Source organism: Sungkyunkwania multivorans, from assembly GCF_042675645.1.
In the GTDB taxonomy this organism is placed as follows: Bacteria; Bacteroidota; Bacteroidia; order Flavobacteriales; family Flavobacteriaceae; genus Sungkyunkwania; species Sungkyunkwania multivorans.
Genome location: NZ_JBHTJH010000017.1, coordinates 499,876 through 557,546, shown reverse-complemented (window position 1 = coordinate 557,546; position 57,671 = coordinate 499,876). Strand labels below are relative to the sequence as shown.

The 57,671-nt window shown below is 41.7% G+C and carries 49 protein-coding genes and 1 tRNA gene (1 of these 50 running past the window's edge); 17 read left to right on the top strand and 33 right to left on the bottom strand.

Features of this window, described 5'->3' with window-relative positions:
- Window positions 1-825 carry the 5' end (the start) of a T9SS type B sorting domain-containing protein gene (locus ACFQ1M_RS13960; RefSeq protein WP_386409239.1) on the bottom strand. It extends 1,095 nt beyond the left edge of the window, so the window shows 825 of its 1,920 coding nt (coding positions 1-825); its start codon is at window positions 823-825; its stop codon lies off the left edge, out of view.
- Between the two features lie 689 nt (window positions 826-1,514).
- On the opposite strand from ACFQ1M_RS13960, the gene ACFQ1M_RS13955 reads away from it, so the two are divergent.
- The 3 genes from ACFQ1M_RS13955 to pbpC all read left to right on the top strand — a co-directional run bounded on the left by ACFQ1M_RS13955 (window position 1,515) and on the right by pbpC (window position 9,129).
- A complete protein-coding gene (locus ACFQ1M_RS13955; RefSeq protein WP_386409237.1) occupies window positions 1,515-6,365 on the top strand; it encodes a T9SS type B sorting domain-containing protein in 4,851 nt (1,616 codons plus the stop codon).
- Window positions 6,366-6,470: 105 nt separating this feature from the next.
- Complete coding sequence (locus ACFQ1M_RS13950) at window positions 6,471-6,785, top strand: antibiotic biosynthesis monooxygenase family protein (protein ID WP_386409235.1); 315 nt, start codon at window positions 6,471-6,473, stop codon at window positions 6,783-6,785.
- Window positions 6,778-9,129, top strand: coding sequence for a penicillin-binding protein 1C (pbpC, locus tag ACFQ1M_RS13945; RefSeq protein ID WP_386409233.1), 2,352 nt, complete (start codon window positions 6,778-6,780; stop codon window positions 9,127-9,129). The genes ACFQ1M_RS13950 and pbpC overlap by 8 nt, the downstream gene beginning before the upstream one ends.
- 232 nt (window positions 9,130-9,361) lie before the next feature.
- On the opposite strand, the gene ACFQ1M_RS13940 is transcribed toward pbpC, so the two are convergent.
- Both ACFQ1M_RS13940 and ACFQ1M_RS13935 read right to left on the bottom strand, forming a co-directional pair.
- Window positions 9,362-9,979 carry a hypothetical protein gene (locus tag ACFQ1M_RS13940; protein WP_386409231.1) on the bottom strand — a complete coding sequence of 206 codons (618 nt, stop codon included), beginning with the start codon at window positions 9,977-9,979 and terminating at the stop codon, window positions 9,362-9,364.
- A 128-nt stretch (window positions 9,980-10,107) separates the two neighbouring features.
- Window positions 10,108-11,070 carry a nicotinic acid mononucleotide adenyltransferase gene (locus ACFQ1M_RS13935; protein ID WP_386409229.1) on the bottom strand — a complete coding sequence of 321 codons (963 nt, stop codon included), beginning with the start codon at window positions 11,068-11,070 and terminating at the stop codon, window positions 10,108-10,110.
- Window positions 11,071-11,303: 233 nt separating this feature from the next.
- Between ACFQ1M_RS13935 and ACFQ1M_RS13930 the strand changes: the two genes are divergently transcribed.
- On the top strand, window positions 11,304-12,299 hold the full coding sequence (locus tag ACFQ1M_RS13930; protein ID WP_386409227.1) for an NAD(P)H-dependent glycerol-3-phosphate dehydrogenase: 996 nt from the start codon (window positions 11,304-11,306) through the stop codon (window positions 12,297-12,299).
- A 232-nt stretch (window positions 12,300-12,531) separates the two neighbouring features.
- Here the strand turns inward: ACFQ1M_RS13930 and ACFQ1M_RS13925 are convergent, their stop codons facing one another.
- The 7 genes from ACFQ1M_RS13925 to ACFQ1M_RS13895 all read right to left on the bottom strand — a co-directional run bounded on the left by ACFQ1M_RS13925 (window position 12,532) and on the right by ACFQ1M_RS13895 (window position 18,695).
- Window positions 12,532-14,199 carry a glycerol-3-phosphate dehydrogenase/oxidase gene (locus tag ACFQ1M_RS13925; RefSeq protein ID WP_386409225.1) on the bottom strand — a complete coding sequence of 556 codons (1,668 nt, stop codon included), beginning with the start codon at window positions 14,197-14,199 and terminating at the stop codon, window positions 12,532-12,534.
- A gap of 30 nt (window positions 14,200-14,229) precedes the next feature.
- Window positions 14,230-14,646, bottom strand: a complete 417-nt coding sequence (locus tag ACFQ1M_RS13920; protein ID WP_386409223.1) for a hypothetical protein — start codon at window positions 14,644-14,646, stop codon at window positions 14,230-14,232.
- 38 nt (window positions 14,647-14,684) lie between these two features.
- The gene (glpK, locus tag ACFQ1M_RS13915) at window positions 14,685-16,166 is read right to left on the bottom strand and encodes a glycerol kinase GlpK (RefSeq protein ID WP_386409221.1); all 1,482 of its coding nucleotides are present in this window, start codon (window positions 16,164-16,166) and stop codon (window positions 14,685-14,687) included.
- A 137-nt stretch (window positions 16,167-16,303) separates the two neighbouring features.
- Complete coding sequence (locus ACFQ1M_RS13910; RefSeq protein ID WP_386409219.1) at window positions 16,304-16,699, bottom strand: hypothetical protein; 396 nt, start codon at window positions 16,697-16,699, stop codon at window positions 16,304-16,306.
- Between the two features lie 2 nt (window positions 16,700-16,701).
- Entirely contained in the window at window positions 16,702-17,259 is a 558-nt protein-coding gene (locus ACFQ1M_RS13905; RefSeq protein ID WP_386409218.1) for a hypothetical protein, read from the bottom strand.
- A gap of 18 nt (window positions 17,260-17,277) precedes the next feature.
- The gene (pheS, locus tag ACFQ1M_RS13900; protein ID WP_386409216.1) at window positions 17,278-18,297 is read right to left on the bottom strand and encodes a phenylalanine--tRNA ligase subunit alpha; all 1,020 of its coding nucleotides are present in this window, start codon (window positions 18,295-18,297) and stop codon (window positions 17,278-17,280) included.
- Window positions 18,298-18,338: 41 nt separating this feature from the next.
- Window positions 18,339-18,695, bottom strand: a complete 357-nt coding sequence (locus tag ACFQ1M_RS13895; RefSeq protein ID WP_386409214.1) for a hypothetical protein — start codon at window positions 18,693-18,695, stop codon at window positions 18,339-18,341.
- Between the two features lie 74 nt (window positions 18,696-18,769).
- Between ACFQ1M_RS13895 and ACFQ1M_RS13890 the strand changes: the two genes are divergently transcribed.
- Window positions 18,770-19,297: a CvpA family protein gene (locus ACFQ1M_RS13890; protein ID WP_386409212.1), complete on the top strand. Its 528-nt coding sequence runs from the start codon at window positions 18,770-18,772 to the stop codon at window positions 19,295-19,297.
- Window positions 19,298-19,325: 28 nt separating this feature from the next.
- Here ACFQ1M_RS13890 and ACFQ1M_RS13885 read toward each other — a convergent pair whose 3' ends face one another.
- The 12 genes from ACFQ1M_RS13885 to ACFQ1M_RS13830 form a co-directional block, all read right to left on the bottom strand.
- Window positions 19,326-21,224: a SulP family inorganic anion transporter gene (locus ACFQ1M_RS13885; RefSeq protein ID WP_386409210.1), complete on the bottom strand. Its 1,899-nt coding sequence runs from the start codon at window positions 21,222-21,224 to the stop codon at window positions 19,326-19,328.
- 97 nt (window positions 21,225-21,321) lie between these two features.
- Complete coding sequence (locus ACFQ1M_RS13880; protein WP_386409208.1) at window positions 21,322-21,948, bottom strand: carbonic anhydrase family protein; 627 nt, start codon at window positions 21,946-21,948, stop codon at window positions 21,322-21,324.
- Window positions 21,949-21,959: 11 nt separating this feature from the next.
- Window positions 21,960-23,540: a SulP family inorganic anion transporter gene (locus tag ACFQ1M_RS13875; RefSeq protein WP_386409207.1), complete on the bottom strand. Its 1,581-nt coding sequence runs from the start codon at window positions 23,538-23,540 to the stop codon at window positions 21,960-21,962.
- Between the two features lie 85 nt (window positions 23,541-23,625).
- A complete protein-coding gene (locus tag ACFQ1M_RS13870; RefSeq protein ID WP_386409205.1) occupies window positions 23,626-23,919 on the bottom strand; it encodes a hypothetical protein in 294 nt (97 codons plus the stop codon).
- A 56-nt stretch (window positions 23,920-23,975) separates the two neighbouring features.
- Window positions 23,976-24,734, bottom strand: coding sequence for a tetratricopeptide repeat protein (locus tag ACFQ1M_RS13865; RefSeq protein ID WP_386409203.1), 759 nt, complete (start codon window positions 24,732-24,734; stop codon window positions 23,976-23,978).
- 14 nt (window positions 24,735-24,748) lie between these two features.
- A complete protein-coding gene (locus tag ACFQ1M_RS13860; RefSeq protein WP_386409201.1) occupies window positions 24,749-26,524 on the bottom strand; it encodes a BatD family protein in 1,776 nt (591 codons plus the stop codon).
- A gap of 5 nt (window positions 26,525-26,529) precedes the next feature.
- On the bottom strand, window positions 26,530-27,423 hold the full coding sequence (locus ACFQ1M_RS13855) for a tetratricopeptide repeat protein (protein ID WP_386409199.1): 894 nt from the start codon (window positions 27,421-27,423) through the stop codon (window positions 26,530-26,532).
- On the bottom strand, window positions 27,420-28,466 hold the full coding sequence (locus tag ACFQ1M_RS13850; protein ID WP_386409197.1) for a vWA domain-containing protein: 1,047 nt from the start codon (window positions 28,464-28,466) through the stop codon (window positions 27,420-27,422). Before ACFQ1M_RS13850 ends, ACFQ1M_RS13855 begins: the two co-directional genes overlap by 4 nt.
- Before the next feature lie 14 nt (window positions 28,467-28,480).
- Entirely contained in the window at window positions 28,481-29,485 is a 1,005-nt protein-coding gene (locus ACFQ1M_RS13845; protein ID WP_386409195.1) for a vWA domain-containing protein, read from the bottom strand.
- Window positions 29,486-31,114 (bottom strand): hypothetical protein, encoded by a 1,629-nt coding sequence (locus ACFQ1M_RS13840; protein ID WP_386409193.1) that lies wholly within the window; start codon window positions 31,112-31,114, stop codon window positions 29,486-29,488. It lies immediately after the preceding gene.
- 68 nt (window positions 31,115-31,182) lie between these two features.
- On the bottom strand, window positions 31,183-32,049 hold the full coding sequence (locus tag ACFQ1M_RS13835; protein ID WP_386409191.1) for a DUF58 domain-containing protein: 867 nt from the start codon (window positions 32,047-32,049) through the stop codon (window positions 31,183-31,185).
- Window positions 32,050-32,149: 100 nt separating this feature from the next.
- Entirely contained in the window at window positions 32,150-33,148 is a 999-nt protein-coding gene (locus tag ACFQ1M_RS13830) for an AAA family ATPase (RefSeq protein WP_386409189.1), read from the bottom strand.
- Window positions 33,149-33,315: 167 nt separating this feature from the next.
- On the opposite strand from ACFQ1M_RS13830, the gene ACFQ1M_RS13825 reads away from it, so the two are divergent.
- The 7 genes from ACFQ1M_RS13825 to ACFQ1M_RS13795 all read left to right on the top strand — a co-directional run bounded on the left by ACFQ1M_RS13825 (window position 33,316) and on the right by ACFQ1M_RS13795 (window position 40,151).
- The gene (locus ACFQ1M_RS13825) at window positions 33,316-34,188 is read left to right on the top strand and encodes an aldo/keto reductase (protein WP_386409187.1); all 873 of its coding nucleotides are present in this window, start codon (window positions 33,316-33,318) and stop codon (window positions 34,186-34,188) included.
- 59 nt (window positions 34,189-34,247) lie between these two features.
- Window positions 34,248-35,003, top strand: a complete 756-nt coding sequence (locus tag ACFQ1M_RS13820) for an SDR family NAD(P)-dependent oxidoreductase (RefSeq protein WP_386409185.1) — start codon at window positions 34,248-34,250, stop codon at window positions 35,001-35,003.
- 1 nt (window position 35,004) lies between these two features.
- On the top strand, window positions 35,005-35,637 hold the full coding sequence (locus tag ACFQ1M_RS13815; RefSeq protein WP_386409183.1) for an HD domain-containing protein: 633 nt from the start codon (window positions 35,005-35,007) through the stop codon (window positions 35,635-35,637).
- Between the two features lie 102 nt (window positions 35,638-35,739).
- The gene (locus ACFQ1M_RS13810; RefSeq protein ID WP_386410875.1) at window positions 35,740-36,879 is read left to right on the top strand and encodes an ATP-binding protein; all 1,140 of its coding nucleotides are present in this window, start codon (window positions 35,740-35,742) and stop codon (window positions 36,877-36,879) included.
- Window positions 36,880-36,960: 81 nt separating this feature from the next.
- Entirely contained in the window at window positions 36,961-37,686 is a 726-nt protein-coding gene (locus ACFQ1M_RS13805) for a metallophosphoesterase family protein (protein ID WP_386409181.1), read from the top strand.
- A gap of 130 nt (window positions 37,687-37,816) precedes the next feature.
- Window positions 37,817-38,950: an SPFH domain-containing protein gene (locus tag ACFQ1M_RS13800; RefSeq protein ID WP_386409179.1), complete on the top strand. Its 1,134-nt coding sequence runs from the start codon at window positions 37,817-37,819 to the stop codon at window positions 38,948-38,950.
- Between the two features lie 100 nt (window positions 38,951-39,050).
- Window positions 39,051-40,151, top strand: coding sequence for a DNA helicase PriA (locus tag ACFQ1M_RS13795; protein WP_386409177.1), 1,101 nt, complete (start codon window positions 39,051-39,053; stop codon window positions 40,149-40,151).
- Here the strand turns inward: ACFQ1M_RS13795 and ACFQ1M_RS13790 are convergent.
- The 4 genes from ACFQ1M_RS13790 to ACFQ1M_RS13775 form a co-directional block, all read right to left on the bottom strand.
- A complete protein-coding gene (locus tag ACFQ1M_RS13790; RefSeq protein WP_386409175.1) occupies window positions 40,144-40,410 on the bottom strand; it encodes a hypothetical protein in 267 nt (88 codons plus the stop codon). The genes ACFQ1M_RS13795 and ACFQ1M_RS13790 overlap by 8 nt on opposite strands.
- Window positions 40,411-40,571: 161 nt before the next feature.
- Complete coding sequence (gene amaB, locus ACFQ1M_RS13785; protein WP_386409173.1) at window positions 40,572-42,125, bottom strand: L-piperidine-6-carboxylate dehydrogenase; 1,554 nt, start codon at window positions 42,123-42,125, stop codon at window positions 40,572-40,574.
- An 84-nt stretch (window positions 42,126-42,209) separates the two neighbouring features.
- Window positions 42,210-43,535 carry an MATE family efflux transporter gene (locus tag ACFQ1M_RS13780; protein WP_386409171.1) on the bottom strand — a complete coding sequence of 442 codons (1,326 nt, stop codon included), beginning with the start codon at window positions 43,533-43,535 and terminating at the stop codon, window positions 42,210-42,212.
- Between the two features lie 9 nt (window positions 43,536-43,544).
- On the bottom strand, window positions 43,545-44,063 hold the full coding sequence (locus ACFQ1M_RS13775; protein WP_386409169.1) for a GNAT family N-acetyltransferase: 519 nt from the start codon (window positions 44,061-44,063) through the stop codon (window positions 43,545-43,547).
- A gap of 61 nt (window positions 44,064-44,124) precedes the next feature.
- Between ACFQ1M_RS13775 and ACFQ1M_RS13770 the strand changes: the two genes are divergently transcribed.
- From ACFQ1M_RS13770 to ACFQ1M_RS13760, 3 genes are all read left to right on the top strand, one after another.
- Window positions 44,125-44,919 (top strand): universal stress protein, encoded by a 795-nt coding sequence (locus ACFQ1M_RS13770; RefSeq protein ID WP_386409167.1) that lies wholly within the window; start codon window positions 44,125-44,127, stop codon window positions 44,917-44,919.
- 93 nt (window positions 44,920-45,012) lie between these two features.
- Window positions 45,013-45,086: transfer RNA gene (locus tag ACFQ1M_RS13765), tRNA-Ala, on the top strand.
- Window positions 45,087-45,132: 46 nt separating this feature from the next.
- On the top strand, window positions 45,133-45,384 hold the full coding sequence (locus ACFQ1M_RS13760) for a GIY-YIG nuclease family protein (protein ID WP_386409165.1): 252 nt from the start codon (window positions 45,133-45,135) through the stop codon (window positions 45,382-45,384).
- A 136-nt stretch (window positions 45,385-45,520) separates the two neighbouring features.
- Here the strand turns inward: ACFQ1M_RS13760 and ACFQ1M_RS13755 are convergent, their stop codons facing one another.
- Window positions 45,521-45,700, bottom strand: coding sequence for a hypothetical protein (locus tag ACFQ1M_RS13755; RefSeq protein WP_386409163.1), 180 nt, complete (start codon window positions 45,698-45,700; stop codon window positions 45,521-45,523).
- A gap of 87 nt (window positions 45,701-45,787) precedes the next feature.
- On the opposite strand from ACFQ1M_RS13755, the gene ACFQ1M_RS13750 reads away from it, so the two are divergent.
- Window positions 45,788-46,510 carry an SDR family oxidoreductase gene (locus tag ACFQ1M_RS13750; protein ID WP_386409161.1) on the top strand — a complete coding sequence of 241 codons (723 nt, stop codon included), beginning with the start codon at window positions 45,788-45,790 and terminating at the stop codon, window positions 46,508-46,510.
- A gap of 9 nt (window positions 46,511-46,519) precedes the next feature.
- On the opposite strand, the gene ACFQ1M_RS13745 is transcribed toward ACFQ1M_RS13750, so the two are convergent.
- The 6 genes from ACFQ1M_RS13745 to ACFQ1M_RS13720 form a co-directional block, all read right to left on the bottom strand.
- Window positions 46,520-46,825, bottom strand: a complete 306-nt coding sequence (locus tag ACFQ1M_RS13745) for a hypothetical protein (RefSeq protein ID WP_386409159.1) — start codon at window positions 46,823-46,825, stop codon at window positions 46,520-46,522.
- Between the two features lie 106 nt (window positions 46,826-46,931).
- Window positions 46,932-47,807, bottom strand: a complete 876-nt coding sequence (locus tag ACFQ1M_RS13740; RefSeq protein WP_386409157.1) for an alpha/beta hydrolase family protein — start codon at window positions 47,805-47,807, stop codon at window positions 46,932-46,934.
- A gap of 3 nt (window positions 47,808-47,810) precedes the next feature.
- A complete protein-coding gene (locus ACFQ1M_RS13735; RefSeq protein WP_386409156.1) occupies window positions 47,811-50,561 on the bottom strand; it encodes a PD-(D/E)XK nuclease family protein in 2,751 nt (916 codons plus the stop codon).
- A gap of 67 nt (window positions 50,562-50,628) precedes the next feature.
- Window positions 50,629-52,011: an OmpA family protein gene (locus ACFQ1M_RS13730; protein WP_386409154.1), complete on the bottom strand. Its 1,383-nt coding sequence runs from the start codon at window positions 52,009-52,011 to the stop codon at window positions 50,629-50,631.
- A gap of 124 nt (window positions 52,012-52,135) precedes the next feature.
- Entirely contained in the window at window positions 52,136-53,329 is a 1,194-nt protein-coding gene (gene kbl, locus ACFQ1M_RS13725) for a glycine C-acetyltransferase (RefSeq protein ID WP_386409152.1), read from the bottom strand.
- 52 nt (window positions 53,330-53,381) lie between these two features.
- A complete protein-coding gene (locus ACFQ1M_RS13720; RefSeq protein ID WP_386409150.1) occupies window positions 53,382-56,531 on the bottom strand; it encodes a UvrD-helicase domain-containing protein in 3,150 nt (1,049 codons plus the stop codon).
- A gap of 112 nt (window positions 56,532-56,643) precedes the next feature.
- Here ACFQ1M_RS13720 and ACFQ1M_RS13715 point away from each other — a divergent pair, with 112 nt between their 5' ends.
- Complete coding sequence (locus ACFQ1M_RS13715) at window positions 56,644-57,252, top strand: superoxide dismutase (RefSeq protein ID WP_386409148.1); 609 nt, start codon at window positions 56,644-56,646, stop codon at window positions 57,250-57,252.
- Window positions 57,253-57,671 lie beyond the last annotated feature (419 nt).

The window sequence follows — 57,671 nt, the reverse complement described above, 5'->3', positions numbered from 1 at the left end:
GCTTTCTTGCCACTGAAAAAAATGAACAGGGAAGACTGAAAAATCAGGAGTCGCTGTCAACGTCGCTGTTATCGGTGCCTCCGATGCACAAAAGATATTAGCTCCAGCGATGCTCGAATTGATCACCGTAGTATCCCCACAAGAGCTAAAGGAGATGTCATCGATAGCAAGGTCATTTCCACAACCGCCATCACCATTGTTCCTCATTTTTAAGATCACAGTACTTTGTCCAGCTGCCGTCTGAAAAACCAATCCGTATCGTTCCCAAGTTGGACTGCTTGTTGCGTGTATTTCGCCAGTATCTCCGGATGCCAAGAGCGCAGTATCGGTCTCGTCCCAGATCTCAAACCGAACGTTTATAGGAATGCCTCCATTTGAGCAGGCAGAGGCATCAAGATCATATACATTTAATAGCCATGCAGAAAATTCATAGAAGGTATTCTCGCATAGATCAGCGATTTCTCTGCTATAAAATTGGTCGGCGGTGAAACTAGCGTTTACTATGAACGCCTTTCCATTTACATCACCAGGAGTGCGGTCTCCGGTCACATGCCAAGAGCCTAGCTGCCCCATTTGGCTAGAAATGGTATACGATCCGTCTTGAGGGGCAGCATCGACATAGGAATAAGTGGTTACGCCATTTGGGAGTGGCGGCCCGTTCTGCGATCCGATACCAAAATTCTCTTCAAAGATTGGTGCTCCCTTATCTCCAGAGCAGAATCCTAACTGTGCTTTTGTCTGAGAAAGGCCTATGAGAAAAAAAAGGCCTATGAGTATCAGTGCTCCAAAGCTCCTATTTGTCCATTCTATTTTGTTGATCCCCAATATTGAATAGGTTAGATGATTCCGAACAGAAAATATATACCATCTGTACGTTTATCTTAAATCTTGATATAAAAGTGGAAAAGTTAATCATTATTTTAAACATTTTAAGTGTCCATACCAACGTGGTTCGATAATAGAGCATATCGACACTACAAGCTTCCCCCTTATTCAGAATTCCTTCAATTTTAGAGAATAGCAATTACCATAATAAAAATCGGTGATCGACAATAAATACCTCAACTTAAAATAGCACTTACTACCATCATCATCTAAGGACCTGATACTGTGAAATGTCCCTCTTACAACGGCAATGGTGCTTTTCAAAAAATAATCTTCATTTCTTTCAATGAAAAGTGTATCTTACGTGCCCCAAATCTTATTAGTATGCAACGTAGTTTTCAACTCGCTAAGCTGTGGATACCTTCAAATATCAAGCAGCTTGGCACCTTCAAGGTCATCCTAAAAAATCCGATTGGACATCATGTTTCGGCTCACAGCAATTTTGCAGGTGTTTTTTTCAATAAGCTCATCCATTTTCTATATGGTGGCCATTTCTGTCATTTGACCGTTTGTGAAATTCGCCTCTCAAGTGTATTAATCAGCTGAAAACTAAGCAATTAATTTTACCTATTGTCGTTCTAGCTATATTGGATAACATTGGCTCCCCACATGAATCTTAACTCTTACTTATGAAGAAAGTATCAAAAATACTTTTGCTGCTCGGTATTACTTTTTGGTCCACCACGATATCTGGACAGTTGATCACTACAAATACCTCCTTGACACCAGAGCAATTGGTGCAGGAGACACTGGGCAATGATTGTATAGAAATTTCCAACGTTACCTCCAACATCAATGGAAGTGTCGATGGGTTGAATAGTTTTGGAAGATTCAATAGGGCAGGTTCAAGCTTTCCATTTGCCGATGGCTTTCTAATCACCTCTGGAAATGCGACTTCGGCAGGAAATACGATGATTCCTACCAATCTCTCTGAAGGAACCGGCTCTTGGGGTGGAGACGCGGATCTTGAAGCAGCATTAGGTACCACTGGAACACTAAATGCAACTGTTATCGAATTTGACATCGTAAGTGTTACCGATCAGATCAGCTTCAATTATTTATTAGCTTCAGAAGAATACCAACAAAACAATCCGTGTAATGTTGCCGATGGTTTTGCCTTGTTGATTAGACCTAACGCCACCGCTACCCCTTATTCCAATATTGCGCTGATCCCAGGAACTACAATTCCAGTTGGCATTGATACGATTCATCCAGAGATCGTAGGAGAATGTGCTGCAGCCAACGAAACTTTTTTTGCTGGAAATAATCTTGGAGCAACAAATTATGAAGGAAGAACAACCGTTCTTACTGCCAGTGCCAGTGTGGTTCCCAATCAATCATACCATCTAAAAATGGTCATCGCAGATCAATTTGACGCCATCTTAGATACAGCCATCTTTATAGAAAGCGGCAGTTTGGTAGCTGAAGTAGACCTTGGACCGGACCAAACGCCCTGCGAAAGCACCACCTTGGATGGTGATGTAGGAAACTCATTGGCATCCTATGAATGGCTCAGAAATGGCGTTCCAATATCAGGAGAAAATAATTCGACCTTATTCGTCGATCAAGGCGGAACCTATACAGTAAGAGTTACCATTCCGTTATCGACCTCTACTTGTGTGATCTCTGATGATGTGGTCATCAATATCGATCCAGACCAATTATCTCCTAATATTCCCGATTTTGACGAATGTGACGATAATAATGATGGCGTATTCGATTTTGATCTCAATGCTATTGCTGCGGACATCGAAGCCAATCATTTGCCAGCATCTACTTATGATATTGATTTTTATATTTCATCAAATGATGCGATGCTGGAAACAAATGCATTAACGTCTCCTTTCACCAATTCGAACAATCCTGAGACTGTCTTTGTGCGTATCAATGACCTCGTAAGCAATTGCTTCGGAATCACTTCGTTCGACCTAATTGTAAATCCAGCACCGACCGCTGCCGATCTTACTATCGAGCTTTGCGATGATGCCACAGCAGACGGTTCTGTAGCGATTACACTTTCGGATTATAACAACCAGGTGACGCAAGGGGTCGCAGGACTTAACGTTTCCTATCACCCATCACCTGTCGATGCCCAAAACAACACAAATGCTTTGCTCGATAATTTTACCAATACCAGCAATCCTGAGACGCTTTATGTGCGGGTAGAAAACCCATCAACAAGCTGTTTTGCGAATAGCACCATTGAATTCAATGTAAACCCGCTACCTGTTTTAGCGAACACCACTGCTACGATCGATGCCTGCGATGCAGATGGAGATGGTTTTGCCACTTTCGATATCACCTCTGTTGAAAATGATTTCACTATGGGACTTAGCAATATTTCGGTTTCCTATCACGAAGTGCCCCAGGATGCTATCGATGATACGAATGCCATCCCTGATCCAACAGCCTTTACGAATACCATCCCTCGAGTTCAAACTGTCTACATCCGAGTAGAAGATACAAGTAGTAGCGCGGGTTGCGCCTCTATAGGAACCATTCAACTATTTACAAACTTATTGTTGGACGCCACTGATATTGGTGACGTAACACTCTGTGATGACCCAAGTAATGACGGTGTCGAAGATTTTGATTTCCCTAGCATAGAGACTATATTCATCAATGGTCTTCCCAATGTTAATATTACGTTCTATGAGACACCCGATGATCGACAAAATGGTATCAATCCGATAGATGAGACGGTTCAATATACCAATACCGCCAATCCTCAGACGATCTACATTACCATCACCAGTCCAACATGTACAGAAATAGCACAATTTGATCTTAATGTCGAGCCTTATTTTGAGTCTGAACCTATCCCAGATCAAATCTATTGTGATACCGATCAAGATGGCTTTACCACCATCATTTTGAACACCTTTGATAATGTCGTTCGTGGTAGTTTTGATGCGACGCATTCAGTATCCTATTTTACCTCGTCGGGGGATGCAGACACCGGTAGCAATCCGATCACTACCATAGACAATACTACCAATCCAATTACAGTTTTTGCACGACTCACCGCACCGACAGGATGTAGCGACAATCAACCATTGACCATCGAAGTTCTACCTGCCCCTTTGGCAAATACCCCTACTGGTTTTGTGATCTGTGATGACGATCAGGATGGTATGTTCATCATCGACCTGTCGAGCAAAGAGCCTGAGATCACTACAGATGCCAACAGAAGCTTCTCTTATCATCTTACCTCCACCGATGCAGATGAGGACATGAACGAAATTGTAGATTTCCAAAACTACAATGCACAGACAGGCACTGTTTTTGTTCGGGTGGAAAATACCTCGACTGGATGTCACACCGTAGTTTCACAGAGCATATTGATAAACACCCTTCCGTTATTCCCAACTATTACACCATATCAACTTTGTGAAACAGATGGTGATAACATCGAGGACTTTTTCTTCAATACAAAAGATAATGAGATCTTAAATGGGCAATCAGGTAAAGAAGTCCTTTATTTTGAAGATGAGAACGATGCAATTAACCGCATCAATATCATCGATAAGACGGCTGCATTTCAAAATACCAGCGATCCACAGACGATTTGGGCACGTGTAGAGAATATTTCGGATATTGACTGTTTTGGGGTAGCTCCATTTACCATACAAGTAGATGAGTCGCCTACGTATAATGACCCTTCGGATATTGATGTCTGTGACGACAACAATGACGGATTTTTTACATTCGATCTTAGAGATGCGGAAGACGAGATCACGGCCGGTATCACCAATAATCTGACCGTCACTTTTCATCTAAATCCTTCAAACGCCGACATGGGAATCAATCCTCAGCCATTGGATTTCACGAATACGAGAAATCCACAAACGATCTATGCGAGAATTGGTAACGACCTCAACTGCTTCGCGGTAGAGCCCATTATTCTCAATGTTATCGAAAGTCCGGAGACCACCCCTCCGAGCACTGCTTACACCCTTTGTGATAGTGACTTAGATGGTATGACCACCTTTGACCTATCGACCAGAGAAGCGGAGATCACCGGGCCAAGATTGTTCAATACGACACTTACTTGGCATACGGATCCAACCGAGGCAGAAGAAGGTGTCAATGCGATCGCCGACCCAAACAATTTTGTCAATACAAGCAATCCGCAACCGGTTTACTTGCGAGTGTTCAATACCATCACTCGTTGCCATAGTGTCCAAACACTTGATTTAGTGGTAAATCTACCCCCAACGATCAATACCATCACTGAATATCGTTTCTGCGAGAATTCAGCAGGTGAAGTTGATCTTTCTGAGATCGATGCATCTTTTACTACAGCGACCGCCGGTATTTCCATAGCATATTTCGCTTCACAGCCCGATGCAGATAGCAATACCAATGCATTGCCAAATCCATATTCTTATATTGGGCCATCCCAGAATATTGTTGCCAGAGTGACGAATACGACCACGAGTTGTTTTATCACCACCAATTTTGATTTGATCATAGAAAACAGCCCTGCTATCGCAACTCCTCAACCGTTAAGAGCCTGTGATGATGATTTTGATGGGCTGTTAGGTTTTGATCTCTCAGATCGCCAAGACGAAATATTGAACGGTCTAAGCGCTAGCGACCATCAGGTTACCTATTACACCACCCCTAATGATGCAAATGACGCCATTAATGCAATCAACCCAGTGGTTGAAGCCACTGATCAGCAACTTTTTTATGCTCGCGTAGTAAGCAACACTGGCTGTTTTAGTGTCACATCGATAGAAACTCGAGTGGATCCATTGCCTGTGATTCCAGTACGTCCGATCGAGCCTCTTTGTGGTGGTGTTCCAGCGACTATCAATGCGGATACTGGTGTTGCTGGGGAGACCTATCGATGGTCTACCGGAGCGATAAGCCCTTCCATAGTGGTAGCTACTCCAGGAGATTATTGGGTGGAGGTCACTTCTCCATCTCCTGCTTCCTGTACGGCACCAAGAGTGAATTTCTCTGTGATAAATTCGGAAACGGCGAATATCGACTTTACAACAAAGATCGACTTCTCGGATCCCAATAGCATCACGGTGAACGTCTCTGGAATTGGGGATTATCGTTTTCAACTAGATGATGGTCCGTGGGAAGAGGGCAATATGCCCGGTGGACACATATTTAATGATGTAACAAGAGGCTACCATCAAGTCACGGTCCTCGACCTTAACGGATGCGAGCCATCTCCGCCAGAAACTGTATTGGTGCTCGATTATCCAAAATTCTTTACTCCAAATAGCGATGGTTACAATGACCGTTGGCAAATTATTGGCCTTGAAAATTTTGGGGGTTCTAGCATCCATATATTTGATCGCTATGGAAAGTTACTAAAAACTTTAGGGCATCTAAGTTCGGGATGGGACGGAACCTTTAATGGAACACCGCTGCCAGCATCCGATTATTGGTTTGTGCTAAAGGTGGTAGATGTTCAGGGAGATATTGAGGTCAAAGGACACTTTACATTAAAACGATAGGGTAAAAATTGAGAGAAGGTTCAGTTTGTTAGGTATTATTTCTCAGCTTCGATAAATAATTACATGAGAAAACAGTAAATTACATGACTCATAGATCATTGAGAGATGAAAACTGATTTTAAACCTTATTACGCCGTCATTTTCACTAACAAAAGGACTCTGGCAGATGACGAGGGCTATGGTAAAATGGCTGTGAGGATGGAAGCTTTGGCTAAGGAACAACCCGGTTATTTGGGAATGGATCATGCCAGAACCGAGCTGGGAATCACCATTAGCTATTGGGAAAGCTTAGAGGCCATTAAACACTGGAAAAACAACCTAGATCATCAAAACGCACAGGAGAAAGGAAGGCAAATCTGGTACGAATGGTATCATACTAGAATCTGTAAGGTAGAGCGTGAATACGAGTTTAATGGTTAAGAACGTCGTCGATCTTATAAAAAAGCACAAGGTAAAGTCGATCGTTACGGTCATTTTCCTAACAGCCTACTATTTTTGCCTTCCAAAACAACTCTTCAACGACCCTACCTCTACAGTGATATATAGTGAAGAGGGAGAATTACTTGGCGCGAAGATCGCCGAAGATGAACAATGGCGATTTCCCAAGAACGACAGTATTCCTGAGAAATTCAAACAGTGCATCATTTATTTTGAAGATGAGTACTTTTATTCACATCCAGGGTTCAACCCCGTTTCCATGATGAAGGCCATAAAACAGAATTGGGAAGCTGGCAAGGTGGTAAGGGGAGGCAGTACCTTGACGCAGCAAGTGATCCGTCTTTCGCGTAAAGGGAAAAAGCGCAGTTATTTTGAAAAATTCATCGAGCTCATTCTGGCAACAAGGCTAGAAATTCGCTCGTCAAAAGAAGAGATCCTAAACCTATATGCTTCCAATGCCCCATTTGGCGGAAACGTAGTTGGTTTGGATGTTGCTGCCTGGCGTTATTTTGGTGTATTGCCACATCAGCTTTCTTGGGCTGAAAGTGCAACACTGGCCGTACTGCCCAACGCTCCAAGTCTCATCTATCCAGGAAAGAACCAAGAGCAATTACTAGAAAAGAGGAATCGTTTGCTGAAAAAGTTGTTAGTGGAAGGTATCCTTGATCAGCTTACCTACGAATTATCGATTGCGGAGTCGCTTCCTCAGAAACCTTTTCTACTGCCGCAGCATGCTCCGCACCTAATAGAACGTATGGCCAAGGTAAAAAAGGGGGAGCGCATAACCAGTAGTATCGATTTCAGCCTTCAACAAAATATAAACAATATTGTAGCGAGACATCATGCTATCTTGGAGCAGAACCAAATTCATAATACGGCGGTATTGGTCATTGACATAGCAACGAGGAAAGTACGTAGCTATGTAGGCAACACGCCTACCACAAAGAGCAACCAAAAAGATGTAGATATCATTACTGCCGCGCGCAGTACAGGAAGCGTCCTGAAGCCCTTTTTATATGCCGCCCTGTTAGATGGTGGCGAGTTGTTACCTGAGACACTTGTGGCGGACGTCCCCACCTATATTGGCGGGTATCATCCCAAGAATTATAGTGAACGTTACGATGGTGCAGTACCGGCAAAAAGGGCCTTGGCCCGCTCCCTGAATGTCCCTGCAGTGCGTTTGTTACAATCCTACAATCTTGAAAAATTTAGAGACCAGTTAAATTATTTTGATCTTAGGGACATTGACAAACCTGCTGATCATTATGGGCTATCGCTTATTCTTGGTGGCGCAGAAAGCAACCTGTGGGACCTTTGTAAGAGCTATGCAAACTTGGCCTCGACCTTAAATCATTTTAACGAGACTTCGAGTGAATACTACGCTAAGGAATTTCAAGAACCGATATTACTGAAAGAGGAAGTGGTAGATTTTGGAAATAAAACCTCGGAAAAATCTCTTTTCGATGCGGGAAGTATCTATCTCACCTTCGAAGCGATGAAAGAGGTGAATCGACCCGAAGGTAATGAGGCTTGGGAGTTTTACGATAGCAGCAAAGAAATCGCCTGGAAAACAGGAACCAGTTTTGGAAATCGCGATGCCTGGGCCATCGGGGTTACCAAACAATATGTTGTAGGTGTCTGGGTAGGGAATGCCGATGGTGAGGGCAGGCCTGGCCTAACAGGTCTTAGCGGGGCGGCTCCTGTATTGTTTGATGTATTTGATGTATTACCGCAATCCTCTTGGTTTGAAAGACCCTTTGACGAATTGACCGAAGCTGAAGTCTGCGATAATAGTGGCTTTCTGGCATCGCCTATTTGCCCAAAGAAGTCCCGTTGGATTCCAGTGAGCAGCACAAGAACTTCCCCATGTCCCTATCATCGTTGGGTGCATTTGGATACACAAAAACAGTATCGCGTACATGCTCAGTGTCAAGATCCATCAACGATTGAAAGTGAGGCTTGGTTCGTATTGCCCCCATTGATGGCGCATTATTACAAAAGTAATAATGCCGAGTATCGACCACTACCTCCGTATAGAAATGATTGTAAGAATACCATTGGAACACCTATGGAATTCATTTTTCCAAAAGCCAATGCCAAGGTGTTCTTGCCAAAGAATCTAGAAGGGGAGACCAACGAACTTGTTCTTAAGATTGCGCATTCAAAGCCTGAAACCACTATTTTTTGGTATGTAGACGATGTTTTTATTGGAAGTACCGAGACCTTCCATGAAATGGCGATACGCCCCGCTACCGGGAAACACTTGATCACTGTTGTGGATTCGTTGGGGAATGAGCTGGTACAGTGGGTGGAGATAGAGAAATGAACAAACTTTATCTACCGAAAATAATACTGCTTCTCTCTGTTCATTTTTTCCTTGATGAAAAAACGAACCAAAAAAATCAAGAAGATTTTAAGGAAATTTTTGAGAACTAAGTTCACAAAACCGCTGATGAATCTTAAGTTTCATGCTCTTTTTCTCTTCGAGAAACGCACTTCCACTTGATTCACCGCTATTTCTGAAAAATCTTCAGGTCGAAAAAGTCTACTTTTATGAATCAATATGCATATTTGTCGTGAAATTTTTCATGCTTCTCACCCATTAGCTTTGAAAGTATTTCTTGTTCTTTGGGAGAAAGTCCGTATGTCTTTTTCACAAAACCTTCAGGTAGTGGCGGAGGCGGAGGTTGGGGAATAGTGGTTTTTATTTCTAAACGAAGATATCTACTATTCAAATACTCATCGATAGATATTGGAAATATGAAACATCCCCCCTTTAAACCAATCTGTGAATCATCTGCAATGGCCTTTTTTATCAATACAAAGTTGTTACCGTATAGGTTTCTTCTTAATAACCCTTCATAAGCAATAGCTTTGACGGCACCAAAAGGATACTCTGTCAATCTCTTCAACTCTTCGTGATTTGCACAGTCTCGCAAGAATGATTGATTCTCGTAGGCAGTTTTATTCTGGCCCATAAAAATCATTTCTTTTGTTTCTATCTTTTTTACAGCAGCTTTGATTTCTGGCCGAATACTTCTCCAATCAAATGCCCAGGTCTCATCGTAGTCTGAAACAAAAGCTGTGGTGATGCAGATAAAAACGATTAACAATATTGGCAATACCAGCTTCAGGGAATAAGGGTTGAAGATACTATTTCTTCTTTTGAATTTCATCTGTTCTCAATTTACAAATATATTCTCACATTAGAGATCGCATAAAGGAAAGAGCCCCCGAACAGATCAGGGGCTCTTAACAAACTAAATAACCAACCAAACCTGCCTTGCCTAAGGCAGGTCATCAACTAAGATGTCTTTTTTGATTCAATCTTCATTTTCTTTGGCGCGCTTTTACGCTCTATGTTCATTTTTTTATTGATGATCTTTTTACGCTTTTTCTCAACCTGCCCTTTTCCTGCAGCACCTTTCAAATATTGAATATATCCTCTTCCAGTAAACTCATAGGTCGTACCAGAATTAGGGTGGTACAGTTCTATCGTGCTATCATCTATAACGATCAGTTCGAAATAATCATTGCCCAATTCGTCATAATCCAGTGTTAAAGTTTTGAGATAGGGGTCTCCATTTACATCAAACACGCTATAATATCCTATATAATCCCAGTACAATTGACTGATAGGCGTTCCTACTTGATCTTCAGAAGATTCGAAGGTGTCATCGCTGCCACCGGCTAAAAACCTTAAGAAGTTTTCGGCATCAAAATCGTTGAGTGCCCCTTCTTCGCTTACATAGGTCTTTTCCCATGCGACATACTCTTGCAAGAAATAATGGATGTTATCATAGAACACAAAATCATAATCGAAGTTACCTCGCTGATACCCTGTTAAAAAATAGGCCGTATTTGTCGGTCTGTGATAGAGTCTAATTCTATTGAAGCCTAATTGAGAGACTTCCAATGCCCAATAGCCATCGATATCGTGATCCACCTGCAACACCATTCCACGAGTATCATAATAGCCCACATCGATACCATATCCATTGCCTTGACTTCCAAGGCCGACCAAGTTATTATTTGCGAAAAGCGTCCCAAAATTGAAGGAAACCGTAAAGGCCTTCTGCAAGAAAGGTACCTCTCCATTTCCAGTGGTCTGGTTGATATTCACATACCACAACTCATGAGAGTCCAATAGCTCGGCCAAGGTGATCGGTTCATCGATAAATGGCTCTTCAATAATGACTTCGGCAACACAGGATACTAATAAGGTTGCCATTAACATACTTCCAAATAATAATTTTAACGTCTTCATGGTCATCGTTTTTATAGTTCTCTTAGAAATAACCAATCATTGTGCCAAAATTATAATTAACTGATAATCAGTTAATTATTTCTATTTTAATTTTTATTTTGAATCAGTGCATTGCAAGCCTATATCTAAAAAGCATATATGTCATCTTTAATTTTCGACGTTCTCGAAAAGGAGCTTCAGCGTAGAGTTTGACTAATATTTTAATTATTTTTGGGTATCCTTAAAAACATTTGATGAGTAATTCCTATACGTTTGCGGTAATTGGTGGTGGCAGCTGGGCAACTGCCATTGTAAAGATGCTTTGCGAAAATTTAGATGAAGTTGGTTGGTATATGCGCAGTGTATATGCCAAGGAACATATTTTAAGGAATCGCCACAACCCTAATTACCTGAGCTCGGTTGAATTTCACATAGAACAACTAAAATTGAGCAACGACATCAATGAGATCGTTGCCTATGCAGACTACCTCATCTTTGCAGTCCCTTCGGCCTTCTTGAGTAAGGAGCTTGAAAATTTGAACGTTTCGCTGAACGACAAGGTCATTTTTTCCGCCATTAAGGGTATCGTTCCCGAAAGCAGTAAGATCGTGGGAGAACACTTTCATGATACTTATGACATTCCTTTCGAGAATATAGGGGTGATCACTGGACCTTGCCATGCCGAGGAAGTTGCTTTGGAACGTCTTTCGTATTTGACCATTGCTTGTGCCGATGAAAAAAAGGCTGAAATATTGGCCGAAAATCTTTCTAGCAGATATATTAAAACAAAGATCTCCGATGATATCATCGGTACAGAATATGCAGCGATGCTGAAGAATATCTATGCGATAGCGGCTGGTATCGCTCATGGCCTTGGTTATGGCGATAATTTTCAGTCGGTATTAATGAGCAATGCCATTAGAGAGATGAAAAAATTCATCAAAAAGGTTCATAAGATGAAGCGGAACATCAATGATTCGGCTTATTTAGGCGATCTTTTGGTTACTGGCTATTCGGTTTTCAGTCGGAACCGTATGTTTGGAAATATGATCGGCAAAGGCTACACGGTAAAGTCTGCTCAGATGGAGATGAGTATGGTCGCCGAGGGATACTATGCTACAAAAAGTGCTCATGACCTTAATGAAAAGAATGGAGCAGACGTTCCGATCATCGATGCCGTGTACGCCATCCTATACGAGAACAAAGACCCGAAGAAGATCTTCAAAAAACTCACTGAGGAGTTGGATTAAGCCTCTCCTAGCCTCCCCAAAGGATAGAAATTTTAAGAGTCTTCTCTTTAAGGGAGATGTCCAAAGATCATAGAAACGTAATTTCTCTTTTAGAAATTAGATTCTTGGTCTCGTCACTCATCAGGAATGACAAGAAAAAAGGCTGTTTTCTTCACCCAAGATATCCATAACTCGTCATTGATCACTTCGCTGAATTTTCAATTTCCTGAATTACATTAGCAATATCAGGAATCTAAACCCTTTCCACATCGAATTTTGAATGCCGCTCTATTTGATAGCGAATGGCGTCTTGGTAATTAGAAATGGTGGCTTCATCTACCTTGAACAATCGTTGGAACTCTTTTAATACCGCTTCATGGTGCTTACGAACTGAATCAATATCAAAATACATGCGCCCTGTTCTATAGATAAAGAAATCCACTGGGGATTGCAATTGTTCGTATTTTGTAGAGAAACGAAGTTCGGCCAGTATCAACCGCTCGTGAATCGAATCTCCTGCTATCTTTTCGAATTCTTCTAAGATGACCTCAGATTGCTTGCCGTAGGTCGTCACTAAATACCGGCCGTCATATTCTGAAAACCCAAGTGGCATTACTTGTTGATTGATGGTCTTAATGTATTTTTTTACTTCCTTGAAATTCTTAAAAGGCCCTCCTGAAAGAACGATTTTGTCGGTGAACACCTCTTTGAATTCGATCTTGTGTTCCTCTTCGAATTTCTTTGCTATCCTGTTCACCACTCGTTCCGCCATTTTTCGGTAACCCGTTAGTTTTCCGCCAGCGATGCTTATGAGTCCAGTGTAAGAGACAAAAATTTCATCTTTCCGTGAAAGTTCAGAGGTTGACTTCCCTTCTTCGTGTATCAGTGGTCGTAAGCCCGCCCAGGAAGAGATGATATCTTCCATTTCTAGATCGATATTTGGAAACATATTGTTCACTGCCGAGAGGATATACATAGTATCCGCTAGGTTGACGCCGATATCATCTTTGTCATCATTATAGTTGGTATCGGTGGTCCCCACATAGGTGATCTTCCCACGCGGTACTGCAAAGATCATTCGGCCATCGGGCACATCAAAGTAGACGGATTGCTTTACTGGAAGTTTTTCATGTGGAAATACCAAATGTACCCCTTTGGTAAGATGCAGACGCTTTCCCTTCTTAGAATGATTTACCTTTCGCAGGTCATCGACCCATGGGCCTGCTGCGCTGATCACATATTTCGAGTGAATCTCATACTGCTCGTCCGATAGTTCATCCTTAACGATCACACCAGAGACGTGTTCCTCTTCGTCATATAAGAACTCTACCACCTTGGTATAATTGATGGGCACAGATCCGTACTGCAACCCTGTTTTGATATTTTCAATCGTGAGTCGGGCGTCATCTGTTCTATATTCGGCATAGTAGCCAGCGCCTTTAAGGATCTTTTTAGGTAATAATGGCTCGAGTTTCATGGCTTCTTTCTTCTCCAGCATTTTCCGCTTGTCTTCTCCTTCTACCTGAGCGAGAATGTCATATACTTTAAGCCCTATCGATGTAAGCCATTTTCCATATTGGCCATTCTCTATAAGCGGTAATAGCATTTTCTCTGGAAGTACCAAATGCGGCGCCAATTTGTGTACGATGGCTCGTTCGGACCCGACTTCCTTCACCAGCCAAAAATCAAATTGTTTTAGATAGCGCAGACCTCCGTGAATCAGTTTGGTCGACCGGCTCGAGGTACCAGAGGCATAATCCCCTTTTTCGACCAGGGCAACTTTCATGCCCCGAGAGGAAGCATCCAAGGCGATTCCAGCACCTGTGATACCGCCTCCGATAACTATCAGGTCAAATTCGGTTTCCTTTAAGGTTGCGATGGTCTCTGAGCGTTTCAAATTTGTAAATTCGATCTTTTTCATGGTATCTTTTCACTTATTTTTTCAATGCAATTACCGTTTTTTAAACACTGAAGCAATTGTTATGCGTTCTTTCCCTTTTCTGGTCTTGCCTGTCCCTAAAACGCCGTATATGTAGAGTTTACAATCAACGATCTTATAGCGATGTTTTTGGGTCATTCCGTTTACGATAAAGGTCAGCTCTTCACCTTCAGCTCGATACTTCATCTCATTTTCCTGTACTTTATCACAGTTTTGTTGAGTGACCGACGTGCGTTTTACTTTGGATTTTGATACAAAATTTAGGGTAACCCTATAACATCCTTCCTTGGTAAGTTCTTTATGAAATACTCCATCATTATTTTCATCAACCTCTTTACTGGACAAGAACTCCAAGGATTCCCAAGTACCTATTAAGCCACAGTTTTCGTTACTGCAAGAAGTGGTCGCAGCACTTAGACAGAGCATCATACAGGTTATTTTAATGAATTGATGTCGAACTATTGTGGTCAAACCCATTTCATCGCCCGTTTTATTGCCTTTTTCCATCCTTTATACAATCTTTTCCTTTTTTCTTTATCAAATGTTGGTGTAAAAACCCGTTCCATGTCGCGCGTCTCATCGATATCCTTTTGGGTCCATAGCCCAACTTGTATACCAGCTAAAAAGGCAGCTCCCATTGCCGTAGATTCTATGACCGCTGGGCGATGCACCTCTTTGTTAAGTATATCTGCCTGAAATTGCATTAAAAGATCGTTTGCGCAGGCGCCCCCGTCGACTTTTAGCGCTTCCATCTTTAAGCCCGCGTCCTGTTCCATGGCCAGCACCAGGTCTTTTGTCTGATATGCCAAGGAATCTAACGTAGCGCGCGTTATGTGGTCTTTTCCAGTATCTCTCGTCAAACCGAAGATGGCGCCTCGTGCATACATATCCCAATAGGGAGCCCCCAAGCCAGCAAATGCCGGTACCACATATACAGGATTTTCGCCTTCAACCCGGTTGGCAATACGCTCCGAGCCAGCGGCGGTTCGAAAGAATTTCATCTCATCACGAAGCCATTGAATGGCGGCTCCGGCAATGAATACACTGCCTTCCAGCGCATAGTATACTTGTCCGTCCAGACCCCAGGCAATGGTGGTAAGCAATCCATTCTCTGAAAACTGTGGTTTTTTTCCAGTATTCATCAACATGAAACAACCTGTGCCATAGGTGTTTTTTGCGGTTCCTTTTTTAAAGCATGCCTGTCCGAATAATGCTGCTTGCTGGTCACCTGCAATTCCAGCGATAGGAATCTTCGTTCCCTTCCATTCGTAGTCTCCAAAATGGGATGCAGAAGGTTGCACTTTGGGCAACATATTCTTTGGGATTTCGAGCTCTTTGAGCAGTTCTTTGTCCCATTTAAGTTTTACTATGTCGTACAGCATGGTTCGTGAGGCATTGGAATAATCTGTGACATGAGAAGCGCCATTGGTCATATTCCAGACGAGCCACGAATCTATTGTACCAAAAAGCAGTGCTCCTTTATCCGCCTTTTTTCTCGCACCTTTCACATTATCAAGAATCCATTTTACCTTAGTCCCCGAGAAATAGGAGTCGATCACCAAACCTGTTGTTTTCTTTACATACTCGATAAGGCCTTTGGCCTTTAGATCCTCACAAATGGATGCTGTACGTTTATCTTGCCATACAATGGCATTGTATATGGGTTCACCTGTGTTCTTATCCCAAACCACTGTTGTTTCGCGTTGATTGGTGATGCCGATCGCTTTGATTTCCGAGGGCTTCACCTTATACTGGCGTAGCACCTTATTGAATACTCTTAGCTGGGTTTCTAAAATCGCCTTGGGGTCGTGCTCTATCCATCCAGATTTTGGATATATCTGTTCGAACTCTTCTTGGGAAATTCCCAAGATCTTACCACTTTCATCAATTAAAAGGGCTCTAGAACTTGTGGTTCCCTGGTCTAAGGAAATGATATACTGGCTGGCCATACAAACAGTTTTTGCAATGACCTTAAAGTTACTGTTTTACCAGCGGAATCTAAAGGGAAGTTATTAAAAGCCCGAAAACGTTGTCGTTGCCGAGCGCCCAAAATTTCAAACAAAAGGGAATGACATTTTTGGGAATATCACTTTCCTAAAGCTCCCTTAAATTCGATAATTGGAAGCGGCCCTATCGTTTCGGGGGAGATAGTGTTCTTTTCGAAGACATACTTCTTATCGTACATCTTCTTATCTGCAAAGAATGACACCCTAAATTCATTGGTCAACTTTAGCACCTCTTCTTGCATCAACTCGATCTTGGCATAGGATTTGGCAGGCATCATTTTGATGCTATGACGCATGGTAGAGGTGATCTTATCGTCGTTAAAGCCGCTAGAAACGATCAATACCATTTCGATAGGATCCTTTCGGTCGTTGATGATGTATGCGTTCCAGTCGTTCCATTCGAACTCAGGATTGTATTCTTGAACAATGGCCACATAAACGTCTTTTACCTCAGGTATTTCAATGTCTTTGCGCAATTCTAATCCGTTTTTATAAACGTACAAATTACAGGAAGTGTGCTGTCATAGCCGTCGGTAGAGACCATCACCAATTGCATTTCGGTTTTGTCTAGCTTCAAAATTTCGTATCCCACGTCTAGGATTTCTTTCTCGGAACTTATGACGAGAAAAAAACGTTTGTTTTTTCTCTTTTTCTTCTTGACCTCACTTTTATCATTAGATGTATCTATGTAAAAAAGCTCGTCGAGCTCCGCCTCAATTTCTTGTGGCGTCGTTTTTTTGATGGTCCAAACAAGATCATCGGCTATCAAACTGCTTGCACAATCGACATCTCCGATTTTAAGAACACCAGTGTATTGGCCATCGAAAGAGAAATAGTGTTTTTTACAGGAATCAAATTCTTTCAAAGCATTTTTTGAGGCGACTCCGTCCTTGTTAAGATCCATGGCACGGCCATAATCGATGTCGGTCAATTCCCAGTCTCCTACTAGCTTAAGTTCTTTGCCAATAGTCGCAAGACTTTGTGAGAAAACCAATGCGGGTAAAATAAAAAGAAACGTTACAACTAGCTTTTTCATTTAAAAGAATTTTTGGTTCTATAAGGCGCTTTTAAACTGCTCTAGGAAACGCACATCATTTTCACTCAACATTCGAATGTCGGGTGTTTGATGTAAGAGCAACGCAATGCGGTCGATGCCCATTCCAAAGGCAAAGCCGGAGTATTCTTTGGAGTCGATGCCGCAATTTTCCAACACATTGGGATCTACCATTCCGCAGCCCATGATCTCTAACCAACCCGTACCTTTGGTAATTCTATAATCGACCTCATTGTTCAATCCCCAATAGACATCTACCTCGGCACTTGGCTCGGTAAAAGGAAAATAGGATGGACGCAGGCGGATCTTCGATTTTCCAAACATCTCGGTGGTAAAATATTGCAAGGTCTGCTTTAGGTCGGCAAAGGAAACGCCTTTGTCGATATAGAGTCCTTCTACTTGATGAAAGAAACAGTGCGAACGTGCCGAAATCGCCTCGTTGCGATACACTCTTCCTGGAGAGATCGTGCGAATGGGCGGTTTGTTGTTTTCCATGTAACGCACCTGAACCGAAGAGGTATGTGTACGCAACAAAATATCGGGATCTGTTTGAATAAAGAAGGTGTCTTGCATATCTCGTGCCGGATGATACTCGGGCAAGTTCAATGCGGTAAAATTATGCCAATCATCTTCGATCTCTGGTCCTTCGGAAACATTAAATCCGATACGGGAAAAAATATCGATGATCTGGTTCTTCACAATGGATATCGGATGACGCGCCCCAATTTTTATCGGTTCTCCTGGTCGCGTAAGATCTCCATAAACGCCTTGGTCCTCCTCTTTATTTTCCAATTCTTCCTTTAGGCTATTTACCTTCTCGGTCGCAGCTGTCTTAAGTTGATTGATCGTTTGCCCAAATTCTTTCTTTAGATCATTGGGAACATTCTTAAATTCAGCAAAAAAGTCATTTAACAACCCCTTCTTTCCTAAATATTTAATACGAAAAGCCTCGATCTTTTCTTTGCTGTCGGTGGTAAATTGCTCTACCTCAGCGATATGTTCCTTTATCTTATCAATCATCTTCTAAAAGAAATTAGCGCGGCAAATTTAGGGATTTTAGGTTAGTTGATGTACTCTTTCTCTAAGAAATACTGTACGATAGCCTCTTTCATCAAAATACTTTGCTCTCCTGCCTTAAGTGGTGGTAACTGTTCCTTTATCTTGTAATGCGGCCATCTTTCTTCGTCAAAATAGTCGAACTCGTAATATCCATAAGGCTCTAACAAGCGACAGATGGCAATATGCATCAAGTTTAATTTTTCATCCTTCTTAAATTTTCGATGCAGCTGTCCAAGTTCTTGCACACCGATCAAATAAATGATCGCATCCAAATCCAGCGTATCTCCATCGGCAAATTGCGATGATAGCCTTTCAACGACCATACTCCAGCGTTCCTTTAATTGTTCGTCTCTTGCCATATACTTTTTTGATTGGCACAAATTTACAAACTAGTTATGATTCAAAATTCTATATTTGTTAAAACTTCTTGCTGATGAATTTCATCGATATCGTATTGGGCGGACTTATCCTATTTGGTTTTGTTCGTGGAATTATGAAGGGTCTTTTTGTAGAGGTCGCCTCTTTGGTCGCTCTCATCGCGGGTATCTACGGCGCCATCCACTTTTCCTACTTTGTTGGCGATTACCTAGCAGAGCGTGTAAGTTGGGATGAAAAATACATCAATCTCTGCGCATTCGCAATCACCTTTGTGATCATCATCATCATCATCTCTTTGGCTGGTAAATTGTTGACCAAAATTGCTGATTTTGCCGCATTGGGTATTTTGAATAAGATCCTAGGCGGGGTATTTGGTGGACTGAAAATCGCTGTGATCGCTGGAGCTTTGTTGGTGTTCTTTCATAGAGCAAATGACTCAATGGGTTTTATAGAGGAAGAGACTTTAGAAGAATCCGCACTGTATAGTCCTGTAATGAGCATTGGTGAATTTGTCTTTCAATGGGTCTTGGAGAATAAGGAAGAGATCCATGATATGGAGGAGATAGACGCCAATTCGGTATGATCATAATATCCAAGTAACAAAGGCCTGTTTATATCCCTGACATTGAATCATACTTATCTTCCACATTTTTCTTTACATAGTTGACACATTCTTGAAAGTTTTCGAAGATACATTCTTCGGGAACAAGGTCTGGCACGATGTCTATTTGCTTTAACATCATCAGCGGTTGCTTTTGAGGTGCCACCATTAATGTGTGTACATCTCGTTGCTCCAGATCCAATAATACATCCTCTAAAGCGTACAGGCCGGACTGGTCCACATAAGGGACTTTATCCATTCTAAGTATTACATGAGAGGCCGTTTGAGGTATTTGCTTTGCCAAGGATTGAAACTCGCTCGTATATCCAAAAAATAATGGCCCACTAAGGTGTTTGATAAAAACCTCCTCGGTAAAGCGTTCTGGAAATTCTAACTCATCACTCCATAATCGTTCGTCCTTATTGGCCTGTGTTAAATTGGTGACCTTTGAATAGTTGGCGGTAAAATCTCCCATCTTTTTCATAAAGCTCAACGATGCCAACACCAGTCCAATACCCACTGCCGCAACCAGATCCCATACTACCGAAAGCACCAATACGATCAACATGATCACCACTTCCGAACTGATCTTAACATATTTGAACTTGATGTCCTTTTGCATATTCGGAATCGCTTTCAATCCTTTATAATCCATAACCCCGATACCAACGGTTATTAAAATTCCAGCTAATACCGCCGCTGGAATTTTAGACGCCACGGGGCCGAGAGCCAAAAGAATGACCAGCAGCAGTAGGCCTGCTATCATTCCTGAAAGTTTTGTTTTTCCTCCAGAGTTGATATTTACCACTGTACGAATCGTAGCCCCAGCGCCAGGAATCCCACCAAAAAGGGCGGCAATGGTATTCCCAATCCCTTGACCTATCAACTCTTTATTAGAGTTGTGCTTGGTCTTTGTCATATTGTCCGCAACCACAGAAGTTAAAAGCGAGTCGATGGCTCCTAAAAATGCCAGCGAGAGCGCCGTAAATATATAAGGGCTAATACCTGCTAGACTAAATCCTGACAATATTTTGATTCCCTGAAATTCTGGAAAACCTTCTGGAATCTGTCGTATAGGGCGGTACCCTAGATCGGCAAAGATGGCGACGGCCGAAACGACCAAAAGCGCTACCAAGGTGCTCGGAATTTTTTTGGTAATCCTTTTGAACCCATAAATAATGAAGATGGTGGCCAAGCACAAGGCCAGTTCTAGCCAATCGATCTGCCTAAAAGCTCTTGGAAAATACTTGATAGAACCAACTACAGATTTGCCCTGTTTGGCTGCCAATGTTTCTGCCTCTAAAATAATGGCCTCTTCGGTGACTTGCGAGGCTCTTCTTTCGGTCTCAGAAAAATCTTCAAGTACCAAAATTCCTTCTTCGGCCTCATCATCCAATATTTTTTTGAGGATCACATCCTCTGCAGCAGGTTTATATTTTTCAATTAGGGCCTTGTCCTCTGATGGATAATAACCAATTGCGGGAAGTATTTGCGTGAATAGGATCATCACCCCGATAGCTGTCATAAATCCCGAAACTACAGGGTAAGGTATGTATTTTATATACTTTCCCAAGCCGGCAAATCCAATACCGATCTGTATGACCCCAGCAAGTAAAAAAACAGTAAGGATGGCCGGCAACGCCTTCTGAACATCACCATCATTGGCGCCGACGATGCCGGCAACAATAATAATGCTTACAGCGGTCATAGGTGCTGTTGGCCCAGAGATCTGTGTTGGTGTTCCACCAAAGAGTGCTGCGAAGAATGCTATGAATATCGCGCCGTATAGTCCAGCATCGGGACCTAGTCCGGAACTCACACCAAAGGCTAGTGCTAAGGGCAATGCAACTATTCCTGCGGTGATACCACCAAAGGCATCCCCTTTGATGTGCTTAAAGAAGTCCTTCATAGGTTGGTTATTCGTTCATAAGCAAGATACTGCTTTTTTACAAAAAAAATCCCAATGCTTAGACAACATTGGGATGTATAAGTCTTATGATTTTTTTCTAATAGAATGTCACTTTACCATCATTGATATCATACATAGCGCCGACAATGGCGATTTCTCCATCTTCCTCCATTTCTGCCAACACTGGACTCTTTTGACGAATGTTCTCTATGGTCAAATGGACATTTTTGGTCGCAACCTCATTGACAAAATCAATATTCTTGGATATCCTTTCTGAGGCATTTGAAGGTTCTTTTACCGCTTCGACCGCTGGTCTTATTTTGCTAAGAAGCGTTGTAAGATTTCCCATCTTTGCATCGTCGCAGGCACCTTTGACCGCGCCACAACTAGTATGTCCAAGGACCACTATCACTTTGGTTCCTGCCAGTTTACAAGCGAACTCCATACTTCCCAAGATATCTTCGTTAACTATGTTTCCTGCAACTCTAGCGCTAAAAATATCCCCAACGCCTTGGTCAAAGATCAACTCTGCAGATACTCTAGAGTCGATGCAGCCAAGGACCGTCGCGAATGGATACTGACCACTGGCGGTATCTTTTACTTGATCCAAAAGGTCTCTTCCAGCCATTTTCGCTTTTATAAAACGGGCGTTCCCTTCCTTTAAAGCATCTATTGCGGAACTAGGTGTCATTGCCGCCTGTGTTTCTTTTGTTTGTGCCTTCATGTTTATTGGTTTTAAGCTGTTTTCGGTCTTAGTCTAAAAAATTCGATATAGCTATCAGGGTTTTCCACTTCCCCACGCTCCGATAGCAAAGTGATGTGTATTTGACGTTGTTTTGCCTTCTCCCTAAAATCATCTAGAATTTCTAAAATATCGTTATCGAGGTAACGTGTTTTCCGTACGTCTAGCGTTAGATGGGTATCCTTGGGCAACGAATCTAACTCTTTTAAGATAGCACCTTTATTAAAGAACGTCACTTCCTCTGCCAAGGTCATCTTTATTTTGTGTACTCCGTTACTTTTATCTTCAATATGCAAGAAGTGAGAATTTTGATAGCTCTTATAAAGTATAACTACGATACCTACACCCAATCCTAGTCCTATTCCTACCAAGAGGTCTGTCATTACAATTCCGACTATTGTCACTATAAAAGGTACGAATTGTTTCCAGCCGGCAGCATACATCGCCTTGAAAGTTGAAGGTTTTGCCAATTTATATCCTACTAAGAGTAAAATTGAGGCCAATACAGACAACGGAATCTTGTTAAGTAATCTAGGAATGAGGATTACCGAGATCAATAAGAAAAAACCATGGATGATAGCAGACATTTTTGTCTTGCCCCCTGATTGGATATTAGCGGAGCTTCGTACGATCACCTGAGTAATTGGTAGACCGCCTATCATACCTGAAATAATGTTTCCTGTTCCTTGTGCGAACAGCTCTCTGTTGGTGGGTGTTACACGCTTCTGAGGGTCTAACTTGTCTGTCGCTTCTACACAAAGCAATGTTTCCAAACTTGCTACAAGTGCGATCGTAAATGCTGTGAGAAGTACATCACCTCGAGTGATCACCTCAAAATTTGGAAAGCTAAATTGTGCCAAGAAGGATGATGCATCTTCAGGTATCGGCACGCTCACGAGATTCTCTGTCTTAATGGCAAAGGTATCTGTAGAACCGAACATGATATAAAAGATTATCCCAAAGACCACAGCCACAAGAGGCCCTTGGATCAATTGAAAAATCTTCGCTTTTTTAGAGAGCACCTTTTCCCAAAGAATAAGTATGGCCAAGCCGATAACGGCCACAAGGGTGCTTCCCAAGCTTATCTGCTTGAATGAATTAAGAATTTCTGAAAAGGTATTCTCCCCATCTACCTGAGTAAAGGCAAAATCACCTTCGGGATCTGCATCATAGCCAAAGAAATGAGGAATCTGTTTTAAGATGATAATGATTCCTATTCCTGTAAGCATTCCTTTAATGACCGAGGAAGGGAAATAATATCCAATGACTCCAGCTTTTAAAACACCAAATATCACTTGGATGACACCCCCGAGAACCACGGCTACGAGAAAATTCTCGTAACTTCCCAACGCGCCGATGGCTGTGAGTACGATGGCTGCTAGTCCCGCCGCTGGTCCACTGACTCCTATTTGAGAACCACTTAGTGCTCCTACTACAATTCCACCAACGATACCTGCGATAAGACCAGAAAATAAGGGCGCACCGCTGGCCAAGGCAATACCCAGACACAAAGGCAGTGCAACGAAGAACACCACTATACTTGCTGGTAAGTCATTTTTTAAATATTTAAACATAGCTATAAATTTTTGCCCTCACATTTAGAGAATCCCTATTGAAGGCTTGGTTGTGTTAATTAGTCAAATAAAAATAAACGAAAAACTATGCGAATAACTCTGGCGGGGGAAGCGGTATCTCTGGAGTAAAATTCAAATTCGAAATATTGTAATAGCTATTTAATTGATAAATAGACTCTTTCGATGAGAATTCACTGGTAAAAGTTCCCTGAAAATAGAGGTCTTTTTCAGCAGCTTCTTTCTTTCCTTCTTTCTTTCCTTCCTCTTCTCCAAGTTCATATACGGACTCGATGTTATAATCAAACATGGTCATGATGGTGGGTGCTAAGATAGACAAGCTTAGCAGAGAGACCAGCGATATGAGAAAAAAGGGCTTCACAATAATTTGAAAGAAACAAAAATATACGAATTATCAAACAATACTGTTAATTCTTTTTAAAAATCCTTCAGCATTCTAATATCATCTTGTGGTATCCATCCAATTTTTCCATCTGCCAATTTTATTCGTTGCCAATTATCGAAACCTTCTAAGACTTGCACTTTTGTGCCTTCATGAAGCACGAAAACTTCCTCATCACTGTATTTGGGCCCAGTCCGTACCGAAGTTTTTTCGGCAAATACTATGGCAGGGTTATCTTCTTTATCTATTTCAAACTGCTGAAAGGCAATGGTCACCGAAGCTATGGCCAACAGGAGGAGAATGGTGCTTGCAATGAATCCTATTCGCTTGGTAAGGGATGAATAGGAAAAATAATAGACCAAGAACAAGATAACGAATAGAAAAACAAAAATGACTGAAAGCATGGCCCAGTTATTATAGCTTAGCTTGCCGAGTATCCTCTCTGAGAACCTAGAGAGTCCTGTTTGTGGCATTTCATCTATCGCATCGATGGTCATATTTTGGGCAAATGCCAAATTGTTGGCAATGTCCTTATCGTTTGGGTCTAACAAACGCGCTTTCTCATAATAATAGACACTTGGAGCGATATTGTTGAGTTTATAGTGCGCATTGGCCAAATTGTAATACAATTCGGAAGAATGAACGCCAGTTCTAAGGATCTCCTCGTATTTAGCGATCGCCTCGGTGAACTTATTTTCATTGTATAATGCATTCGCCTCTTCGAACAGCGCGTCGTTTTGCATGCCAAAAGCGCTATTTGAAATTAGAAGAAGTATGTAAAAAAGTCTTTTCATCCCACGAATATTATCTATCGTATTTGCTTGTCAATTTCTGAGATCACGGTCACCGCTTTGTCGTAATCCTGTTTCATCGTCTCTACCGATGCAGGCGTATATCTTGCAAATTCACAACTTTCTATCAATGATATGAATCCTTTGACCGATCGGTCATCTGCGCCACGTGTCTTGAGTAGTTCAACGATCTTCTCTTTACTAAATTCGCTGGTTTCGATATGAATCTTGGCTTTTAAATAATTATGTAAAGCTCGCTCCATAGCTTCATAGAACGTTTCCTTTTTCCCAAGATTCTTCTTAGATTCAGAAAGGTATTTTTTGGCCAGTCGATTAGCTTTTCTCAATTTGTTGCCTGTAATGTCTGTTGCTCTCTGCTTTCTCCTTCGTCCGATGAACATTGCGATCGGAATGATCAAAAACGGTGTTAGCAGGAGTGCCCAGAACAATCTCGACTTAAAGAATGCTGTTTGCTTCATGGAGACAAGATTCGGCCTCAACTTAATGAATCGAAATTGGTCTCCAGCACTAACGACCACTTTCTTATTGTTAGTCGTAGGCAGATTATCCCTATTGGTCACTGCACCACTATTTGTTGGTCCTTCCAAGACATCCACAATCAATTCCGAAGAGGTGAGTGTTCTATATGCTTCAGCTTCAGGGTCGAAATAGGAAAAACTGATCGGGGGTATTGGATACTTCCCTTGATATTGGGGCACCAAGGTGTAGCTATCCGCAATTTTACCTTGCATTCCCCCCAAATTGGTTCGTACCTTTTCGTCATGCTCAGGCTCATACACTTCCAAGGAGCTCGGAACATTGAGTTTGGGCAATTTGAAGAGTTTAAGATTTCCTTTTCCACTGACGATGATCTTTGCTTGCAATGATTCGCCAGCATTGAGTTGATCTTTGCTGGTTGAGACCGTAAAATCAAAATCACCTACAGCTCCAGTGAAATTTGCAGGTTTTCCCTCTTCTGGTAATGCTTTTACCTGTATGGTTCTATTCCCTGCCTTTAGCGGTTTTTCTATCTGCGTATAAATACGTCCTCCAAAGAAGTCCCTTCTATTGGTGGGAACATCGAGGGTAATATTCAAGGTCAATGGGTCTAGGGTCAGCTTTCCAGATTTCTGAGGATAAAGGACCACTTTTTTCCATATAATGTACCGATAGGGTTCACCTTTGAAGGTGCCTTGCTCCATCTTGCGACGTATCTCGATGTTATGACTCCAAAAATCATTGTACTGCGGACTGTCCAATTCGTTGACGTTAGAGACATTGATATTATTGCTGAAGTATAGTTTGTAAACGACGGTGATCGCCTCATTTAAATAAGGATTGGCCTTAGAGACCTCAGCGATCAAGTGCATGTTCTGTTCTGCTACATATTCTGGGTCGTTGGGGTCCTTTGGTTTATCTACTGCTGCGGTAACCTCTATAGAAACGGGTAGTGTTTTATAGGTTTTTCCATCAATATCTACCGTCGCTTGAGATATCTTGAACTTCCCCCTTTTGGTAGGGGCCAAAATATAGGAATAGGTCTTTGAAAATGTTCGCTTTCCATTGATCCAAGAATTACTGATGGACTGGTTTGGTCCCATAACGACCTTAAAATTGGCAAAGCTAGGCGGGGTAAAGTTATCCCCGTCCTTATTCATTTGGAAGTCAACTCGAAGTCGTTCATTTACGCCCAAGACCTTTTTGCTCACCTTGGCTTCAAAAGATACCTGAGCGAGCAAAGTTCCTGTGCTTAGCAGGAATATAAGAAGTGCTATTCTCTTTATGATATTCATAGTAGCTACCAATCCTTTTCGGCCTTTACCTTAACGCCTTTGGCCTTTTTGGCATTGATCTTATCTTGTACTTTCTTCTCTTCGTTGTTCATCGCCTCAAGTAAATTTTTCAATTGCTGAGGGCTTAGTCTCTGTGGCTGTTGCTGTTGATCTTTCGGTTGTTCTCCCCCTTTATTTTCATCTTCTTTATCTTTCTTTTCCTCCTCATCACCTTGATCATTCTTATTTTTATCTTCCTTCTTGTCTCCTTCTTTATCGTCTTCTTTATCTCCCTCTTGATCATTTTCCTTTTGATCGTCCTTATTCTCGTCCTCTTCTTTATCTCCTTCCTTCTCTTTGTTGTCTTTATCTTTATCCTTATTGTCCTTGTTTTGGTCTTGTTTATTCTCTTGGTCTTTTTTCTGATCCTGGTTCTGATTCTGTTGTTGTTGCTTCTTTAAAAGCTCTTTTGCCAAGGCATAGTTATAGCGAGTCTCGTCATCATTTGGATCATTACGCAATGCATTTTTATAGGCCTCGACGGCTTTTTCATATTCTTTTGTCTTCATGAAAATATTTCCCATGTTGTGAAATGCACTGTGCTTCTCTTGCTTATTGGTGGCTGTCTTTGCAGCTTGTACATATCTTCGATGCGCCTCGGCGAGTTTTTCTTCCTTATAATAGGCGTTTGCCAGATTGTATTTTGCAGTGACATTGGCATCATCCTTGGCTATCGCCTTTCGGTAAGCCACCTCGGCCTCAACAAAGTCATCGCTTAAAAGCTCAGTATTACCTTCATAGACATAGTTGTTCGCCTCAATTGAGGCCGCTAAAGCCTCTTTCTCTTTATCTTCAGATGTTTCCTGAGCAAAGGTCAGGCAGAAATTCAATAGGAATGTAAAAATCATCACTACTCTCATACAGCTTCCTTTTCATTAAACAAGTTCAACTTTTTTATCCAGGCCGTCTTTCGCTCTAATAAGAATACATCTAAAAAAAGCAATAACAATCCTGCGCCTAAAAACCATTGAAATTGGTCTTTATAATCTACAAACTGTTTTGCCTCGAATTCGGTCTTATCCATTTCATTCAATCGTTCTCTCACAAAATCGACTACCTGTTGGGTGTTGGCACCGTTAATATAATCGCCATTGGCCTTCTGGGCTATTGCTTTTAAGGTATCCTCATTAAGTTTGGTGATCACGGCCTCTCCTTGATTGTCCTTCTTATACGATTCGATCACCCCATTTCGTTTAATTGGAATAAGCCCTCCTTTGGAAGTCCCTACCCCAATCGTAAAAATGGTGATACCTTCCTCCTCTGCTGCCAATTCGGCTGCCTTGGCGGCATCGCTTTCGTGATCTTCACCATCCGAAATGATGAAAAGAACTCTATTTGTCTGGTCCTCGTCGTTGTAATAACTTTGCGCCAATTTGATAGCTTCGGCGCTCGCCGTTCCTTGAGAAGATACCATATCGGTATTCATATTTTGTAAGAACATCTTTCCTGCGGCATAGTCGGTGGTAATTGGCAATAAAGGAAATGCCTGTCCCGCATATGCAACAATCCCAATTCTATCGCTCGCCAACTGATTCACGATCTCGGACACCAATCTTTTAGCTTTTTCGATCCTACTGGGAGCAATGTCTTCTGCCAGCATACTCTTGGAGACGTCCACGGCAAAAACGATGTCTACGCCTTCTCGTTTCACGGTCTCTAATTTCGTCCCAATTTTTGGATTGACAAGGGCGACTATCAAACAAGCAATTCCCAAACTCACAACGATCAACTTTAAAAGTCCCTTAAAACTAGAGCGATCTGGACTCAACCTCAGCAACAATTGCTTATCCGCAAACTTTCCTTGCATACGTCTTCTCCATAGCTGAAGCAATAAGAACCCTACAACCATTATTGGAATAATGGCCAACAGATAGAAATATGCCTTTTCTTCTAGTTGATACATGATCAAATTAATCGTTAAACAAAACTTCTAAAAACCGTCGCTCTCATCAATAATTCAAGAAGGAGCAGGATGCCTGCCAACCACACTAGTGGACGGAACTTCTCTTGATAATTATAATATTTGAACTCTTCTATTTCGGTCTTCTCCAATTTGTTGATCTCTTCATAGATCTCCTCAAGTTTCTTGTTGTTGGTTGCTCTAAAATATTTGCCTCCCGTCTCTTTGGCTATCTCTTTGAGTAACTTTTCGTCGATCTCCACTTGTTTATAACCATACCTAAAGGTACCATTGGGATTAAGTGCCACCGGGGCTAAGGCATTGCCATTGGTCCCTAGGCCTATCGTATAGGTCTTAATGCCAAATTCTACCGCGAGTTCAGACGCCGTATTGGGGTCGATAAATCCCGAGTTATTTACCCCATCGGTAAGGAGGATGATCACCTTGCTTTGCGCCTTGCTCTCTTTAAGTCTGTTAACAGCGGTGGCTAGTCCCATGCCAATGGCCGTGCCGTCTTCGATAAGTCCGTCAAAATTAATATCCCTCAATGCATTTTGAACAATTCGCTTGTCGCTCGTTATTGGGGTTTTGGTATAACTTTCTCCAGCATAGACCACCAATCCTATCCTATCGCTAGGCCGGCCATTGACAAATTCTGCGGCCACTTTTTTTAATGCTGAGAGCCTATTTGGTTTAAGGTCTCGGGCCAACATACTAGACGACATGTCGATAGCCATGATAATATCTATTCCCTTATTGGTCTTTGTCTTAGTCGATACATCCACTGTTTGAGGCCTCGCCATTGCAGTTATCAAAGCTGCCAATGCCAAAAGTCTAAAGCCAAACAATAGTGGCCTTAACTTTGGCAGTAATTGACCGCTTACATTAAAACCTTTGATACTGGATATTTTTAAAGAGGCGGTCTGCCGTTTTCGCGTAAAAATATACCAAACCACTGCTATTGGTAATGCTAACAGCAACCAAAAGAACTGTGGATTTGCAAATTCTATTCCTTCTACCATTTAAGCCCCTGTTTTAAAACTTATCGAATTGGTAATGCGTTCAACGATATCTTTTGCATAGGCATCATCGCGTTGATACACCAACATTACAAGTTGAATGCCTTCCTTTTCTTTAAAAAGATATATGCTGTACTCGGTTTTGAATCGCTTCTGGGTGTCCTTATTCACAAACTCACCACGCCCGTAGGTCTTTAATCCAGAGGCTCCGCTAGCAAGTGAGAATTCATCTTTTTTTACGATCAAGTTCTCCGCTCCCTGCTCCTCTAGCATTTTAACAGACAGTTCAGAAACTGTATTCAAATCTATTTCGACTTCTTTTGGTACTGGATAAGAAGATACTGCCATGTAAAAGTTATCCAACACACTTCCATAAAAAAAGGTTTCTATCTCTCCTTGCGGTCCTTGTGATTCGTTATCCGGGGAACTGGGAACTGGTACCGACTTGCGCTTCAATACCTTCGGTGTTTCTAAAATAATTGGTGGAGTCCCATATTCACTACGAACCCATTCACCTTCTAACAATTCCTTGGTGGGATGTCCAAAAATATTATCCTTTACATAATTCCACCCATAAAAAGCGATGCTGCCTCCCACGATCGCAAGAAGCAAAAATGTACCTACTACCGACGCTATTACTATTCTTTTCTTTCGTTTTTTAGCGAGTAATTCTGCCAAATACTCTTCGTTCTGCATTAAGTCCTCCTCGGTTGGTTCTGGAATCGCCCTATGTGTTTGAATCACAACCCCTTCTATTGCCCGGCGATCAGCTTCAGCGACCTTCATTTCTGGTTGCGCTTTTGCAAACTTTACCAAATCGGCATTCTTTAATACATTTTTTAGATCGGTAACGGTTTGCTTGTCCAGATCCAATTGACCGGCATCACTCAACAATTCCAGCTTCTCTATCAATTGGTCGGTAGTACTCTCTAGTGCTGTAACATTGGCTTCCTCTTCCAAATAAGATCGTACGATATCTGTTAGTTCAGAATAATATTTCTTGTGCTCCGATTGAAGGATATATCGCGATGTTTCGAGCTCTTTTAGCTTTAACAGGGCGCGGTCATACGGAGGAAGCAACGCAATCTTCTCTTCTTTGGTCAATGGTTTTTGCCTAAAGACGAACCAGTACAACAAACCTCCAATCACTAAAAGCACGAAAAGACCCCAAAGAAGATATTGTAACCAACCCTCATAGCTCTTTTCTACTGCCACCAATGGCTTTATATCGAAGAATTCCTTGCTGACCGTGTCTACTTTGATCGTAGTGACCTCAACAAACGCGGAGTCCGTCAAAAAGATCTTTCCTCCAACACCCACCTTTTGGCTGCGTAATTTGTAATAACCAGAATCCCATTGGGTAAGCCCATATTTTTTGATGAGATTGAACCTTGCATTCTCCCTGATCGTATCTATATTATGGTCCTCGATCACCTCGAACGGGGCAAAGGCTTGATTCTTAGGAAAAGTAACTATTTCCGTTGAATCCGTCTCAACATTGATGGTGTAATTGAATTGTTCTGCTATTTTGATTCTGGTAGAGTCAATTGAAGAAGACACTTTCGGCTGTGATTGAGCAAACCCGAAAATTGCGGTGAAGAGCATAAAACAAAGAACGATGAGTTTTCTCATTTCGAAATCTTTGATTCGAAACGACGAAAGGATATTCAAAATTCTTAATTCATAGTTCATAGCTCTTACTACCCTCGTCTTTTAAAGTACCCTAATAATTTTTTCACATAGCTCTCATCTACTCTACAACTCAAAACGCCAGAGCCACTTTTTGTAAAGGTGTCATTAAAGTAATTCACTTTGTCCTTATAAAATTTAGCATAATCGTTTCTAACTTTTCTTGCGTTCGTATTGACCAATACCAGCTCTCCAGATTCCTCATCTTCCATTTGTACAACACCCAAGTTGGGGATTGCCTCCTCTCGCCGATCATAAACTCGAATGCCGGTAACATCATGTTTCTTGCCAACGATCCTCATCGTGTGTTCGTAATTGTCAGCAATAAAGTCCGAGAGTATGAATACGATCGCCTTTTTCTTCATAACACTTGACATAAATTTCAAGGCTTGAGAAATATTGGTCTTCTTGCTTTTGGGATGAAATTCCAACAATTCACGTATGATCCTAAGCACGTGGAACTTTCCCTTCTTCGGTGGAATGTAGAGCTCGATGTCATCTGAAAAAAGGATGAGCCCCACTTTATCATTATTTTGAAGTGCCGAAAATGCTAGTGTTGCTGAAATCTCAGTGATTACCTCATTTTTGAACTGTCCGGTAGTCCCAAAAAGCTCCGACCCGCTTATATCTACCATAAGCATCATGGTCAATTCACGTTCCTCTTCGAAGATTTTCACATATGGCTCGTTGTAGCGAGCAGTTACATTCCAATCGATACTACGAACATCGTCCCCAAACTGATACTGACGTACCTCACTAAAGGTCATCCCGCGCCCTTTGAAGGTCGAGTGGTACTCTCCTCCAAAGATGTGGTCGCTAAGACGCCTTGTCTTTATCTCTATTTTTCGAACTTTTTTGAGTAACTCTTTAGTATCCATTTTTTATAGTAAAACAGTTGGCAGTTGCAGTTGGCAGTACATGACCCCAGTATTTCAGTAATACATATCTGCATACTGAGACTGACGACTGCTTACTTATCTATGGTACTTCGATCTCGTTAACGATCCTGCTTACGATGTCTTCGGTCGTGACATTCTCGGCTTCCGCCTCATAAGTAATGCCGATCCTATGGCGCAGCACGTCGTGTACCACCGCGCGAACATCTTCAGGAATCACATATCCCCTTCGCTTGATAAAAGCATAGCATTTTGCGGCACTGGCCAAATTGATACTTCCACGAGGAGAAGACCCAAAGCTGATCAATGGTTTTAAGTCGGAAAGTTTATATTTTTCTGGATAACGCGTAGCAAAGATGATATCCAGAATGTATTTTTCTATTTTCTCGTCCATGTACACTTCACGCACGGCCTGTTGCGCAGCCAAGATCTGTTCTAAAGAAACCACAGGATTTACCTTTTCGAAGCTCCCTTTCAAATTGGCACGAATGATCATCTGCTCTTCGTCCATCTTTGGATAGTCGATGACTGTTTTTAGCATGAAACGGTCTACTTGTGCTTCTGGCAACGGATAGGTTCCTTCTTGCTCCACAGGGTTCTGAGTCGCCATTACCAAAAATGGCTTGTCTAGGATAAAGGTCTCATCTCCGATGGTGACCTGCTTCTCTTGCATAGCCTCCAATAAGGCCGATTGTACTTTTGCAGGAGCCCGGTTGATTTCGTCCGCGAGTACGAAATTGGCAAAAATAGGACCTTTCTTTATAGAGAAATCATTCTCCTTGATATTGTAGATCATGGTTCCAACCACATCGGCAGGAAGAAGGTCTGGTGTAAATTGAATACGACTAAAGCTTCCTTTCACAGCCTGACTTAAAGTATTAATGGCCAATGTTTTTGCCAGTCCGGGCACCCCCTCTAACAAAATATGTCCTTGACCTAAGAGCCCGATCAACAATCGTTCTACCATATGCTTTTGTCCGACGATCACTTTGTTCATTTCCATAGTGAGCAAGTCTACAAAGGCACTTTCCTTTTCGATCTTTTCGCTAATTGCTTTAATGTCTACTGTAGTGTTTTCCATAGATACGCTCATTTTTTGAAAGCGTGAATTTAACAATCTCTATTTAGGTTCGCAAATTGTGCATTTATTTAGGTTTGTGCTGTTAACAATTGGTTAAAAGTTAAGTTGCTCTGGGGCTTTTAAGGAAGTTTTAAGTTTCCTAATTTTAAGGCTAATAGTAATAGTAAATGAAAAACAAGAAATATTCAAGAATAATCGCAGGCACAATGACCTGGGGAAGTTGGGGTAAAAACCTTGATCTAGAGCTAATGGTGGATCTGATACATCACTGTGTGAGCCAAGGTATTCATACCTTCGATCATGCCGATATTTATGGAGGATATACAACCGAAGAGGCTTTTGGAAGGGCCTTATCTAAAAGTGGGATTTCTCGCGATAGCATTCAATTGATCTCTAAGTGCGGAATTCAGTACATATGCGAGAAGCGGCCAAATGGTATAAAACACTACGACTACCGCAAGTCATACATCATCGGGTCTGTAGAGGAGAGTTTGAAAAATCTTCAGACCGAATATTTAGATCTTTTATTACTACATCGACCTAGCCCATTGATGCATCCAGATGAAATTGGAGAGGCGGTCGAACAGTTAAAGACCCAAGGGAAGATAGTTGATTTTGGAGTCTCCAATTTTACTCCTTCGCAAATGCAACTGATCGACAGCGGTACCTCTGTAGCGGTAAACCAGATCGAGTTTTCATTGACAGCTCATAATGCGATGCATGACGGGACATTGGACCATATGATATTACATGGAATTACTCCCATGGCTTGGAGTCCACTCGGAACGGTTTTTAGAGAAGAGAACGATCAAACGCATCGGATTCATCAGCAGCTGATGGAGTTGATGCCAAAATACAATGCAACGGCTGATCAACTCTTATTGGCTTGGATATTACAGCATCCCTCAAGTATTCACCCTGTGATCGGCACTACTGGAAAAGACCGAATTATCAATGCAGTTAACGCACTAAAAATTGAGTTGGAACTTGAGGATTGGTTCTCCTTACTCGTCGCTAGTCAAGGACATAAAGTGCCCTAGCTCCTGATATTGTAAAAGGGGATTGTGATTTTTATTAACGATTAAGAATATAGGATATCATGAGTAAAACTGCTTTCATCACTGGGGCCACTTCGGGAATAGGCGAGGCAACGGCAAAACTCCTAGCTAATAATGGTTTCAATATTATTATTTGTGGAAGACGTCAAGATCGGCTTGATGCACTACAGAAAGAATTGAGTAAAACGACCAACGTTCACACGTGTAGTTTTGATGTTAGGGATAAGGATGCGGTATTCCAGGCGGTGGATCATCTCCCTGAAAACTTCAAAAAAATTGATATTCTGATCAATAATGCTGGTAATGCTCATGGCCTCGACCCTATTCAAAAAGGGAGCCTATTGGATTGGGATGCCATGTTGGACATCAATGTAAAGGGCCTGCTGTATGTCTCCAAAGCAATCATTCCGCAAATGGTGGAACGCAATGAGGGTCATATCATCAACATTGGGTCTATCGCTGGTAAAGAGGTCTACCCAAATGGTAATGTGTATTGCGCAAGCAAGTATGCCGTAGATGCCATCAATCAAGGAATGCGTATCGATCTCAATGCACATGGCATCCGAGTAGGTGCGATAAATCCAGGATTGGTAGAGACCGAATTTTCCGAGGTTCGCTTCAAAGGGGATAAAAAACGTGCCGATACCGTCTATAAAGGGTATAAGGCCTTACAAGCCGAAGATATCGCCAAGATCATTCACTTCGTTGTAAGTATGCCAACCCATGTGAATATTGCAGATCTAACCGTTTATCCTACAGCACAAGCCACTGCGGGGATCCTCAATAAAGATCTTTGATTTGAGTTTCGATTTACAAGACCAATGGACAACTTTAGCGACACACTTTACCAATGACGGTACATTCGTAGTGACCCTTTGGGAAGAAATAGAGGCCGCCTATTCTCATAAAAGTCGCCACTACCATAACCTGGCTCATATTGAATCGATGCTCAAACAGGCAAATGAGCAGAAGCATCAACTCATAGATGTTCCTGAAGTGCTTCTAGCGATCTGGTATCATGATATTATCTATAAGGCCACCCGACAAGATAATGAGGAAAAAAGTGCCGTTTTCGCTAAAAATCGCTTAAAAATACTCGGTTTGCAACAGGAAAAAATCGAAAAGTGCTCAAAATTGATCATTTCTACAAAAAGGCACGAAACTCTTTTTCTACAAGATTCAGATAATCAATGGCTCCTTGATTTTGATCTTTCCATTCTAGGAAGTAATTGGGAGACATATCAAAGGTACGTTGGACAAATACGGAAAGAATACCATATATATCCAGATTTTATATACAAGAAGGGCCGAAAGAAAGTATTACAACAGTTCTTAGAACGAAAGCGACTGTATTTCACCGATATGTACTTTGAAAGATTGGAAGAAAAAGCTAGATTGAATATTGAAAGGGAGTTGGAACTATTATCATAAGGTTGCTGAATTTGTATCAGCAAACCTTAAAGGATACTTCAAGAAAGCGGATGATAAATGAAATAGATTCCTGCCTACGCAGGAATGACAAATAAAGAAATTTTGATAAACAAACGCCTATTAGTAAAGAACCTTTTGGCTCACAATGACGAGAATAGCTTTTATGACAAAAAGCGCAAGCTCAATATTGGCGAAAAGGAGGGAAAGGCGAAATTCCTGAAGCACATCTGTGCCCTTTCTAATAGCAATCCAAACAATAACGCCTTTATTGTGATCGGTGTGGAGGATGACGATGAGATCGTCGGGGTCGATTTCTTCGATGATAGCAAGATTCAAAATTTGATCAATGCTTACTTGGCGAATCCTCCAATGGTTCAGTATGAAAATATTCCTTTCCCCAACTTGCCAACAGGAAAGGTGGTGGGACTCGTTACCATACGTAGCAATGGAAAAATATGCTCCCTCAGAAAGAATATCTGGAAATATTATGGCGGTTCGGTCTTTTTTAGGGATGGGAGTATCAGCATGCCCAAAGTATTCGATATCGAAATAAAGGATACGAACAGCGAAATCGTTTCCAAGATAGAGACGCATGCACAAAACAATATCGAGCTTACGTTAGACGGTGTCATCGATTTTTTGAATCACCGCCATAACGAGATGGAATCGCATTATAAGGTCTTTAAGGAGACCTTTGTGGTCTGTTGGGCCGGAATTCCCAACAAGGTTGAAGAGAAGACCTATTACTCTCGTGTGGATATCGAGTTGATCAACGAACAGGTAAAATTGTTCTATTCTGCTTTGGATGAGGTAAAGATCAGATACTCTGAGGACGCCTTTATGATCACAGAATATGTTCAGTTAGGCCTTAATAACAACTATAAATACTACGCTTTGGAAGAGGTGGTCTTCAATTTTGAAGAAAACGGCACCTATACCGTAGATAGCACTTTGGTGTTCGAACCTCCTCAATACGATAAGAAAGAGCTACATCATATCTATAATAACAATAACGCGTTGCTAAACAAATTAAAGAAAGAACTTCCCCTGAGCCCAATAGATAAAGAAGATCTAAAAAACCTGCCCGCCACTTATATGCTCTGCTATCTCAACTTATTTCATGAAGCATTGGATAAGTTGATGGATGCAAAGTTATACCTGCAAAAACATGATGAAGAGGCCTATGCTTCCTTTAAAGAGGCGAGAAGAATACTAAGAAAGATTCGATATAGTCAAGGATAATGGAAAGACGCATACCGAAGTCTTATTTTTAAATATCTTTGCTGTAAGATTTTTCAACAAATCAAAATTATTCGAAAATAAATGCGAACACTGGTCATTGGAGATATACATGGTGGTTTAAAAGCTTTAGAGCAAGTATTAGAACGAGCTGAGATCGCTCCTTCAGACACCTTGATCTTTCTTGGCGACTATGTTGACGGTTGGAGCCAATCTCCCCAGGTGATTGACTATCTGATCGAATTGAACACCAAAAATCGCTGCGTATTCATCCGCGGAAATCATGATGATCTTTGCTATGAGTGGCTAACCAAGAAAAAGAACAATCCCATGTGGCTTCAACATGGAGGAAAAGCGACGGTGGAGGCTTACAACAAAGTTAAAGCTACCACCATTAAAAGGCATATCCGCTTTATTGAAGACTTGAAAAATTATCACATCGACAATGAAAACAGGTTGTACGTACATGCCGGATTCACCAATCTAAAGGGTCCGAAATTCGAATACTTCCCAGAAATGATGTATTGGGATCGTACCTTATGGGAAACTGCTCTAAGTATGAATAAAGACCTTGATCCCTCAAACATAAATTATCCCGAACGACTAAAGCTATTCAAGGAGATCTATATAGGCCACACGCCCACAACCCGCATTGGTTTGGACGTCCCGTACAATGCGGCCAACGTTTGGAACATCGACTCTGGCGCAGCCTATAAGAGTCCGTTGTCCTTGATCGATACCGAAACCAAACAAATTTGGCAAAGTGACCCAGTGCATACGCTGTATCCACATGAGAACGGGAGAAATTGATTTTATCCTAACTAAAGACCGATGAAACATCGGGGATTTTTCACCAAAAAACATATTTTTTGTAACAACTCCTTTTCAAATTGTACTCACAATGTGTAACTTGAAACTTCAATTCTAAAAACCGACTAAAATGGGATTATTCGACGAGATCAAAAAGAAACTAAGTCACGAATTTATTGACATCGTAGAATGGCTGGACGATTCTAATGACACGATCGTTCATCGCTTTGAGCGCTATCAAAATGAGATAAAGAACGGAGCTAAGCTCATCGTTCGTGAAGGGCAGACCGCGGTCTTTATCAATGAAGGACAGCTGGCAGATGTGTTCACCCCGGGAACCTATACCTTGAATACGAAGAACCTTCCCATCTTAGCAACGCTAAAGGGTTGGAAATACGGTTTCAATAGCCCTTTTAAGGCAGAAGTATATTTTGTGAACACGCGTCTGTTCACCGATGAGAAATGGGGAACTAAAAATCCGATCACCTTGAGTGATGAACGCTTTGGCCTTGTAGAGATCCGTGCCTTTGGAACCTATAGCTTTAGAATTTCGGATGCCGGGAAATTTATCGTCGATGTGGTGGGAACCGATAGTAACTTTACCAGTTATGAGGTGAACGAACACTTGAAAAGTTTGATCGCCACTCGTTTTACAGATACTGTTGGTGAGGCCAATATTCCGATCGAATTATATGCCGCCAATACTTCGGAACTTTCGGAGACTTGCCAAGAAGTGATGCAGCCAGAGTTCGGAAGAGTGGGTATCGAACTGGAGCGTTTTTATATCGAAAATGTCTCCATGCCCGAAGAATTGAAGAAAGAGATCTTCGAATACAGTCGTATAGATAAACTAGACCTGGATAAGTTGACCAAGTTCAAAACTGCCAAAGCCATCGAAGCTGCTGCCAAAAACGAAGGTGGGACCGCAGGTGCTGGAATGGGCATGGGAATGGGCTTTGTGCTAGCACAGCAAATGGGAGGCATGATGAATCCAAACATGGGTGGACAGGCGGCACCACAATCGCCACAGGCCGCTGTGCCTCCGCCAATACCTGCACAAGTGCAATATTTCTACGCCAGCAACGGTCAACAGTCTGGACCCGTTCCTTTTGATACGCTCAGATCATTATTTGCCGCTCGAACGATCAATCGAGACACTTTGGTTTGGAAGCAGGGAATGGAATCTTGGACCGCATTGAAAGACGTCGAGGAATTAAAGTCATTCTTGGGAGGTAATACGCCTCCGCCGTTGCCTTCCAATTAACAACTAGTTGTTGAGATAAGTACAAACCACACCGCCCTTCGGGCATCCCTCCTTTCCTTCGACTCCGCTGAGGATGACAGGAGGGGAGCTTTAAAGAAGTATGCAAGAAGAACAAAAAATCACACGATCCGAAGAAAAAAAGGCCTGCTCCAATTGTGGGGCAGAGATGAAATATAAGCCTGGGTCTCATCAATTGCTTTGTAATTACTGCGGTTATGAAGAGTTCATAGAGCAAGAGAAGACCAGTTTCGAGGAGTTGGAGTTGCATCATTATTTGAACCTTGTTGGTAACCATGCTTTTACCGACAAGATCGAAGTGATCGACTGTAAAAATTGTGGTGCCGTTCAGCATATCGAGGAAAACTTTAAGTCTTTGCATTGTGTTTACTGTGGTGAACCCTTGATCTTGGAAGATGCACAGGAGGAAGGTTGGATTTTGCCAGGGGCCGTACTTCCATTTTCTTTTGACCAAAAGAAGGCTCGGCAATTATTTAAGAATTGGGTCAATTCGTTATGGTTTGCTCCCAATAAGTTAAAACGGGCAGCCTTAGACCCTGAGGCGTTGCATGGACTATATTTACCACATTGGACATTTGATTGCAATCTCTCTGCGAAATATCAGGGGATGCGAGGGGATTATTATTATGTCACCAAAACCTACACAGATGCTAGTGGTAAAACAAGGACACGGCAAGAGCGCCGTACCCGTTGGACCCCAGCCTCTGGAAATGTCAGCGGATTTATCGATGATATTTTGATCAATGCTTCGGAAAAGAAACGTCGCGAAATTCCGGCTACGATCACAACTTGGAACTTAAAAGAATCTTTGGTTCCCTTCAATCAAAAATATCTGGCCGGCTTTGTCACAGAGAAGTACACCATTTCATTAAAGGACGGCCATCGCCAGTCTTACAAAGAGGCTAAAGATATCGCTTATACCTGGATTCGTAGGGATATTGGTGGAGACACCCAACAGATTCATCATGCAGATATCGACCTAAGCGACGAGACCTTTAAGCATGTACTGCTCCCTGTTTTTATCAGCAGCTATAAATTTAAAGGCAAGGAGTATCATTTTTATATAAATGGACAAACAGGTACGATAAGCGGAAAGCGTCCTTATTCTTTCTGGAAGATATTCTTCTTAGTGATGTTCATTCTTTTGGTAATAGCAGTGATCGTCTTTTTTGGGTCTAGATAAAATCTCCCAAAATGATCATTACGATCATCAACAGCGTAGGCAGGAAACCGAGCAGATAATAGTTGGGATTCCTTTGTTTGCGAAAAACATACAAGACCACAGGAATAATAGCGATAAAAACTGCCCAGATGACCACCGCTAGAACATCTGCGATCCTTCCTAAAAACCTGAAGCTATATAATCCTTCATCCACAAAACCTAGAACGATGGAAAGTAGTAAACTAATCCCCCCAATTACAAATAGGTGCCAGCGTTGCATAATTGTTTTTCTTTTAGTAACGGTATAGAAATGACGCTTATTGCCATGTTTTCGTTAAAACTAAGGCTGGGCGATAGTAAGTGGCGGACGTTGTTCAAAATTAAAAGACCGCTTCCTTTTTTGAAGCGGTCTTCGTATTATAATAATTTGTCGTTGGTATTTTAAAGATCGAATTTGATTCCTTGGGCCAATGGCAACTCTGTGGTATAGTTGATCGTGTTGGTCTGCCTGCGCATATAGATCTTCCAGGCATCCGAGCCCGACTCACGTCCACCTCCAGTTTCTTTCTCTCCGCCAAAGGCACCTCCGATCTCTGCCCCGGAAGTTCCGATGTTCACATTGGCGATGCCACAATCACTACCGGCATGACTCAAGAAACGTTCTGCTTCTCGAAGATTGTTGGTCATTATTGCCGAGGATAAACCTTGCGCCACCCCATTTTGAATATCGATGGCATTTTCCACATCTCCTGAGTACTTTAACAAATACAAGACAGGAGCAAAGGTTTCGTGCTGAACGATCTCAAAAGAATTGTCGGCCTCGGCTATCGCAGGTTTTACATAGCAACCACTCTCATAACCCTCGCCAGATAGCACGCCACCTTCAACGATGATATTACCTCCTTCTTCAACTACCTTTTCCAAGGCGGCCTCATACATTTTCACCGCATCCTTATCGATCAGCGGTCCGACGTGATTATTTTCGTCAAGTGGGTTTCCAATACGCAATTGTTTATAGGCATCTACCACGGCATTTTTCACCTTGTCGTAGATACTTTCATGGATGATCAATCTTCGCGTGGAGGTACAACGCTGACCGCAGGTCCCTACAGCACCAAATACAGCTCCGATCACGGTCATTTTAATATCGGCATCAGGGGTAACGATGATCGCGTTATTTCCACCTAATTCTAGCAGCGATTTGCCCAAACGCTCTCCCACGGTCTTCGCCACGATCTTGCCCATGCGAGTAGAACCCGTAGCGGAGATCAACGGAATTCGTTTGTCGGTGGTCATAAACTCTCCTACTTTATAATCCCCATTGATCAGGCAAGAGATTCCCTCGGGAAGGTCATTTTTCTTCAATACCTCTGCAATGATATTTTGACAGGCGACTCCACAAAGCGGTGCTTTTTCCGAAGGTTTCCAAACGCAAACATCACCACATATCCATGCTAAAGCGGTATTCCATGACCAAACGGCCACGGGAAAGTTAAAGGCGGAAATGATTCCTACCACTCCTAACGGATGATATTGTTCGTACATTCTATGGCCAGGGCGCTCAGAATGCATGGTCAATCCATGAAGCTGTCTCGAAAGTCCCACGGCAAAATCACAGATATCGATCATCTCTTGGACTTCTCCCAATCCTTCCTGATATGATTTTCCCATTTCGTAAGAGACCAACTTCCCTAGCGGTTCTTTTAATTCGCGAAGCTTGTCTCCAAATTGGCGAACTATTTCACCTCGTTGCGGCGCGGGCATCACTCTCCAACTTTTAAAGGCCGAAGTTGCGCTGGTCATTACCTTTTCATAATCCTCTCGTGTCGTTGTCTTTACTTTTCCGATCAACGCTCCATCGACCGGTGAATACGAGGCAATTTCTGCTCCCGAAGAAAACCAATTCGACCCTGTTGAAGTGCCTTCATTAATATCCTTTACGCCCAATTGTTGTAAGGCTTCTTTCATTCCAAAATCTGTGGCTACTGTTAACATTTATAACTATAGTTTTATGTTTTGTTATATTTTTGGTGTCGAAGGTACGAAATTTAGCCCCCAAAATTGCATTCCACTTCAAAGTTAATAGGCTGCCGCATACTTCTTTTTGAACTTGACGACGAGTGCTGCTCCACGAAACGCTATCCAAACGACCAAGGCCGTCCAAACCCCTTGGATTCCCCAGTTGAGATACTTCCCCATTAACAAAACGGGAAGAAACCCTAAAAAGGTGGAGGCCAGTAGCACATTGCGAAGATATCCCATCTCACCAAGCCCTTTAAAAAGGCCATCTAAAACGAACGCTATCGCACTGAAGGGTAAGGTGAATAGTACAATATAAAAGAAGCTTGCGAATATGGTCAGCACCTTTTCGTCACTAGAAAAAATGGTTCCAAGAAAGTTATATCCCAACAGACCCAATATGCCTAAAAAAAGAGAAACTACGAGGCCGTAGATCGTGATTCTCTTTGTCAAACGATTCAACGCTATAAAATCGCGAGCTCCCAGCAATTTGCCTCCGAGGATATTTCCTGCGGCTCCGTATCCATCGATAAAAAAGGCTGTGAATAGCCATATTTGTATTCCGATGGTATGTGCGGCAATGACATCTGTCCCTAGGGCTGTAGCTTCGCGCACCGCCAGTATCAATGCAAAGTTCAAGGCCACAGAGCGAACGAATAGATTTAGGGTCATGATGATGAGGCGATTCATTTCGGGATGCCAAGTAGTATGAATTTTTAAAGATACTTCCGTCTTTTTCAGCAATAATATAAAGGACATGACGGCCATCACCGCCTGAGCGATCAAACTGGCCCAGGCCGCTCCTTCGAGATTCATACCGGCAAACAACCCTTCAATGCCGTAAACAAGGGCAAAATCGAGAATAATGTTGACGACGACCCCGACCAAAGAGATCACCATTGGCCAGAAGGTATTCTGCAACCCTCTAAAAATACCAAAGATGGCAAACGTGAATAAGGTCAACGGAAAGCCCCAAACTCTAATGCTGTAATAGGAGATACAATAATCCAATACGATTCCTTCGGCTTTCAACAGCATGAAGATCTGAGGTATAAATGGAATGGTACTGACCAACACCAATAGACTCAATCCGATATTAAAGGCAATGGCCTGGGCGGGTAAGGTCTTTACCTCGGCTATCCTTCCTGCGCCTAAATGTTGAGAGATAATCGCAGAGATCGCACTTCGGGTCTGTGCCAAAATCCAAATGAGCATGGAAAGAAATGTTCCCACGATTCCAACCGCTGCCAACGATTCGGTGCCGTTTATCGGAATATTTCCCACAACGGCAGTATCGGTTGCGGAAAGAATTGGTTCTGCAATACCCGCTACAATCGCGGGGACAGCCAATTTATTGATATGCCGGAAGGAGATACTTGTTTTCAATTGATATTTCTAGGGATTGGCCTTAATGCATAGGATCTTCTCATAGCAGAAAAAGGGATGTTCGCTTTGTTTAGGAAAATAAACGTTTCCCAGCCGCTGATAACCACGCTGCTCATAGAATCGTTGATTTCTCTGGTTCTGGCTAAAAGTGTCCAGTCTGATCGAAGAAAACCCTTTCTCACTGGCAAAATCTTCAGCAAAATCCATCAACTCTTGTGCATAACCTTTTCCTTGATATTTTGGTTCTATTGCCAAACGGTGAATATAAACATTCTGATTGTCTTCGGTAAGCCATTGGATAGGTTCATATTCGACATCCATATATGTTGAGATAGTGATACACCCTAAAATTTCTTGATCATTCTCGATAACAAAAAGCTCACCGCGATCCAAATCGTTCTCAAATGCTTGTTTTGAAGGATAGTGTTCATTCCATTGATAGATGTTTTTTTCTATCATAGCTGATGCACAGGCCTTTGTAATGGTTAAAATGTAAGCTATATCTTGTAATTTTGCCGCTCGAATCATGTAATAAACAGCTTTTGTATCAAACTAAGTTGTAAATTTAGAACATTAACCAGCAACTGAGATGAAAAATATTTTGGTCCCGATAGGGAGCTCTGAAGCAAGAGCAAACACTTTGCAATATGCCATTGACTTTGCCAATGCGTTTGGCAGTACACTCCATGTGATGCAAGCCTATACGCTCATTCCTAGAGCAGGAGCCATCTCTAATGTGAATCAGGTGATGCAGCGCACCAGTAAGGAAGATCTTGAGGCTCTGATCTCCAAAGCGGACACTAAAGGTGTCAAAGTAAATATTGTGACATACAAAGGTGATGCGTTAGATGGAATCAAGGACTTCGAAAAGGAATATGGTCTAGATCTTATTATTATTGCTCCAAGAAGTACTGACATAAGAGAAGAAGTGTTTTTGGGCAATACCACAGGAAGTATAGTGAAACAGACGGACACTCCGGTTCTTGTCATTCCAGATGGAACCGTTTTTTCTCCTGTAAAAACGATTCTCACCGCTTTTAAGTCCGGAAGGATCAAGAAAAAGTCAAAACTGACCTTTCTTAAAAAACTAAAGGCACAATTTGATGCAGAGATCAAGTTGCTTCTGGTAAAGACTCCTGGTTATGATGAGGACGATCTAAAGATCGCTCCTGCAATGATGGACCTAAGTTCTCATGTGACCATCTCTGAAAACGCTACGACCTATCAAGGAGTATTGGAGCATTTTCAAACGATAAAACCCGATATGCTTTGCGTATTTAGAAGAAAACGCGGTTTCTTTAAAAAGCTTTGGGAGAAGAATGTCATTTTAAAAAAAGAGTTTCATACCACAATTCCGTTGTTGATTTTAAGCGGAGATTTATAGAAAGTTTTATATTTGCACCCCATGGGGATGTAGCTTCCCGCCTTCGCAGAGCTTCTGCGGGACAGGCGCTTCGCTAAATCCCGATTAAAATTTGGGGATGTAGCTCAGCTGGCTAGAGCGTTTGACTGGCAGTCAAGAGGTCGTGGGTTCGAGTCCCATCTTCTCCACAAAAGTAAAGCCCTCGTCTTTTGAGGGCTTTTTCTATCTAAGATAATGGCCACGTCACATTTCGTGCACATATTATACAGTGAGAAGCATCACCGTCATTATGTTGGAATGAGTCGAGACGTTAATTCAAGGCTCAAATCCCACAATGAAGGAAAGGTCACATCCACAAAACCATATATCCCTTGGAAAGTTGTCCATGTGGAAGCCCATACATCTATCTCGCAGGCGAGAAGCAGGGAAAAATACTTAAAGTCAGCTGCTGGAAGACGGTGGCGTAAAAACAATTTGAAGATGTAGTCACAATTGAGCTAATTCATTCAGCTCAGCTGGCTACCCGCCCGTACCGAACTACCGCCGGTACGTTCGGGCGGGGAGCGTTTGACTGGCAGTCAAGAGGTCGTGGGTTCGAGTCCCATCTTCTCCACATCAAGTACTAAATCCATTCACACAAGTGAGTGGATTTTTTATTTCTTAAAAAGATGAAGCTTGCTTCATTCTTTGATGGAAATAGAAAATCTTGCCAATTGGCAAGCGATTTAGTATTTGCAGCAGTGCGTGTCACCAGGACCAGCCAAGCTAGTCCCATCTTCTCCACATCAAGTACTAAATCCATTCACACAAGTGAGTGGATTTTTTATTTCTTAAGCATTTCATATTCATCAAAGACCGCCGTATCTTTATTCTCATAAAATCGATAACCATGAACTTACAAGATAAAGTAGCTTATATCACCGGAGGAACTAAAGGCATTGGCTTAGGCATTGCGCAATCCCTGTTGAATGCCGGAATGCGGGTCGCGATCAGCGGACGCAGAAGTTTTAACGCAGAAGAGGCCGCCAAAGAACTGACCATCGACCAAAATAGGGTGTTGGGCGTTGGTTCGGATGTTTCCAATCTACCTGATGAGAAGGCTGCAGTATCCAAAATTTTAGAAAAGTTCGGACAACTCGATGTGGTGATCGCCAATGCCGGTGTGGGACATTTTGCGCCGATCGACCAGCTCGACGAAGGAAAATGGCATCAGATGATAGATACCAATGTCACTGGCGTTTTCAACACGTTAAAAGCCTCTGTCGAAGCATTGAAGAAAAGCAAGGGCTATTATATGACCATTGCCAGTTTAGCTGGCACCAATTTCTTCCAGACAGGTGCTGGCTATAATGCTTCCAAATTTGCCGTGGTTGGCTTTACACAAGCCGCGATGTTAGACCTGCGGCCTTATGACATCAAAGTTTCGACCATCATGCCGGGATCGGTGACCAGTCATTTTAACGGTCATGTGCCTGATGAAAAAGATGCCTGGAAAATTCAACCCGAAGATATTGGCGAATTGGTGATCGATCTGCTAAAAATGCATCCAAGGACCCTGCCGAGTAAGATTGAAGTTAGGCCAACGCGACCCGACCTGAAACCGAAAGCATAGCGAAGAAGCTCAGGATTCTTGTTGGTATTCCAACTCGTATTCGCTTCTAAAGGCTCCAAACGCCTTTGAAAAAATGAATTCGACATTATTGGCGCTTTCGTCTGAGACGAAGAACTCTCCTTTTACTGATCGTCTCGATTTGATCTTTGAGCGCGTTTCGGCAACCCTCCATTTGCCCTCATCGATTGTTTTGATCTTAAAACGTAAAACGCCACCGCCATTATTTCTTATGCAGTACGAATGTCTCCCAGGCTCCAATGTTCTCTTAAACGTGTCTTTGTTATTAAGACCTCTTAAACTTCCTTCAATAGTCATAATTTTATGTTTTTATCAAAGACAAAAATCATCATTGACCCAGAAGCCTGAAATAGGGAAATCCCTAAAAATAGCAATCTTTTAAGCCCATTGGTATAGGGAAAAATCAGCTTGAAAATATATTTGGAGATACTTCTCCATTTCTAATGAAGCGAATGGTGGTCGTTACGATTTCATCCAAGTGCTTAGACATCTCTTGCTTATCCCATGGATGTTTGACTCCAAAGACATGATCTGCTCCCTGAACCCAGAATATCTCGCTTTTAGGATTCCACCAGTAGAGATCTTGTGCTTCATTTGGATCAACAGAAGTGTCCTCAGTACCATGAATGATCAACTGCGGAATTTTAAGATTCTTTGCCGCTCTCGCTATCGTTAATCGTTCTTCATTCTTTATAAAATCTTCAAAAAATTGATAATAATGTGGCATCTCTTGTTTGGTCCTTCCATTGATCACGTGCATTACCCCATCATCACGCCATTGCTTCAATGCTTCCTCTTTTACGAATCGCTTCTTGTAATCGCTTACTCCCGCCCAACTTACAACCTTTGACACTCTACTGTCTTCTTCCGCTTTGATCGTTACTATTCCACCTCCTCGAGAATGACCGATGAGTGTGATGTTATCCACGTCAACCTCATCGTGATATTGATGTTCGCTGGAAGTGATCCAATCGATCACAAAGGCTAGGTCGTCCAGTTCTTTTGAATAGTTATTTTGTCCAAAAGCCTCGAGGTCAGGAAAGTCTATAGGCTGTTCTATGGTCCCTCCATTATGTGAAAAATTGAACTTCACAAAGAAATAGCCGTCTTCGGAAAATCTCTTTGCCACAAGATCCCAGGCACCCCAATCTTTGAATCCCTTGTATCCGTGACAAAAGATGACTACTGGTTTTTTGTTATCCTTCCTCCGAAAAAAGACATCCACTAGTATTGGTCTGGAACCAGTGCGTTCTAAAATTATGTTTTTGTCTATGATCATTGTTTATATTTCTTTTTCTTGGAATGGTATGTCCGAATTGCAGATCTCCAAAATCAAGTTTTTTAACTCGAACAAGAACGCATCGAATGTCTCTGGCGTGATCAAGCTACTATTTTTGTTCTTATCGGTAAATTTCAGAAATCCGTTCTGTAGATTCTTAAAGGAGATCACACCTGCTTCCATCTGTCCAGTGATATTGAACTGTCTCTGTATCATATAGGCATAGCACAATACTTGTATACTTTTACTATATTTTTTATAATCGGTCATCAAGAACTCCCATTCCTCTACCGAAAGTTGCGACTTTTCAACCTTCCCAGTCTTATAATCGATGACCCTTATTACTCCGTTAAATTCGTCAAGGCGGTCGACTTTCCCTCGAATTGCGACGGGAAACGCTAGCTCTGGAATGTCGATCTGTGTATGCAAATCGCTCTCTAGCGCAAGGATCTTTATGCTGTTTCCAGATTTTAGCTCGTCGATCTCGTGGTAGATGAAATTTTCTATAAAGCGTTTGGCAACATGAAAAATAATGAGATTCTTACCAAAGTGGATGTTTCCTTCCCCATAGCTCTTTGAGAACAATTCTTTGATCAACGGATCTATTTTCGGAAATAATTCTTGGAGTTCATCGGCCTCCAGTTTTTTACCCACTAAAGGTGTGTACAGGATTTCTAATGCGTCATGAACAACGGTCCCAAGGGTATTTGCCGCGATGGTTTCCTCAACCTCTTCAGGCTTAGAGATGCCTAACAGCTTTTCATAGTAGAAGTCGATGGGGTTGCGAATATAATTGGTCAAGGTTGTGGGAGAGAAGCCTTTGGACGCAAGATTTTTGATCTGAAGCATCATCCCGTCGGTCTTGTCTATATGCTTCAGATTGCTTACGATGGTCTCTGTTTGTGGGCTTATCACATAAGCCCTTGTCTTGTGGGCTGGTTGTTGCTCGATGGCCAACTGCATTATAAAACGGCTTTTCTCACCGGCATTAAAACCATCATTATCTATATTGTACAAAACAAATATATTCTGGGCTCTTTGAAGCAATCGATAAAAGTGGTAGGTATAAATAGCATCTTTCTCTTTAAAGGTAGGAAGACCATAATGTTTTTTAACATCAAATGGAATAAAGGAATTATTGCTTTTACCAGAAGGAAGAATTCCTTCATTTACAGAAGTAATGATCACCGTTTCAAAGTCCAGTACCCGCGTCTCTAACATTCCCATCATTTGCAATCCTTCTAGCGGCTCTCCCTGAAAGTCCAAAGTCTCGTATCGAAGTAGTTCATGATAGACTCCTAGAAGGGTTTTAAGATCCTTGATGTGCCCATATTTTTCATTGAGCAGTCTAACTTGATTGAATAGTTCGTAAAATCTATAGAGATACTCCAAGAGAAGTAAATGTTTTGATTCATTCTTTTGATAGTTCCCTTTCAATTTCTTTATTAGCGTCAAACAATTGGAAATAAAGTCATCTATAGACTGAAGCGCAGTTTTAGGGAATATGAGCTCTAGGGTTTCGGCGGCCTCTGATGCTATGTTTTGCAGTCTTTCAGCACTTATATAGCTGATATTTTGCTCTTGTATCTTTCTAATGATCCCGATTGTGAAGTCTTTTCCTTCTATAGTGAACAATGCTTTGGACATCGGGTGGGATAGTATTGCGATCACATCCTTGAAATAGAAGGAATCTTTCTTTTTCTTATTATTTAGTTGGAATAAGCCTTCAAAGAAACTTGCAGTAGGTGTGTCCTTTAGAGGGTATCCCATGGTGATATTCAATCTTTCAACCTCTTCGGGTAAGGAGTTCAAAGTTGGCAACAAAAGGCTCTCATCGGCCAGCACAACAGCTGTGTTCGAATAGTCTGGTCGCTCGGCATGTATTTTTGTAAGTAGTTCGCCTGTATATTTTGCTTGGCTGAAGTTTTTAGGTACTCCAATAAGTTGAATATTCTTCTCGCCAGAAAAATGAGTAGACACCCAATTAAAGGGATTGTTTTCAAAGTGCTTCCATTCGTATCGATATCTCCGCAAGAACAAACTAGCATCGTGTTCTTTGTCGTTGAAGAAGAGCTCGTCAACGTCCCAGTATATTTCAGCCTTTCCTTGTTGTAGCATCTCTTTAATAATGTTCTGTTCGGCAGTATTGAGCGCATTGAAGCCAACAAATACGTGCTGTTGTTCATTCGACTGAAGATAATATTCCAAATTTTCCACAGCTTCTCGATAGATCAGTCCTTGGTAGCCTATACCTCTTGCGACCAAATCATCAGAAAAGCTTTCATAATAGTCAGATAGCTTCCTCCAAAATTTTAGGTAGTTAGCCACGAGTTTGCTCTTGTCATTTTGTAGCGACCAGTGATTGATGTCTTGTATGGCAGACAAATGAGAGAAGATCGTCTTGTGTGGAATGAGATAACGATCGATCTCGTTAAAATCCTGCAATATTATTTGGGCCCATTTACTAAAGGTGTCGAAAGACTCTTGGTCGGACGCGGGTGTTAGTCGCAAATACGAGCTATAGAATTCAAATAGAAGCTGTGTATTTGAACAGGGCCTAAGATTGGAAAGATTCCCCACAAAGTCTTCTATACTCATTATTTGGGGCGAAAAGGTCGTTCTATCCAGCTGTTTGGTAAGTTCGTCCTTTAGAAAGACACATGCCCGCTTGCTCGGTAAGATAAAAGTGACCTTGGATATGTCATCGTAGCTTTGAAGTGCTTTAGCAATCACTTCGGACAAGAAAGTCTTCATAGTATAAAAATAAAAAAACGCCTCGGATAAACCGAGGCGTTTCTTATATGTTAAGTTTAAGGTATTCTTAGTTCTTAACTGGCTTGAATTCTACACGTCTGTTTTGTGCTCTACCAGCTCTTGTCTTGTTAGAAGCGATTGGGCTACCTTCTCCAAGACCTTCTGCAGTAAGTCTGGTTGTAGCGATACCTTGGCTTACAAGATAGTCTCTAACTGCGATTGCTCTCTTCTCTGATAATCTCAAGTTTAGAGCGCTGCTACCAACACTGTCAGTATGTCCTTCGATCTTAAAGTTGTAGCTACTGAAGTCGTTCATAATTTTAACAACTTTTGCAAGCTCTGTCAATGAATCATCAGTAAGTGTTGCCTTACCAGTGTTGAAGTTGATAGTTTGACCTACTGCTGATAATTCAGCTTCAACTTCCTTAGTGATCTCTGGGCATCCGTTGTTTGCAACAGTACCAGCAACATCAGGACATTGGTCGTCTTTGTCTAATACAGTGTCACCGTCTTTGTCAGCATAAGGACATCCGCTATTTGCAGCAGGACCTGCTTCCTCTGGACAGTTATCATCTTTATCAGCGACGCCGTCTCCATCCTTATCAGGACATCCAGCTAATTCAGCTAAACCAGCTTCGGTAGGACATGCATCATCTTTATCAGCGATTCCATCTCCGTCAGAATCTGGGCATCCGTTAAACTCAGCTAGACCAGCTTCATTTGGACAATCGTCCTTGCTATCTTCTATTCCGTCACCGTCTGTGTCAGGACATCCGTTGAAGGCTTCTAGGCCAGCAACTTCTGGACAAGCATCGTCCTTATCGAAAATACCATCTCCGTCGGTATCTGTTCCACCAAACTTAATAGCAAGACCTGCTACATGTTGGAAATGTGGAAGAAGATAATCTTCGAAAGCGTGCTTATAAGAAGATTGGATATTTACACCAAGGTTCTCTGTGAACCAGTAGTTGAATCCTAAACCTCCATTTAGTGTTCCAGCTCCGATTTCATCAATCCAAGTGTAACCACCACCAACTTCTACGAATGGATCAAACTTTTTACCACCATCCCAAAGTTCAGCAAGATTGTACTTAATCGTACCATCGATCGCGTAATGAGAAAGGTCATCTGCCCTTACATCTCCTAAGTTTTCAATTTTGTTTAAAGATCCTCTTGCTCCAACAGAGAAACCATCTCCAACATATTTAGAAACAGCTATAGTCGAAACTGAAGGAAGGATGTTCCAGTGGTCAGAAACATCGAAATACTTGTCAAACCATCCACCAGAAACAGGTGCACCAGCAACTGTTCTACCTGAATTGGTTGGGTATACATCGATGGCATTTACACCAAAACTCACCTGCCAAGGATTGTTTTTGTCTTGTGCATTCACAGTGGCGAAGCTTACCAATAGCAATGAAGCAACTAGAAATCTGCTAAGATTTTTCATGTTCAATTATTTAATTTTTTAAGTGTTAATTAATCACAAATGTAAGTTGTTAAAAACTATTAACGAAACAAATATATTAATTTTTTTAAATTACGTCAGAAAAGACGGGTGATTAACTGCGGTTTTAAATTACACCCAAGGTTTTTCCAACTGCAACAAAAGCCGAAATAGCCTTGTCCAAATGTTCTTTCGTATGCGCTGCCGAGAGCTGGACTCTTATTCGAGCTTTTCCTTTAGGTACAACGGGATAGAAAAAGCCAATAACATAAATTCCTTTTTCCAGCAGCTTGTCTGCCATCGTTTGCGAAAGTTTTGCATCATATAGCATTACGGGCACTATGGCCGAGTCGCCATCAATGATGTCGAACCCAGCTGCTTTCATTTCCTTTTTAAAATAGGTTGTGTTACTATGAAGCTTGTCTCGCAGCGATGTATCTGATTTGAGCATTTCAAATACCTTTATTGATGCCCCAACAATAGCAGGAGCCAAAGAATTGGAGAATAGATACGGTCTAGATCGTTGCCTCAAAATTTCGATGATCTCCTTTTTCCCGGTAGTGTAGCCTCCCATCGCACCGCCCATTGCCTTTCCAAGCGTACCTGTTATGATATCAATTCTTCCCATAACGTCTTTTTCTTCCAAGGTGCCGCGCCCTGTGGCCCCAATGAAACCGGTGGCATGACATTCGTCGATCATGACCATGGCATCATATTTTTCTGCCAGATCACAAATCTTATCCAAGGGAGCTAACAATCCGTCCATGGAGAAAACGCCGTCTGTGACAATGATCTTAAAACGAGCTCCATCCTCATTGGCCTGCTTCAGTTGTTCTTCCAAATCCGTCATATCATTGTTTGCATAACGATAACGTTTCGCCTTGCAGAGACGCACTCCGTCAATTATGGATGCGTGGTTCAATGAATCTGAGATGATGGCATCTTCTTTCGTGAGCAAAGGTTCAAAAACCCCACCATTGGCGTCAAAAGCTGCAGCATATAATATGGTATCTTCTGTTCCGTAAAATTCGGCGATCTTCGTCTCTAATTTCTTGTGTATATCTTGCGTTCCACAGATGAATCGAACCGAGGACATCCCAAAACCATGCGTGTCCAAGGTATCTTTGGCTGCCTGTATCACCTCTGGATGTGACGATAAACCTAAGTAGTTATTCGCACAAAAGTTGATGACCTCTTGGCCAGTAGAGATCTTGATCACCGCATCTTGTGGTGAGGTTATAATACGCTCTTTTTTGAAGAGACCTGCTTGTTCTATTTCTTTTAACTCTTGTTGAAGGTGTTGCTGTATTTTTCCGTACATAATCGTTTGTCAATAAAGATAAGAACAAAGGTACTACATCGTTTGAAATTAACTACACCTTTACGACTTCGATTTCTTCATTGACATAGACCAAAACCTTTTGTGCTAGATCATAGTTCATTTCTTCTAAAACTACACTATATCTGTTAAGCTGATCATTGTATTTGACCTGATGTCCGCCAGTTTTATAATCTAGAATACTTGCAGTCCCATCTTTGGCGATCACCAATCTATCTGGTCTAATGATAACTCCTTCTTTGGTGATAATATCTCTTTCGTTATACACGAGATGATCTGTATCGAAGAAATCTCTTAGCATTGGATGTTTTACTACCTTATGAAGAGTGATCCGCAAATCGGCTTCTTGTTCCCGTTCTATGGCTCCTCTAGAAAGGAACTCCTCAAGAACCGTGTCGATATCATGAATGCTTTTCACCTCGGCCATAAGGTCATGGATAAGGTTACCACGCGAAATGCCAGCTTCTTGTGCCGTATCCCAGAGAGAAGCCTGTTTGGTAATTATCCTTATTCGATGTTGCTCCTTGGGCACAGAAATGAACTTTTCTTGTGCCACATGGTCTTCTTGGATGTTCAATGGGATTGATACTTTTTTCGGAGCTCCAAAAGTATATGTTAGAATATTATCCTTCCATAATTTCTCTTGTTTGAGAAAATTGATAAAAAGACCCGAATAGCGCTGCAATCTCTCGTTTCCCTTTTTATCCAATTCCTTTTTTGTGAAGATGTGCAGCTGTTCTACAGCTCTCGTAAGAGCTACATACAACAGATTTATATTATCTAGTTGTTTTTGTGCTTCTCTGTGTGCAACGATTTCTTCACCAACCTTATCAACCTCGGCCAGAGACTTGCTGTAATTGAGATATGCATAATTAAAGCCCTCAAACTTTTCTGGTGCTATAGGAAACCAGGTCTTCGGTTCTTTCTCATAGAAAATATCCACATCGGCATATGGGAAGAGAACTACCGAGAATTCTAATCCTTTAGACTTATGGATGGTCATGATCTGTATGGCGTCACTTCCCTGAAGCATGGTGATGCTCAACGAATCTTTTTTTTGTTCCCAGTGCGCGAGGAAATCGAAATGGTTGGACGATTTTCTTTGAGTAAAGTCCAATACAAAATCCAGGAAGTACTGCACATAGGCATCGGGCTTAGTTATTAGATTAAAACTGCGAATGATATACTCTACGCCTTCTAGCAATGAATCCTGCTGAAAATCGTCAAGATCGAAAGATATGCCGTACTGCTCGAGTCTTTTGAAAAAGACTTGCCCGTTCAATGCCATGAGTTCTTGGTAAAATTCATGCTTATCCTTTACCGATATCGATTGTGCTGTCAAATATTGAAGCACTTCTATTTTGGCCAACATGTTATGGGGATCCACAATCAACTCCAATAAATGGATGATCATTTGTACCTTTGCTGAACGCGAAACCAAAAGGATTTCGGACGAAATGATAGGGATTCCATGATCGGAAAGCAGACTTGCCAACCGAATTCCTTCTTCCTTCTTTCTGGTAAGAATGCAGATATCCTTTAGTTTAAATCCTTCCTTTTGTAGCAAGGCTATTCGCTCCAACACCTTTTCTGAATACTGTTGGTGTTCTTCCTCTTTTGACTGTGCTTCAATGAAACTCAAATTTACATACCCACCTACTCGATGATTTGCCTTTTGTTTATTGCCCGTAAGATATAATTGCTTATGACTTGATAATTCGAATTGACTGGCCACGTGGGAAAAGAAGGCATTATTGAATTCGATGATCCGATCATAACTTCTAAAATTTCGATCTAGATTTTCAACCTTTGCTTGCGTGAAGAATGGGGTTTTCCCCTCAAGCAATTCCAGAAACTGCTCTACACTTCCTCCTCGCCATCGATAAATGGACTGTTTTGGGTCTCCGACAAGAAGTAGGCTTCCCGAATTTTCTTCTATGTGTCCTTCCAATGCATGTTGTACCAATGGAATAAGATTGTTCCATTGCATAGTAGAAGTATCTTGAAATTCATCGATAAAAAAATGACGATAACGCTCACCAAGCCGCTCATATATAAACGGCGCCGGCTCATCACTTATGGTCTCACTGATGATCCTGTTGAATTCGGAAATGAGTAAAAGATTCTGCTCTTCTTGTATCTCTTTAAGGCAGGTCTGGATGGCATTCAATATAGAAAGTGGGGTAATATGCTTATAAAAATTCTTCAAAAACTTCAATGCTTCAATTGCTTCCTTGCTTTGCAAAAACGACTTTGCGAGCAATGACTGAATACTTTCTATACCATCAATAACATGCTGTGGTGTCTTAGCCTTATAAAGTGCTTCACCGTTCACCAGCTTTGATTGCCAGACAGTATCAAAACTCACTTTAAAGTTTCGCTGTTTTAGCTTCGAAAAATATTCTGGTGCTGAATATTTTCCGGAAAAATCCGAATGCTCTAGCCCAGTTTCTTTAATTAGGTCCAAAGATGATTTTCCGAGTTTGGACAAACCATCTTCATTTGTTTTAATTTGATTTCTTATTGCTGCCTTTAACTCAGAAAAATTGGATAATTTTTTTTCACCGATCTCTTTCAGCACATAATAATCATTTTCTCTCAACAAAAGCTTTCCGATCTTATTAAGGTCCCATGCAATATCCCAGCTCTTATCTTCGTCAGCCTTCTCCAGTGAAAAATCTATGAGCACCTTTGTCAATGTACTATCCTCACCCGCTTTCGATATAAGCCTATCCACCGCTTCGCCTATTAACCTGTCCGTGTCCAGTTCCACTTCAAAATTTAAAGGCAGATCAAGGTCGTAAGCAAACGTTCTTATTATACGATGCGTAAAATGATCGATCGTGGAGATATCAAAAAATGCATAATTGTGCAACAGTTGTTTTAGCAATCTTTCACTAGCAAGCTGAAGTTGAGTAGGGTGCATTCCCAATTCTGCACATAACTCAGAAAACATTGGCCCGCCATCCTCTAGTGAAGAAGCTCGGCCAAATAGCATTAGACTGTTTAGTACCCGATCTTTCATCTCGGCCACGGCTTTATTGGTGAAAGTGATCGCCAATAGATGTTTATAGGGTTCCGTTCTTTTAGAACCCAATAGTATCCGCAGATACTCTTTTACTAGGGTATATGTCTTACCGCTTCCTGCGGAGGCATTATATATGGAGAAGGAGGCTTTGGCCAAAGTAATATTTTATACCAAAATAATAAATCTCGATGAGTTGTCTTTAATATTCTTCAGCTTTATAGTAACTTTGAAAGAGACTATTTAATTAATCAAAAAAACAATAATCATCATGGCTTTCGAATTACCAAAATTACCATATGCATACGATGCTTTAGAACCACATGTAGATGCCAGAACTATGGAAATACATCATACCAAGCATCATAATGGCTACACTACAAAACTCAATGGAGCAATCGACGGCACCAGCCTATCCGGGAAATCGATAGAAGATATTCTAGAAAATCTCGATATGAGCAATATGGCAGTTAGAAACAACGGTGGCGGATTTTATAATCATTGTCTGTTTTGGGAGATCATGTCTCCTAATGGAGGTGGTGCTGCGACTGGAGCGGTGGCTTCCGCCATTGACGAAGCCTTTGGATCGTTTGAGGCGTTCAAGGATGCATTTAGCAAAGCCGCTGCCACAAGGTTTGGAAGCGGATGGGCTTGGCTCTGTGTTCACAAAGGGGGAAAAGTTGAAGTTTGTTCCACGCCAAATCAAGATAATCCTTTGATGCCAAAGACCGGATGCGGTGGCACACCTATTTTAGGAATCGATGTCTGGGAGCATGCATACTATTTGCACTACCAAAATAGAAGGCCGGACTATATCGAAGCGTTCTTTAATGTGATCAATTGGAATAAAGTAAATGAGCTTTACGAAGCGGGTAAGTAGGGCTACAAATAAGAACTTTATAGAAATTTGAAAACGGGCAGTCGCCCGTTTTTTTTACGATACCACCAAAAAAATAAAAAGGGCGGAAAGATTCCACCCTTTTTGCCCCAAATCTTACCATGAACTTAACCTACTTATGCTATGGTATACGCAAATATACAACTGAAAATCATTATTTTACATATAAAATTGCCAAAAATCTCTTAAATCGGTTAAACTTTTCTTAATTGTAATATTTTAATTTTGGACGTCGCTGAAAACAATACGCCTATTCCCTAATAAAAAAGTCTGATTTTTTCTTTAAATGAAGAATCTTATAAATAAAAAAGGTGGAAAGAATTCCACCTTTTTTGCCCCAAATCTTACCATGAACTTAACCTACTTATGCTATGGTGATGTAAACATAAGGTCTTAAATCT

Bases quoted from the DNA above. Each gene is read 5' to 3' on its own strand.
- ACFQ1M_RS13955 (WP_386409237.1), top strand. From the start codon at position 1,515: ATGAAGAAAGTATCAAAAATACTTTTGCTGCTCGGTATTACTTTTTGG.
- ACFQ1M_RS13950 (WP_386409235.1), top strand. From the start codon at position 6,471: ATGAAAACTGATTTTAAACCTTATTACGCCGTCATTTTCACTAACAAA.
- pbpC (WP_386409233.1), top strand. From the start codon at position 6,778: ATGGTTAAGAACGTCGTCGATCTTATAAAAAAGCACAAGGTAAAGTCG.
- ACFQ1M_RS13940 (WP_386409231.1), bottom strand. From the start codon at position 9,979: ATGAAATTCAAAAGAAGAAATAGTATCTTCAACCCTTATTCCCTGAAG.
- ACFQ1M_RS13935 (WP_386409229.1), bottom strand. From the start codon at position 11,070: ATGAAGACGTTAAAATTATTATTTGGAAGTATGTTAATGGCAACCTTA.
- ACFQ1M_RS13930 (WP_386409227.1), top strand. From the start codon at position 11,304: ATGAGTAATTCCTATACGTTTGCGGTAATTGGTGGTGGCAGCTGGGCA.
- ACFQ1M_RS13925 (WP_386409225.1), bottom strand. From the start codon at position 14,199: ATGAAAAAGATCGAATTTACAAATTTGAAACGCTCAGAGACCATCGCA.
- ACFQ1M_RS13920 (WP_386409223.1), bottom strand. From the start codon at position 14,646: ATGATGCTCTGTCTAAGTGCTGCGACCACTTCTTGCAGTAACGAAAAC.
- glpK (WP_386409221.1), bottom strand. From the start codon at position 16,166: ATGGCCAGCCAGTATATCATTTCCTTAGACCAGGGAACCACAAGTTCT.
- ACFQ1M_RS13905 (WP_386409218.1), bottom strand. From the start codon at position 17,259: ATGAAAAAGCTAGTTGTAACGTTTCTTTTTATTTTACCCGCATTGGTT.
- pheS (WP_386409216.1), bottom strand. From the start codon at position 18,297: ATGATTGATAAGATAAAGGAACATATCGCTGAGGTAGAGCAATTTACC.
- ACFQ1M_RS13895 (WP_386409214.1), bottom strand. From the start codon at position 18,695: ATGGCAAGAGACGAACAATTAAAGGAACGCTGGAGTATGGTCGTTGAA.
- ACFQ1M_RS13890 (WP_386409212.1), top strand. From the start codon at position 18,770: ATGAATTTCATCGATATCGTATTGGGCGGACTTATCCTATTTGGTTTT.
- ACFQ1M_RS13885 (WP_386409210.1), bottom strand. From the start codon at position 21,224: ATGAAGGACTTCTTTAAGCACATCAAAGGGGATGCCTTTGGTGGTATC.
- ACFQ1M_RS13880 (WP_386409208.1), bottom strand. From the start codon at position 21,948: ATGAAGGCACAAACAAAAGAAACACAGGCGGCAATGACACCTAGTTCC.
- ACFQ1M_RS13875 (WP_386409207.1), bottom strand. From the start codon at position 23,540: ATGTTTAAATATTTAAAAAATGACTTACCAGCAAGTATAGTGGTGTTC.
- ACFQ1M_RS13865 (WP_386409203.1), bottom strand. From the start codon at position 24,734: ATGAAAAGACTTTTTTACATACTTCTTCTAATTTCAAATAGCGCTTTT.
- ACFQ1M_RS13860 (WP_386409201.1), bottom strand. From the start codon at position 26,524: ATGAATATCATAAAGAGAATAGCACTTCTTATATTCCTGCTAAGCACA.
- ACFQ1M_RS13855 (WP_386409199.1), bottom strand. From the start codon at position 27,423: ATGAGAGTAGTGATGATTTTTACATTCCTATTGAATTTCTGCCTGACC.
- ACFQ1M_RS13850 (WP_386409197.1), bottom strand. From the start codon at position 28,466: ATGTATCAACTAGAAGAAAAGGCATATTTCTATCTGTTGGCCATTATT.
- ACFQ1M_RS13845 (WP_386409195.1), bottom strand. From the start codon at position 29,485: ATGGTAGAAGGAATAGAATTTGCAAATCCACAGTTCTTTTGGTTGCTG.
- ACFQ1M_RS13840 (WP_386409193.1), bottom strand. From the start codon at position 31,114: ATGAGAAAACTCATCGTTCTTTGTTTTATGCTCTTCACCGCAATTTTC.
- ACFQ1M_RS13835 (WP_386409191.1), bottom strand. From the start codon at position 32,049: ATGGATACTAAAGAGTTACTCAAAAAAGTTCGAAAAATAGAGATAAAG.
- ACFQ1M_RS13830 (WP_386409189.1), bottom strand. From the start codon at position 33,148: ATGGAAAACACTACAGTAGACATTAAAGCAATTAGCGAAAAGATCGAA.
- ACFQ1M_RS13825 (WP_386409187.1), top strand. From the start codon at position 33,316: ATGAAAAACAAGAAATATTCAAGAATAATCGCAGGCACAATGACCTGG.
- ACFQ1M_RS13820 (WP_386409185.1), top strand. From the start codon at position 34,248: ATGAGTAAAACTGCTTTCATCACTGGGGCCACTTCGGGAATAGGCGAG.
- ACFQ1M_RS13805 (WP_386409181.1), top strand. From the start codon at position 36,961: ATGCGAACACTGGTCATTGGAGATATACATGGTGGTTTAAAAGCTTTA.
- ACFQ1M_RS13800 (WP_386409179.1), top strand. From the start codon at position 37,817: ATGGGATTATTCGACGAGATCAAAAAGAAACTAAGTCACGAATTTATT.
- ACFQ1M_RS13795 (WP_386409177.1), top strand. From the start codon at position 39,051: ATGCAAGAAGAACAAAAAATCACACGATCCGAAGAAAAAAAGGCCTGC.
- ACFQ1M_RS13790 (WP_386409175.1), bottom strand. From the start codon at position 40,410: ATGCAACGCTGGCACCTATTTGTAATTGGGGGGATTAGTTTACTACTT.
- amaB (WP_386409173.1), bottom strand. From the start codon at position 42,125: ATGTTAACAGTAGCCACAGATTTTGGAATGAAAGAAGCCTTACAACAA.
- ACFQ1M_RS13775 (WP_386409169.1), bottom strand. From the start codon at position 44,063: ATGATTCGAGCGGCAAAATTACAAGATATAGCTTACATTTTAACCATT.
- ACFQ1M_RS13770 (WP_386409167.1), top strand. From the start codon at position 44,125: ATGAAAAATATTTTGGTCCCGATAGGGAGCTCTGAAGCAAGAGCAAAC.
- ACFQ1M_RS13760 (WP_386409165.1), top strand. From the start codon at position 45,133: ATGGCCACGTCACATTTCGTGCACATATTATACAGTGAGAAGCATCAC.
- ACFQ1M_RS13755 (WP_386409163.1), bottom strand. From the start codon at position 45,700: ATGGATTTAGTACTTGATGTGGAGAAGATGGGACTAGCTTGGCTGGTC.
- ACFQ1M_RS13750 (WP_386409161.1), top strand. From the start codon at position 45,788: ATGAACTTACAAGATAAAGTAGCTTATATCACCGGAGGAACTAAAGGC.
- ACFQ1M_RS13745 (WP_386409159.1), bottom strand. From the start codon at position 46,825: ATGACTATTGAAGGAAGTTTAAGAGGTCTTAATAACAAAGACACGTTT.
- ACFQ1M_RS13740 (WP_386409157.1), bottom strand. From the start codon at position 47,807: ATGATCATAGACAAAAACATAATTTTAGAACGCACTGGTTCCAGACCA.
- ACFQ1M_RS13735 (WP_386409156.1), bottom strand. From the start codon at position 50,561: ATGAAGACTTTCTTGTCCGAAGTGATTGCTAAAGCACTTCAAAGCTAC.
- ACFQ1M_RS13730 (WP_386409154.1), bottom strand. From the start codon at position 52,011: ATGAAAAATCTTAGCAGATTTCTAGTTGCTTCATTGCTATTGGTAAGC.
- kbl (WP_386409152.1), bottom strand. From the start codon at position 53,329: ATGTACGGAAAAATACAGCAACACCTTCAACAAGAGTTAAAAGAAATA.
- ACFQ1M_RS13715 (WP_386409148.1), top strand. From the start codon at position 56,644: ATGGCTTTCGAATTACCAAAATTACCATATGCATACGATGCTTTAGAA.